The 57671-nt window shown below is 71.9% G+C and carries 38 protein-coding genes; 18 read left to right on the forward strand and 20 right to left on the reverse strand.

The window, feature by feature from the left end; genetic code table 11:
- Positions 1–116: 116 nt before the first annotated feature.
- Entirely contained in the window at positions 117–1349 is a 1233-nt protein-coding gene (locus tag ACWC97_RS30275) for an MFS transporter (RefSeq protein WP_450652749.1), read from the reverse strand.
- Positions 1350–1494: 145 nt separating this feature from the next.
- Here ACWC97_RS30275 and ACWC97_RS30280 point away from each other — a divergent pair, with 145 nt between their 5' ends.
- On the forward strand, positions 1495–2415 hold the full coding sequence (locus tag ACWC97_RS30280) for a LysR family transcriptional regulator (RefSeq protein WP_450652751.1): 921 nt from the start codon (positions 1495–1497) through the stop codon (positions 2413–2415).
- A 43-nt stretch (positions 2416–2458) separates the two neighbouring features.
- Here the strand turns inward: ACWC97_RS30280 and ACWC97_RS30285 are convergent, their stop codons facing one another.
- The 4 genes from ACWC97_RS30285 to ACWC97_RS30300 are packed head-to-tail and all read right to left on the reverse strand — an operon-like array spanning position 2459 to position 7317.
- Positions 2459–3616, reverse strand: coding sequence for an XdhC family protein (locus ACWC97_RS30285; protein WP_450652753.1), 1158 nt, complete (start codon positions 3614–3616; stop codon positions 2459–2461).
- On the reverse strand, positions 3609–5774 hold the full coding sequence (locus tag ACWC97_RS30290) for a xanthine dehydrogenase family protein molybdopterin-binding subunit (protein ID WP_450652755.1): 2166 nt from the start codon (positions 5772–5774) through the stop codon (positions 3609–3611). The genes ACWC97_RS30285 and ACWC97_RS30290 overlap by 8 nt, the downstream gene beginning before the upstream one ends.
- Complete coding sequence (locus tag ACWC97_RS30295) at positions 5771–6763, reverse strand: FAD binding domain-containing protein (RefSeq protein WP_450652757.1); 993 nt, start codon at positions 6761–6763, stop codon at positions 5771–5773. The genes ACWC97_RS30290 and ACWC97_RS30295 overlap by 4 nt, the downstream gene beginning before the upstream one ends.
- Positions 6760–7317, reverse strand: coding sequence for a (2Fe-2S)-binding protein (locus tag ACWC97_RS30300; RefSeq protein ID WP_450652759.1), 558 nt, complete (start codon positions 7315–7317; stop codon positions 6760–6762). Before ACWC97_RS30300 ends, ACWC97_RS30295 begins: the two co-directional genes overlap by 4 nt.
- Before the next feature lie 269 nt (positions 7318–7586).
- Here ACWC97_RS30300 and ACWC97_RS30305 point away from each other — a divergent pair, with 269 nt between their 5' ends.
- Positions 7587–8180, forward strand: coding sequence for a TetR/AcrR family transcriptional regulator (locus tag ACWC97_RS30305; RefSeq protein WP_352279987.1), 594 nt, complete (start codon positions 7587–7589; stop codon positions 8178–8180).
- 19 nt (positions 8181–8199) lie between these two features.
- On the opposite strand, the gene ACWC97_RS30310 is transcribed toward ACWC97_RS30305, so the two are convergent.
- On the reverse strand, positions 8200–8649 hold the full coding sequence (locus ACWC97_RS30310) for an SUKH-4 family immunity protein (RefSeq protein ID WP_450652761.1): 450 nt from the start codon (positions 8647–8649) through the stop codon (positions 8200–8202).
- A gap of 316 nt (positions 8650–8965) precedes the next feature.
- Between ACWC97_RS30310 and ACWC97_RS30315 the strand changes: the two genes are divergently transcribed.
- On the forward strand, positions 8966–9307 hold the full coding sequence (locus tag ACWC97_RS30315; RefSeq protein WP_352279985.1) for a DUF5713 family protein: 342 nt from the start codon (positions 8966–8968) through the stop codon (positions 9305–9307).
- Between the two features lie 33 nt (positions 9308–9340).
- Here ACWC97_RS30315 and ACWC97_RS30320 read toward each other — a convergent pair whose 3' ends face one another.
- On the reverse strand, positions 9341–10159 hold the full coding sequence (locus ACWC97_RS30320; RefSeq protein ID WP_450652763.1) for an alpha/beta fold hydrolase: 819 nt from the start codon (positions 10157–10159) through the stop codon (positions 9341–9343).
- A gap of 225 nt (positions 10160–10384) precedes the next feature.
- Between ACWC97_RS30320 and ACWC97_RS30325 the strand changes: the two genes are divergently transcribed.
- Positions 10385–10597, forward strand: coding sequence for a DUF4287 domain-containing protein (locus ACWC97_RS30325; RefSeq protein ID WP_366297054.1), 213 nt, complete (start codon positions 10385–10387; stop codon positions 10595–10597).
- 17 nt (positions 10598–10614) lie between these two features.
- On the opposite strand, the gene ACWC97_RS30330 is transcribed toward ACWC97_RS30325, so the two are convergent.
- Positions 10615–12927: a hypothetical protein gene (locus tag ACWC97_RS30330; protein ID WP_450652765.1), complete on the reverse strand. Its 2313-nt coding sequence runs from the start codon at positions 12925–12927 to the stop codon at positions 10615–10617.
- A gap of 174 nt (positions 12928–13101) precedes the next feature.
- Positions 13102–14271, reverse strand: a complete 1170-nt coding sequence (locus ACWC97_RS30335; protein WP_450652767.1) for a hypothetical protein — start codon at positions 14269–14271, stop codon at positions 13102–13104.
- 202 nt (positions 14272–14473) lie between these two features.
- On the opposite strand from ACWC97_RS30335, the gene ACWC97_RS30340 reads away from it, so the two are divergent.
- Complete coding sequence (locus tag ACWC97_RS30340; protein ID WP_450652769.1) at positions 14474–15040, forward strand: O-methyltransferase; 567 nt, start codon at positions 14474–14476, stop codon at positions 15038–15040.
- Positions 15041–15052: 12 nt separating this feature from the next.
- Here ACWC97_RS30340 and ACWC97_RS30345 read toward each other — a convergent pair whose 3' ends face one another.
- On the reverse strand, positions 15053–15646 hold the full coding sequence (locus ACWC97_RS30345; protein ID WP_450652771.1) for a CGNR zinc finger domain-containing protein: 594 nt from the start codon (positions 15644–15646) through the stop codon (positions 15053–15055).
- Positions 15647–15684: 38 nt separating this feature from the next.
- Between ACWC97_RS30345 and ACWC97_RS30350 the strand changes: the two genes are divergently transcribed.
- On the forward strand, positions 15685–16920 hold the full coding sequence (locus ACWC97_RS30350) for an MFS transporter (RefSeq protein ID WP_450652773.1): 1236 nt from the start codon (positions 15685–15687) through the stop codon (positions 16918–16920).
- A 32-nt stretch (positions 16921–16952) separates the two neighbouring features.
- On the opposite strand, the gene ACWC97_RS30355 is transcribed toward ACWC97_RS30350, so the two are convergent.
- The 4 genes from ACWC97_RS30355 to eccCa all read right to left on the reverse strand — a co-directional run bounded on the left by ACWC97_RS30355 (position 16953) and on the right by eccCa (position 26889).
- On the reverse strand, positions 16953–17771 hold the full coding sequence (locus ACWC97_RS30355) for a class I SAM-dependent methyltransferase (RefSeq protein WP_450652775.1): 819 nt from the start codon (positions 17769–17771) through the stop codon (positions 16953–16955).
- Between the two features lie 47 nt (positions 17772–17818).
- Positions 17819–19033 (reverse strand): S8 family serine peptidase, encoded by a 1215-nt coding sequence (locus tag ACWC97_RS30360; RefSeq protein WP_450652776.1) that lies wholly within the window; start codon positions 19031–19033, stop codon positions 17819–17821.
- Positions 19034–19559: 526 nt separating this feature from the next.
- A complete protein-coding gene (locus ACWC97_RS30365; RefSeq protein WP_450652778.1) occupies positions 19560–22847 on the reverse strand; it encodes an AAA family ATPase in 3288 nt (1095 codons plus the stop codon).
- A 142-nt stretch (positions 22848–22989) separates the two neighbouring features.
- Positions 22990–26889 (reverse strand): type VII secretion protein EccCa, encoded by a 3900-nt coding sequence (gene eccCa, locus ACWC97_RS30370; protein ID WP_352279974.1) that lies wholly within the window; start codon positions 26887–26889, stop codon positions 22990–22992.
- Positions 26890–27101: 212 nt separating this feature from the next.
- Here eccCa and eccD point away from each other — a divergent pair, with 212 nt between their 5' ends.
- The 10 genes from eccD to ACWC97_RS30420 all read left to right on the forward strand — a co-directional run bounded on the left by eccD (position 27102) and on the right by ACWC97_RS30420 (position 50254).
- Positions 27102–28484 carry a type VII secretion integral membrane protein EccD gene (eccD, locus tag ACWC97_RS30375; RefSeq protein WP_450652781.1) on the forward strand — a complete coding sequence of 461 codons (1383 nt, stop codon included), beginning with the start codon at positions 27102–27104 and terminating at the stop codon, positions 28482–28484.
- Between the two features lie 7 nt (positions 28485–28491).
- Positions 28492–29982, forward strand: coding sequence for a type VII secretion protein EccB (eccB, locus tag ACWC97_RS30380; RefSeq protein ID WP_450652783.1), 1491 nt, complete (start codon positions 28492–28494; stop codon positions 29980–29982).
- A 171-nt stretch (positions 29983–30153) separates the two neighbouring features.
- Positions 30154–30504, forward strand: coding sequence for a hypothetical protein (locus ACWC97_RS30385; protein ID WP_352279971.1), 351 nt, complete (start codon positions 30154–30156; stop codon positions 30502–30504).
- A gap of 37 nt (positions 30505–30541) precedes the next feature.
- Positions 30542–30835, forward strand: coding sequence for a WXG100 family type VII secretion target (locus ACWC97_RS30390; protein WP_352279970.1), 294 nt, complete (start codon positions 30542–30544; stop codon positions 30833–30835).
- Between the two features lie 13 nt (positions 30836–30848).
- A complete protein-coding gene (locus tag ACWC97_RS30395) occupies positions 30849–31283 on the forward strand; it encodes a hypothetical protein (RefSeq protein WP_352279969.1) in 435 nt (144 codons plus the stop codon).
- A gap of 50 nt (positions 31284–31333) precedes the next feature.
- Positions 31334–33319 carry a hypothetical protein gene (locus tag ACWC97_RS30400; RefSeq protein ID WP_352279968.1) on the forward strand — a complete coding sequence of 662 codons (1986 nt, stop codon included), beginning with the start codon at positions 31334–31336 and terminating at the stop codon, positions 33317–33319.
- Positions 33319–33852: a YbaB/EbfC family nucleoid-associated protein gene (locus tag ACWC97_RS30405; RefSeq protein ID WP_352279967.1), complete on the forward strand. Its 534-nt coding sequence runs from the start codon at positions 33319–33321 to the stop codon at positions 33850–33852. Before ACWC97_RS30400 ends, ACWC97_RS30405 begins: the two co-directional genes overlap by 1 nt.
- On the forward strand, positions 33845–34186 hold the full coding sequence (locus ACWC97_RS30410) for a hypothetical protein (protein ID WP_352279966.1): 342 nt from the start codon (positions 33845–33847) through the stop codon (positions 34184–34186). Before ACWC97_RS30405 ends, ACWC97_RS30410 begins: the two co-directional genes overlap by 8 nt.
- A gap of 46 nt (positions 34187–34232) precedes the next feature.
- Positions 34233–48590: a WXG100-like domain-containing protein gene (locus ACWC97_RS30415; protein WP_450652786.1), complete on the forward strand. Its 14358-nt coding sequence runs from the start codon at positions 34233–34235 to the stop codon at positions 48588–48590.
- A 53-nt stretch (positions 48591–48643) separates the two neighbouring features.
- On the forward strand, positions 48644–50254 hold the full coding sequence (locus ACWC97_RS30420; protein WP_450652788.1) for a hypothetical protein: 1611 nt from the start codon (positions 48644–48646) through the stop codon (positions 50252–50254).
- Positions 50255–50335: 81 nt separating this feature from the next.
- On the opposite strand, the gene ACWC97_RS30425 is transcribed toward ACWC97_RS30420, so the two are convergent.
- The 5 genes from ACWC97_RS30425 to ACWC97_RS30445 all read right to left on the reverse strand — a co-directional run bounded on the left by ACWC97_RS30425 (position 50336) and on the right by ACWC97_RS30445 (position 54541).
- Positions 50336–51262, reverse strand: coding sequence for an RNA polymerase sigma-70 factor (locus tag ACWC97_RS30425; protein ID WP_450652790.1), 927 nt, complete (start codon positions 51260–51262; stop codon positions 50336–50338).
- 57 nt (positions 51263–51319) lie between these two features.
- On the reverse strand, positions 51320–52531 hold the full coding sequence (locus tag ACWC97_RS30430; protein ID WP_450652792.1) for an NAD(P)/FAD-dependent oxidoreductase: 1212 nt from the start codon (positions 52529–52531) through the stop codon (positions 51320–51322).
- 96 nt (positions 52532–52627) lie between these two features.
- Positions 52628–52981: a VOC family protein gene (locus ACWC97_RS30435; protein WP_450652847.1), complete on the reverse strand. Its 354-nt coding sequence runs from the start codon at positions 52979–52981 to the stop codon at positions 52628–52630.
- A 208-nt stretch (positions 52982–53189) separates the two neighbouring features.
- On the reverse strand, positions 53190–53723 hold the full coding sequence (gene cpt / locus ACWC97_RS30440; protein ID WP_450652794.1) for a chloramphenicol phosphotransferase CPT: 534 nt from the start codon (positions 53721–53723) through the stop codon (positions 53190–53192).
- A gap of 164 nt (positions 53724–53887) precedes the next feature.
- Positions 53888–54541 (reverse strand): ScbR family autoregulator-binding transcription factor, encoded by a 654-nt coding sequence (locus ACWC97_RS30445; RefSeq protein WP_352279960.1) that lies wholly within the window; start codon positions 54539–54541, stop codon positions 53888–53890.
- A 141-nt stretch (positions 54542–54682) separates the two neighbouring features.
- On the opposite strand from ACWC97_RS30445, the gene ACWC97_RS30450 reads away from it, so the two are divergent.
- Positions 54683–55528 (forward strand): SDR family oxidoreductase, encoded by an 846-nt coding sequence (locus tag ACWC97_RS30450; protein ID WP_450652796.1) that lies wholly within the window; start codon positions 54683–54685, stop codon positions 55526–55528.
- 132 nt (positions 55529–55660) lie between these two features.
- Here ACWC97_RS30450 and ACWC97_RS30455 read toward each other — a convergent pair whose 3' ends face one another.
- Positions 55661–56635: a ScbA/BarX family gamma-butyrolactone biosynthesis protein gene (locus ACWC97_RS30455; RefSeq protein ID WP_450652798.1), complete on the reverse strand. Its 975-nt coding sequence runs from the start codon at positions 56633–56635 to the stop codon at positions 55661–55663.
- A gap of 350 nt (positions 56636–56985) precedes the next feature.
- Here ACWC97_RS30455 and ACWC97_RS30460 point away from each other — a divergent pair, with 350 nt between their 5' ends.
- Complete coding sequence (locus ACWC97_RS30460; RefSeq protein WP_385217909.1) at positions 56986–57633, forward strand: ScbR family autoregulator-binding transcription factor; 648 nt, start codon at positions 56986–56988, stop codon at positions 57631–57633.
- Positions 57634–57671 lie beyond the last annotated feature (38 nt).

Consider the following 57671-nt stretch of genomic DNA (forward strand, 5'->3'; position numbering starts at 1 on the left):
CCTCCCCCCCGCGGGTGGGTTTTTGGTGGGGGGGGGGGGGGGCGGGGGGGGGGGGGGGGGGCCCCCCCCCCCCCCCCCCACCACGGGGTGGGACGAGCGGTGGTCCGCCCCGTAGCTCAGGCGTCCGCGAGGTCCTTCGACGGAGCGTTCGCGCGGCGGGGGAGCAGTACCGGGGTGGCGAGGAGAACGATCCCCGCGACGGCGATCGCCGTCCGGGTGCCGATCACGGAGGCCAGCGCCCCCCACAGGGCGGTCGTCCCGGCGATGGCGAGGCTGCTGCTGACCGACCATGCGGAGAGGGTACGGGCGACCAGGCCGGACTCCGTGTGATCGAGCCGGTACGTGGCCAGCACCGGGTTGAACACCGCGCAACAGGTCACCAGCCCGAGCTGGACGGCCATCACCAGCACCATCCCCGGCACACCGGGCCCGACGAACGCCAGACCGATGGGCCAGCAGGCCCGCAGGACACCGGCCGACATCAGCACCTCGCGCCGGCCGAACCGGGTCACGAGCCGACGCGCGAGGCGGGAGCCGACGAGGCCGCCGACGCACGGCGCCGCGAACATCAGCCCGTACTGCCACGGGGCGAAGCCGAGATCACCCAGCAGCAGCACGGCGAGCAGCGGCTCGGAGGCCATGATCAGGCCGTTGACCACGATCGCGTTGAAGAGCAGCGGGCGCAGCGTGGGGTGGTCGAGGATGTGACGCCACCCGGCGAGCAGGTCACCCGCGCTCAGCCGAGCCGCCCCGGCCCGTTCGGGGCGGGGCTCCGTCCCGCCGATTGCACGGATGCCCAGGGCCGAGAGCAGATAGCTGCAGGCATCGGCGATCACGGTCGTCACGGGCCCGAACGCCGCGATCACGGCCCCGCCGAGCGGCGGCCCGACCATCGTCGCCGACCAGGTCGTCGACTCGAACCGGCCGTTCGCGACCAGCAGGTCATCGGGCGGCAGAAGCCTCTTGAGGTACGCGCCGCAGGCGGAGTTGAAGGCGATGTTGGCCGCGGCGACCACGATCGACACGACCAGGAGCTGGGCGAAGCTCAGCCGGCCGAACCAGTATGCCACCGGGACGCTCAGCAGCGCCGCGAACCGCAGCAGGTCCGTCCCCACCATGACCGGCCGCTTGCGGCGGAACTCCACCCACGGCCCGAGCGGAACCGCCAGCACCGCCCCCACCGCCCGCCCGGCGGCGGCCAGCACCGCCACCTGAGTCGGCCCGGAGTCCAGGACGAGCACGGCGATCATGGCGAACGCGCCGAAGCCGAGCCCCGTCCCGTACGCGCTGACGGCGTACGCCGACCACAACCATCCGAACCGCCGCCCCAGGGACCGCCCGCCCGCCATTCCCCCACACACCTCTCGCGCACTTCTCGCCGACCTGGACAACCACACGCTGATCGACGGAATCAAAGCGAGTGCTGGACGCTCGGGGCAAACAACTGTTCTGTGCGGAATTACAACCGATTGTTGTGCCGGTACGATGCCCGATGTGGATCTCGACGCTGTGCGCACCTTCGTGACCGCCGCCGACGCGGGGCGGTTCCAGGATGCCGCCACGGAATTGTCCGTCACCCAGCAGGCGGTCTCCAAACGCATCGCGACCCTGGAGAAGAACCTCGGTGTGCGGCTGTTCACCCGCACCTCCCGCGGGGCGAGGCTCACCATCGACGGGCAGGCGTTCCTGCCGCACGCCCGCGACCTGCTGCGGACCGGGGAGCGGGCCCTCGCCTCGGTCCGGCCCGGTCGCCGGGCACTGCGCGTCGACGTGATCGGCCGCCGTCTGGCCCCGGCCGACCTGCTGCGCGACTTCCACCGCGCCTGCCCCGAGGTCGCCCTCGACGCCGTGACCCTCTTCGACGCCGAAGCGGCGGTCGACGCCGTCCGGTCCGGCACGATCGACGCGTCCATCCGGGCCGTCACGATGCCCGGCCAGCGCTTTCCCGACGACATCAGGAGCACCCGGGTCCTCGACGAGCCGATCCAACTCCTCACCGGACCGGGCCACGAGTTCGCCGACGCCCGCTCCATCGCCCCCGGCGACCTCGCCGGGCACCGCATCTGGATGCCCGGCATCGTCCCGGGCACCGAGTGGGCCGCGTACTACGACGCCCTGGCCGCCGCCTTCGGGTTCACCATCGAGGTCACCGGCCCCGACTTCGGCGTCGAGCCCCTGCTGGACACCATCGCCGACTCCCGGACCCTGGCCACCCTCGTGGGCGAGCAGACCCGGTTCGCCTGGCCCGCCGACCACGGACTGCGCCGGGTCGTCCTGAGGGACCCCACCCCGGTCTACCCGCACTCACTGGTGTGGCACCACGACAATCCGCACCCGGCGCTCGCCGCGTTCCGGGACCACCTCCGCTCCGGCCGGTTCGGCCACTCCGGCGCCGGGACCTGGACACCCTCCTGACCGGCCGGTCAGCGGGTGACCGGGCCCCGGCCCCGGAGGACGCTCACGCGGCCGACCGGGAGTGGGACCCGCCGTCCCCGCCCCGCTCCGCCCCGTCGACGTCGTGGTGGATGGGCATGCCCGCACCGGTCAGCGGAACCCCCGTGCCGCCGCGCCGCGCCGCGACGATCTCCGCCGCGATCGACAGCGCGGTCTCCTCGGGCGTACGGGCGCCGAGGTCGAGGCCGATCGGGGACCGCAGCCGAGCCAGCTCGTCGTCGGTCAGCCCGGCCTCGCGCAGCCGGCGGTCACGGTCCGCGTGGGTCCGGCGCGACCCCATCGCCCCGACGAACGCGACCGGCAGCCGCAGGGCGGCCTCCAGCAGCGGAACGTCGAACTTGGCGTCGTGGGTGAGCACGCACAGGACGGTCCGCGCGTCGGTGCCGGTGCGCCGCAGATAGCGGTGCGGCCAGTCGACCACCAGCTCGTCCGCCTCGGGGAAGCGGGCCCGGGTGGCGAAGACGGGCCGGGCGTCGCACACGGTCACGTGATAGCCGAGGAACTTTCCCGCCCGTACGAGCGCCGTCGCGAAGTCCACGGCACCGAACACGATCATGCGGGGCGGCGGCATCCTCGACTCCACGAACAGCGTCACCTCGCCCGGGCAGCGCGAACCGCTCTCCGAGACCTCGAAGGTCCCGGTACGCCCGCCGTCCAGCATCGCGCGGGCCTCCGCCACCGCGACCCGGTCCAGCTCCCGGCCACCGCCGAGACCGCCCTCGAACGACCCGTCCGGGCGGACCAGCAACGCCCCGCCGAACAGCTCCGCCGGACCGTCCGCCACCCGGACCAGGGCCGCCGACTCCCCGCGGCACGCCGCCGCCACCCCGGCCCGGACCACCGGTGCGTCCGCACGCACCGGGGTGACCAGCACATCGACGACACCGCCGCAGGTGAGCGCGACGGCGAAGGCGTCCTCGTCGTCGTACCCGAACCGCTCCCGCACCGTGCGCCCGTCCTGGAGGGCCCGTACGCACAGCTCGTACACCGCGCCCTCCACGCAGCCACCGGACACCGATCCGACGGCCGTGCCGTCGTCGGCGACGGCCAGGGCGGCACCGGGACCGCGCGGCGCGCTGCCACTGACCGCCACCACGGTGGCCACGGCGAAGTCCCGGCCCTCCTCGAACCACCGGTTCAGCTGCTCGGCGATGTCAAGCACGCGGCGCGCCTCCTTCCCCCGCCCCGCCCCGGGCCTCCCGCGCCGCGCGCAGGACCCGGTCCGGACGGATCGGCAGTTCCCGGTGGCGGACACCGGTCGCATGCCACACCGCGTTGGCGATGGCGGCCGCCACGCCCACGATGCCGATCTCGCCGATGCCCTTGATCCCGATCGGGTCGCCGGGAATGGGATCGTCCACCCAGTCTGCCTCGATCCGGGGCACATCGGCGTTCGTGGCGTAGTGGTAGCCGGCGAGATCCGCGCCGACGTGGCGGCCGGTGGCCCGGTCCCGGAGCGCCTCTTCGTGCAGGGCCATGGACAGCCCCCAGGTCATGCCGCCCACCAGTTGGTTACGGGCGGTGAGCGGGTTCACGATGGTGCCCGCGGCGAAGATGCCGAGCAGCCTGCGCACCCGTACCTCGCCGGTGTCCGTGTCCACCGCGACCTCGGCGAACTGCGCACCGAAGGAGTGACGTTCCTTCGCCGCGAGGGCCCCGACCGCCTCGGTCGTGTCCGACCGGGTCGTGACGCCCTCCGGCGGAACGCTGCCGCCCAGGGCCAGCCGTTCCCGCAGCTCGTTCGCGGCGACGGCCACGGCCCAGCCCCAGGAGCGCGTCCCCATCGAGCCTCCCGCGATCATGGCCGGCCCCAGGTCGCTGTCCCCGACGCGCACCCGGACCCGGTCCGGCCGCACCTCCAGGGCCTCCGCCGCGACCAGGGCCATCGCCGTCCGCGCCCCGGTCCCGACGTCCGCCGCGTTGATCCGCACGGTGAAGCTGCCGTCCGGCTCCGCGGTGACGGCGGCCGTGGACGGGCCGACCCCGGAGGGGTACGTGGCCGCCGCCGTGCCGGTGCCGATCAGCCGGCGCCCCTCGCGGCGCACCCCGGGGCGGGGGTCCCGGCCGGCCCAGCCGAATCTGCGGGCCCCCTCCTCGAAGCAGGCCGCCAGATTGCGGCTGCTGAACGGCAGTCCGGACACCGGCCCGAGCTCTGGTTCATTGCGCAGGCGCAGCTCGATCGGGTCCAGGCCGGACTTCTCGGCCAGCTCGTCGAGGGCCGACTCCAGGGCGAAGGACCCCGGCGCCTCGCCCGGGGCCCGCATCCATGTCGGCGTCGGCACGTCGAGGCGGACGAGCCGGTGCCCGGTGTGGTGCGCGTCGGCGTCGTACATCACCCGCCCCAGCACGGCACTCGACTCGACGAACTCGTGCACGGTCGACGTGACGCTCCGCGCCTGATGGTCGAAGGCGAGGAACCGCCCGTCGGCATCGGCACCGATCCTGATCCGCTGCGCGGTAGGGCTGCGGTAGCCGACGAGGGAGAACATCTGGCGCCTCGTCAGCACGGTGCGGACCGGACGGCGCAGGACCGTCGTGGCCATCACGGCCGCCACCAGGTGCGGGGCCAGCCCCTTCGAGCCGAAGGCACCGCCGACGTGCTCGGCCCGGATCCGTACCGAGGCCGGGTCCAGGGAGAAGAGCTGCGCCAGCTCGCCCGCCACCCAGGTGCTGCCCTGGTTGGAGTCGATGACGTCGAGCCGGCCGCCCTCCCAGCGGGCCGTCGCCGCGTGCGGCTCCATCGCGTTGTGGTGTTCCTCCGGAGTGGTGTACTCCTCGTCCACGACCACCGCGGAGGCGCCGAGCCGGGCCTCCAGATCGCCCTTCGCCGTCTCGGCCACGACCAGCGGGCTGTCCCGCGGGGTGTAGGCATCGGGATGCCCGGCCCGGAACTCCACGTCGTGCGGTTCGGTCTCGTACCGCACGACCAGGGCCTCCGCGGCCTCTCTGGCCTGCTCGGACGTCTCGGCCACCACCAGGGCCACGGGCCAGCCCGCGAAAGGTACCCGATCGTGCTGGAACAGGCCGATCACCGGATTCGGCCGATCCAGCATGCCGATGTAATCGAGATGGAGACGGGGCGCGTTCCCGTGGTGCAGCACGGTCAGGACGCCGGGCATCTCCAGGACGGGGCCGTCCTCGACGGAACGGATCCGGCCACGGGCCACGGTCGACAGCACCAGCCAGCCATGCGCCAGTTCGGGGAAGGGCACCTCCCCCGAGTAGCGGGCGGCCCCGGTGACCTTGGCGCGGCCTTCCAGCCGGGTATGGGCGGAACCGACGACTCCGGTCGGGTTCGTGGCGCTGGTGGTCGTGGTCATCGGGCGGCCTCCTCGGCGAGTTCCGTGAGTACGGCCACGACGAGGTTCCGTATCAGCGTCACCTTGTAGCCGTTGTCGGCAAGGGGCTCGGCGGCGGCCAGCTCGGCCTCGGCCGCCGCGGTGAACGACGAGGCGTCCGCCGGTCCCCCGATCAGTGCCCGCTCCGCCGCCCGGGCCCGCCACGGCCTCGAAGCGACGGCCCCGAACGCCAGGCGCGCATCGCGTACGGCACCGTCGTGGACGGTGACGGCGGCCGCGACCGAGCCGAGCGCGAAGGCGTAGGAGGCCCGCTCCCGCACCTTCCGGTACCGCGAACGGGCGGCGACCGGGGCGGGCGGCAGCACGACGGAGGTGATCAGCGCACCGGGCGGCAGGACGGTCTCGACGTGCGGGGTGTCGCCCACGGGCCGGTAGAACTCCTCGATCGTGGCCTCGCCCGGCCCGTCGGCCGACTCGTAGGCGACGACCGCGTCGAAGGCCGCGAGCGCGACCGCCATGTCCGAGGGGTGGACCGCCACGCAGTGCGCGGAGGCACCGAGGATCGCGTGGTTGTGGTGCTCGCCCTCGACGGCGGCGCACCCGCTGCCCGGTGAGCGCTTGTTGCACGGACCCGCGAGGTCGGTGAAGTAGCCGCAGCGGGTGCGCTGGAGCAGATTCCCACCGACCGTGGCCATGTTGCGCAGCTGCCCCGACGCTCCGGCCAGAACGGCCTGCGTCAACGCGGGGTAACGGCGTCGGACTTCCGGATGGGCCGCCAGATCGCTGTTGGTGACGGTCGCGCCTATGCGTAATCCGCCGTCCGGCGTGGGCTCGATCCCGTCGAGCGGCAGCCCACGGACGTCGACGAGCAGCGCGGGCCGCTCCACCCCGGCCTTCATGAGGTCGACGAGATTCGTGCCGCCGCCGAGGTAGCGGGCCTCCGGAACGGAGCCCAGCAGATCCACCGCCCCCGCGACGTCGAAGGCCCGCTCGTAGCCGAACTCCCTCACGCCACAACCTCCTTGTCCTGTCCACCCGCAGCCCTGGCAGCCTGTTCCACTGCCTGCACGATCGACACATAGGCGCCGCAGCGGCACAGATTGCCACTCATGCGCTCGCGGATCTCGTCGGAGTCGAGCGCCGGAATCCCTGCCTCCGGTCGTACGTCGTCGGTCGCCGCGCTCGGCCAGCCCGCCGCGTGCTCCTCGATGACCGCGATGGCGGAGCAGATCTGCCCCGGGGTGCAGTAGCCGCACTGGAGTCCGTCGAGGTCGAGGAATGCCTGCTGCACGGGATGGAGCCGCTCACCGTCGGCGACGCCTTCGATCGTGGTGATCGCACGCTCCTCGGCCGCGACCGCGAGCTGGAGGCAGGAGAGTGTGCGACGGCCGTCGACCAGCACCGTGCAGGCACCGCACTGCCCGTGGTCGCAGCCCTTCTTGGAGCCCGTCAGATCGAGCCGCTCGCGCAGTGCGTCGAGCAGGGTGGTGCGATGGTCGACGGGCAGTGTGTACTTCTCTCCATTGATGTTCAGGGTGATGACACTGGACGTCGATGGGGTCATGAATCGGCCTTCTTTCGCATGGGTGATGCGCGTCGAGCGAGACGATCCCGGCCATGGCCCGGTAGGTCCGGGAGGGGCCGGAGGGAGAGGACGACGGAACGACAGGAACGCGATGAACCGCTGGCGGAGGGGTGAAGTCCGGAGGCGCCGACCCGATCTGCCACTATGGTGAATTCAGGCGGACAACTGTCCATTTGTTGTCGAACCTAGCGGACAGCTGTCCGCTCAGCAAGGACGGACTCGGCCGCGGTCCTTGGGGAGGAGGGCGAGTGCGGGACGGGAAGAACGTGCCGCTGCGTCCGGATGCGCGCCGCAACCGCGAGCGCATCCTGGAGGTCGCGCTGGCCGAACTGACGCGGGCGGCGGACGCCCCGCTGAGCGTGATCGCGAAGAAGGCGGGGGTGGGGCAGGGGACGTTCTACCGGAACTTCCCGCACCGCGAGGCCCTGGTGCTGGAGGTCTACCGCTACGAGATGCAGCAGGTGGCCGACGCGGCCGAACAGCTGCTGCGGACCCGCGCGCCCGACCGGGCGCTCCGGGAATGGATGGACCGTCTCGCCCAGTACGCCATGGCCAAGGCGGGCCTGGCCGACGCGCTGCGCACGTCGACGGGCAGGCCCGGCGGCCTGGCCCCCTTGGGGCACGGCCCGGTCACCCGGGCGGTCGAACTGCTGCTGGACGCGAACGAGCGGGCCCGCACCATCCGCCCGGGGCTGACGTCCGAGGACTTCCTCCTGGCCATCGCCGGCCTCTGGCAGCTCGACCCGCACGGCGACTGGCGGCCGCGTGCGGAGCGCCTGCTCGACCTGGTCATGGACGGGCTGCGGGCGGGAGCCCCGGGAGTGGAACGGAATGGACCCTAGGGGGGTGTCAGACACCCCCCTAGGCGTTCATGCCGTATCCCAGCTCCTCCGCGGCGACGCACCAGAAGGAGTTCTCGTCGGTGACCGCCGCCGCGTCGAGCCCTTCGAACCGCGCGACGAGGGCTTCGGTGAGCGCGTCCGCCGCCTCTTCCGCGGCGTCCTCGGATCCCTGGTCCGACCCGGGGTGGGCATCGGCCTCCTCCGCGGCCTCCGTGTACGCGCGGGTGAAGGCCAGGAATGCCGCGATGTCGGAGTTCACCAGATGGGGCGTGCCGTCCTCCGGCAGCTCCCAGAGCGAACCGTCGGCACGGCGCACGCCGAGCGCGCTCAGCCCGGGATCGAGGGCCACCAAGGCGTAGCGCACCCCGTCGACCGTGCGGTCGGTGAAGGGGGCGTCCTGCCAATGGCCGGGGTAAGGGGCGCCGGTGCATTCCGCGAGGAGCGGAGCGAGCGTCATGTCGTCGTCCATGCGGGCAACGTAGCGCTCGGCACTGACAGGGCGACCGGCGGGGAATCGGTGGTCGGCCGGATTGGGGGTGCCCCAATTCGGTAACCATGGTTGCGCGCGATGGTCCGCCACCGGCGCCGACGGGACCCGGGAGGAAGGCGAGGACGTCGCACTTCGGGCGACGAAGGAGGAGGCTGCCGCTCACGCGGGCGCCTTTCTGCGGGCGCACGCCATCGACCGGCCGTAGCGACCGCAGCGCCGCCGACCGCCACGAGGGCACTGTCAGTGGGGTGAGGCAAGATCGGTCCCACGATTCTTCGGGAGAGACGAGGGCCCCATGCCGATCGCCAACCAGAAGGTGGCAGAGCGCCCCTTTCTGCAGTCGCTGTACAGGGACGACTACTACCCGGACCACGTCCTGGACAAGGGCAGGGCGATCCTGCTGGAGCTGTGCGAGCGCATCGAGGCCGAGAGCCCGGCGGATCTGCCGGCCCTGTACGCGCTCACGGAAGCGGCGACCGAGCGGTTCAACCTGCTGGAGGTCGAGTTCGAGGCCGCCGGGAGCGAGATCGAGACCGTGGCCCGGGAGGAGATAGGCGAGGAGTTCTGGTTCGTGGCATCCGCGTACGGCTTCCCGGAGGCGGACGCGGAGGAGCTGATCGCGGCCCGGGAGTGGTGAGAGCGCCCGCTCTGCCGGGCGCGGAGCGGGCGGTCAGTCCTCCGGAGCCCCGGCCGGGAGGGCGTCGAGGAAGTCCGAGAGGAGCCGGTAAAGAACCTCGGGGCGTTCGAGGTGCACGTCGTGCCCCGTTCCGGGGATGCTGACGGCCAGTGTCTCCGGCCGGTCCTTGAGCATCCGGTCGGCGTCCTGCGGAGGGATGAAGCCGGACTGCCCGAGGACGGCCAGGGTGGGGCAGGGGATCTCGGCCCACCGACCCCAGGTGTCGCACCGGGCGTTCTCGGCCAGCGAGTCGACCATCACGTCCCGGTCGAATCGGGGCCACCACCCGTCCGTGCGTTCCTCCAGTCCGGCCGCCCACCCCTCGCCGACCGGGCCGCTGCCGAGGAAGCCGACGGCCTCCTCCCGCGTGGCGAACGGCACCGGCCAGCTGTCGAGCCATCCGTCGATCCGGGCGGGCAGTTCCGGATCGGGGCCGCCGGGGCCGGCCTCGACCAGCACGAGCGCGCGGACGAGCCCGGGGTGCGCCGCCGCGGTGAGCATGGCCGTGTGGCCGCCCAGCGACTGACCGACGAGCACCGGCCGCTGGAGGCCGAGCTGGTCGAGTACGGCGACGACATCGGCGACGTAGGCGGCCCGCGAGACGTCGCCGGGGCGGCGCTCGCTGGCTCCGTGGCCGCGCTGGTCGACGGTGACGACCCGGTGGGCGGGGCTGAGCCGCCGTGCCACGGAGTCCCATTCGCCCGCGTGGCCGGCCAGGCCGTGAAGGAGGACGACGGGCGTCCCTGTTCCTCCGTGGTCACGACAGGAAAGTCGTACACCGTCCCGTACGACGGTGCGTTCGGCCCATGCCATGAGTCGTCCCTCCCGGGTGTCGGCCTGGGGGAGCGTATCCCGGCGGCGCCGCCTGCGAGGCAGGCCGTACTTCGGCCCGCCCGCAAGGATTGAGTACTGGACAGTCCAGTTTTCGTGTGGGTACTGTACCGTCCAGTTCCAGTAGTCGGCCGCTCGTGGCCGGGTATGCACGAGGGAACAGTTCAAGATCGTCAACGGTGGACAGAAGGAAGAGGACAACGCGACATGGCTGAACCGGTCAAGGGCCCTGCCAGCTACTTCCCATCGATCGAGAAGAAGTACGGACGTCCCGTCTCGGAGTGGAAGGACCTGATCCGTTCCTCGCCACTGACCAAGCACATGGAACTCGTCTCCTGGCTCAAGGCCGAGCACGGACTCGGCCACGGCCACGCCAATGCCCTGGTCGCCCACACCCTCGCCGAGGACAGCGGGAAGTGAGCGGTCCGCCGGGCGGCTCAGGCCCGGCCCGGACCCGTCGCCGGATCCGGGCGGAGCCAGTGGCGCTCGGTGGTCCAGCCGAGGAGGCGGCGCCCGCCGCCGCTCTCCGGGGACCGACCGGCCGCCGCCCGGCGCAGGCCGGTCAGCGCCGGAGCCAGCCGCGCCGCGACATGCCACGGGAAGCGGTCCGCCTCGGCGTCCAGCCGGGCGATCGCCCGGGCCTGTCCCGCGGCGTCGCAGAGCGACAGGTGGAACACCATCTGGCGCCACGCGTAGGCCACGTCCTTGATCGTGGACAGGGGCCGCGGGTTGCCGTGCACCCGGGCGGTCAGCGCGCACACGGTGGTGAAGGAGCGCAGGGCCAGATCCTCCCACCCGGGCTCCGGCTCGATCCCGACCCGGCCGACCAGGGTGGCCAGATTGTGCGTGGTCAGGATCTGGGCCTGCTCGATCACCGTGCCGTTGGCCGCCACGGAGAACCGGTCCCCGGCCCCGCCCGCCCGGGCGACGCACAGGGAGGCGAACCCCGGTGAGGTGCGTGCCCGGTGACCGCGGCTCAGCGACGCGCCCGCCTCGACGACCGCCAGATTGCGGACGGCCGCGTAGTCGATCGCGTAGTAGCGCTCGTACAGCGTGCCGCGGAGCAGTTCGGCGGCGATCCGTGCCGACGCCAGGAACTTCGGGGTGAAGGTGCCCATGAAGATGTCCGAGGCCAGCTCCTCGACGAACGGGGCACCCGCCTCCGCCTGCCGCGCCAGCACGCCGAGTTCGCGGACCAACGGGTTGGGCAGGATCGTGCCGGGGAACGCCTGCACGGCCAGTTCGCCGAGCTGACGCAGGGCCGTCCGTGCCGCTTCCTGCCCCTCGTCGCCGGCACGGAACCGGGCCACCGCGGCCACCCAGGGCAGTTCCTCGACCCGCACCTGCCGGGCGAGGTTCAGCAAAAGTAGCGAGCGGCGGTTGCGGAACGCCCGGTAGTTCGCGGCCATGAGCGTACGCAGCGCCGGATCCTGGTACTCCTGGGCGCTGACCGAGGCGACGAGCTGCGGGACCAGCTCGGCCAGGACCTCGGCCGACGGCACCACCCCCCGTTCCACGAGCGTGCCGAGCGGAGCGCTCAGCGCGCCCTCCACGACGCGGCGCACCGCCACCGGCACCACCGCTCCCTCGGGCAGCGACGTCCCCGCGGCCTCGGCGGCCGAGACGTCCGCGACCAGCGGGGCCACATCGGGCGCCCCGGTCTCCCGAGGGAGGCCGGACAACCGGCTCAGCACCAGCCGCGCGAACGCGTGGTGCGAGGGCAGGGCCGCCTGAGCCGCCTGGCGGGCGCGCAACGCGCTGTGCGGCCCGGAGCCCGGACGGCCGCGCCGCCGGACCATGGACTCCACCGCGTGCCGCAACAACCCGAGCCGCCGCGCGGTCAGTGTCCGGCCCGCGACGGTCTCCTCCAGGGCGGTGCGCAGGATGCCCAGGTTCTCCTTCGGGTCGCGGTGCTTGGTGCAACGGGTGTGAGCGGCGGCCAACTGACGGTAGCGCCGCAGAAGTTCGGCACCCCGTTCCCGCCAGGCGTCGTCGGGGGAACGGTCCAGTACCCGGCCGGAGCCCGCGGTCTCCAGCCAGTGCGACAACAGCTCGTCCCCGAAGGGCTGCCAGACGGCCAGGGCCTCGCGCTGCGTCTCCACCGCGGCATTGGGCCGCCGCGCGGACAGGGTGGACGCGGCGTCGCCGACCGTGTTCCGGTGGAGCGCCCGGACATCCGGCGCGGGCAGCTCGGACGGGCGGGGCGTGAAGCGCAGCCGCCCGGCCCACGGCTCCAGCACCTCGACGAGTTCCAGCGCACCGGCCACGTCCCCGGACCGCACCAGCCAGGCCACGGTCAGCAGCGCGGCCTCCTCGGGCACGGCGATCTCGTACCGTCCGCTGTCGAGCAGCGCGTACAGGCGCGCCAGCCCCGGTTCGGTGAGGCAGTACGCGAACAGGGCGCGGCGCTCGGCGGGGATGCCCGCCAGGGCGACGACCTCGTGTTCGTACGGCTGGAGAGGGCCCTCGGCGCTCGCCGCGGAGGTCGCGAAACCTCCCCGTACGACCTCCGGGGTCACCCACGCGGGCAGGTCCGCGACCGGGGTGCGCGAGCCGATGGCCAGGCGGCCGTCGGCCATCCCGTCGAGCACGGCCTGCCAGCGGCCGACCCGGTGCGCGGCGCGCTCCCGGGTCCCGGGCTCGTCGTGCGTCAGCCAGGTCAGGAAGGCCCTGGCCCGCATGGTCCCGGCGTAGCCCGAGGAGAGGTCCGGGGCCGGGGAGGAGTGCTGCTGCTCAGCGTCGTCGTTCATAAGCCGACGTGGCAGGTTCCGCCCCTGCGCCCTCCGGGTCTGAAGCCCGGTGCTCTGCTACTGAGCTACACGCCGATGGGCATGACATTAGAACGCCTTATCGAACGCGGGCAACGAGATTTTTCGGTCGGAGCGATGTGTCCAACCGTCGGGGCCCACGCCCGACGAGGCGTGCTACGCGTCCGTCGCGTGGATGGCGGGCGCGGGGGATCCACCGTCCTGCGGGCGGTCGCGGCGGGCCGCGGTCCGCAGGAGGAGCGCGGCGACGGCTCCCGCCACCACCCCGAAGAGCAGGGCTGCCGGGACGTTGTTGCCCAGATCGGCCGCCCACCGCATCGGCCCCTGCCGGGAGTCCGCCTGGTCCACGGCCATCCGCATGACCTGGCAGACCAGCAGGCCGAAAACCGTCGCGCACACCGCCACCGCCGCCATCGCCGGTACGGTGACCCGGGTGAGCAGCGAGGGAAGCCGCCTCAACGCCCACCACACCACGGCCAGCAGCAGCGCGTCGACGGCCCGGCGCAGCAACCAGTCGCCGACCGGCGTGCCCGCCGGTCCCGACCACGCCCCGAGCAGGAGCCACTGGCGCAGCAGATCACCCGGCTCGGCCAGTACCCCGATGCCCGGGGAGACCTCCTGGATGCGGGCGGTGACCGGCTGGTACGAGAGGACCACCAGCGACACCGCGACCACCAGGGTCCCGGCGGTGGCGGCCATGCGGGCGGAGCGCGCCGGGACCACCGTTCGCGCCGGTGGCTCGGCCTCCCGCGCGGTGATCCGGGCCAGAAGCACGGCCGCGCCCGCCGCGACCAGCGCGGTCACCACGACGATCTGCTGCCCGGAGGACATCGCGCCCGCCCACTGGGGCAGGAACCGGTAACTGCCGTGCCCCTGCGAGGCGATGAGCCAGGGGGCGGACACCGTCACCGCGAGCGTCCCGGCCACCAGACCCCAGGCCCACAGCGCGAGCGCCGTGGCCGGGGCCCGGCCGCTCACCGGCGGCAGCCTGCGGATCAGGAGCAGCGCCCCGGGCACGAAGAACGCGAAGACCGCGGCGAACCGGATCTGCATCGCCGTCGTGTAGAGCGTGAGATAGCGGGAGCCGTCACCCCCGGCCGTCCCGGCGAGCCCGCCGGACGCCTCGGCGCCGAACCGGTACGCGGCCGGTGGGTCGTAGGACCAGGGGGTGAGCCAGTACCCCAGCTCGGCGGTGGTCCGGCCGCCGAGCACTCCCGTGGTCCCCGGCAGTTCAAGAGCCTGCGCACTCGACCCCGCCCACCACAGGAGCGCCGTGAGGAGCAGCCCCGCGACCACCGCTGGTAGCGCCGCCTGCCGATACGTCATCTTCCGCCCCCGTAGCAACCGTTCATCGTGTGCGTCCCCCGGCCATGGAGCGTACGAGCCGCCGGTCACGTACGGATCACAGCCGGACCTCGACTTGCCCGGAGGCGCGCCCGGACGTCCGGTTCCTGTCCGTCGGGGCATCGCGCGATGCGGCGAGCGAGTCGGATAGCGTCGTGCCCGACGAGTACCGAGGGGGTTGCCGATGGCGGAGCGTGTGGTGCCGGAGCGGGTGGTGGCGGCGGAGCGCATCGCCGCGGAGTCGGGGTTCAGGAAGAGCTGCACCCGGGACATGGGCCGGCTGCTCAGCACGGCCGCCGCCGCGAAGCCGCAGGGAGTCGTCGCGGAGAGCGGCACCGGGGCCGGGGTGGGCACCGCCTGGCTGCACAGTGGACTCGGCACCGGCGCGCGCCTGATCACCGTGGAACGCGACGAGGGGCTGGCCCGCCGGGCCGCCGGTCTCTTCGCGGACGACGACAGAGTCCACGTGCTCACCGGGGACTGGCGGCTGCTCGAACGGCACGCCCCCTTCGACGTCTTCTTCTGCGACGGGGGCGGCAAACGGGACGACGGGCAGCGGGTGATCGAACTGCTCGCGCCCGGCGGGCTGCTCGTCATGGACGACTTCACCCCGTCGCCCCACTGGCCGCCCCGCTTCGAGGGCGAGGCGGACGAGCTGCGCCTCTTCTACCTCACGCATCCGGCTCTGGAGGCCACCGAGGTGCTCACCACGCCGACGAGTTCGGCCGTCCTCGCGTCACGGCGCCCGTAGGGCCGGGCGGCGTCAGCTCCCGTCGGGCCGCCGTTCCGCGCGGGAGCGGCGGTGGGCCGCCACGCGTTCGCGGGTGGCGCACCGGCGGGAGCAGTAGCGGCGCTCGGGCCCGCTGCCCTGCCTGAGCAGGACGTTCCGGCAGGAGGTCGAGGCGCAGACCCTGCCGGGCGGCTGCTGCCGGTCCCAGACGAGGACCGCCAGGGCCACGCAGGACGAGGCGAGGAACCACTCCTCCCAGGGCGCGTCGTCGTCCCGGTCGAGATGGGGGTGCCAGGGTGTGGTGCTTCCGTGCGAGGTCAGCCGGAGCGGAACGGTGTGTTCCCGCAGGAGGCGGTTGAGGGTGGTGGCGGCCTCGTCGGTGCTCCCGGCGGCGAAGACCTCCCGCAACAGGGCGGCGGCCGTCCGCATCCCGTCGACATCGTCAGCGGTGAGGCCGAGGGGGTCCGCTTCGCCGTGGGCGCGGAGCACTTCGGCGACGGCGGCCGGGTCCGGGGAGTCGCCGTCGAGCACGTTGACCAGCGCGGCCGTCCGCCGCGCCATGGCCAGCACGGAGTGCCGGGTGGACCAGTCGTCAGTAGGAGGGGACACCTCGGCAATGTAACGCATCTTGCTGAGTTTTGAGTTACCTGAGTAACGTTCCGGCCATGCTGAAGCGTTACCCCCTCCGGCTGTACCTCGCCGGAGCGCTGGCGGCCCGCGCCGGTGACGAGATGTCGGGACCGGCCCTGCTGCTGGTGGGTTTCACGGCGGCCGGATCGCCCGGTGACGCCTCGGCACTGCTCGCGGGCATCACGATCGCCGCCGCGGTGGGCGGGCCGGTGCTGGGGGTGTTTCTCGACCGGGCGGAGCGGCCGGGGCGCATGCTGGCCGTGGCCCTGGTGCTGTACGGGGCCGGTCTGGGGGCGGTGCTCGTGGCGCTGGGCCGGCTCCCGTTCGGTGTCGCGGTCCTGATCGCGGCCTGCGCGGGACTGCTGGGGCCGGCCCTCTCGGGCGGGTGGACCGCCCAGCTGCCCCGGGTGGCGACGGGCGACCGCCTGCCCCGGGCGAACGCGCTGGACGCCATGACCTACGGCGCGGCGAGCCTGGTCGGCCGCGCGCTCGCGGGCGGCGCGGCGGAACTGGTGGGCGCGCCGATGGCCGTGGTGCTCGCCGCCGGGCTCATCGGGGCGGCGCTGCCGGCCGCGTGGCTGCTGCCCGGCGTCCCCGCCGGCGACGACCGGCCCCGGCCGACGGCCCGCTCCGGCCGGAAGCTCCGGATCCGGTCGATCGGCACCGAGACGGTCGCCGGGGTACGGGCCATCGCCGGGCGGCCGCAACTGGCCCGGGCCACCCTCGGCTCGGTCGTCTGCTGTGCGGCGCAGGGCATGCTGGCGGTGTGCACCGCCCCGCTGGGCGAGCAGGTCCTCGGCGGTGCGGGACGCGGGGCGCTGCTGCTCGCCCTCGCGGCCGTCTCCGGGCTGGGTGCCAACGCCGTACTCGCACGGTTCCCGCACCGGGCCGGGCCCGCCACGGTGCTGGCGGCCGGTGCCCTGGCCCAGGCCGTGGCCCTGGCACTGGCGGCGTCGCTCCAGCCGGCCCCGCTGATCGTGGCGGCGCTCGTACTCGGTGCGGGCGAAGGCCCCCAGTTGACGGCTCTGTTCGCGGTCCGTCACCGCGAGGCCCCGGAACGGCTGCGCGGCCAGATCTTCACCACCGGCGCCAGTCTGAAGATCACCGGATTCGCCCTGGGGGCAGCGGCCGCCGGGCCGCTCGCACACGGATCGCTCCCCGGCACGCTGCTGCTCGCCGCGAGTGCGTCGGTCCTCGGAGGCGCCCTGCCGATCGTGGGCGTACCGGGCGGGTCACTTTCCAGGAGGGCGCGTGCCCGGGGCCGTCCCTGACAGGCTTTCACGTGCGGGTCGGGGGCCGGCGGTCAGGGGCGGCGCCCCCAGGCGGAGACCAGGGGCGCGGTGGCGAGGTCCAGGTCGCCCGAGGCCACGTTCGCCAGGTGACGTTCGATCTCCGCGTCGGTGGCGAGCCCTTCCGACACCAGCAGACCGCGGATCTGCCGTACGGTCGCGGCCTCCAGAACCGCGCAGGCGGGCGAGGTGATCGGAAAGTACGCATCGGCCTCGACGCCGGCCAGCCCCGCCTCGCGCAGCAGCCGGGGCAGCGTCCTCCCGTACGCGAGATCCGCGCCGCGCGCCGCCATCAGGGAACGGAAACCGGCCCGCAGCCGGTTCGCCAGCCGCTGCTCGGGACCGCACTCGTCCGGGCACAGCAGCGGCTGCAGCCCGGGGTCGGCGTCCTCCAGAAGCAGCCGGCCACCGGGCCGCAGCGCCTGGATCATCCGGCGCAGCGCCTCGGCGCGGTCGGTGACGTGGACCAGGACCAGCCGGGCGTGGACGAGGTCGAAGCCGCCCGGCGGGGGAGGGTCGGCCGCCACGTCGTGCCGCACCACCTCGACCACACCGCCGAGGTCCCCGGTCCACGACACGTCGATGTCGGTGGCGACCACCGCGCCCGTCGGACCGACCCGCTCGGCCAGCCCGAGCGGCACGGAGGGGCAACCGGCGCCTACCTCCCAGCACCGCATGCCGGTGGTGATGCCGAGCCGGTCGACATGCCGGAACGTCACCGGGTCGAACAGCTCGCTGAGGGCACCGAAGCGGATCCCGGCCTCCGACTGCCGGTTGTCCAGCAGACAACCCTGGCCGGAGGGGGCGGGCGCGGCGGCATCGTGGTCGACCATGGAGCGATTCTGGCAGAGGGCCGGGGCCCGCACCGGGCGGGCGGCCGTCAGCCGGACTCCGGGGTTCCGGGGCGCCATCCCCGGCGGCGGCCCCGGGGCAGGGTGAACGCGACGAAACCCGTGACGAGGACGGCCACCCCGGCGGCGGAAGCGACGGCGATCGCCGCGGTCCGGCCGCCGTGCTCCTCGGGCGGCGGCATGCGCAGCGCGGCCGGGCCGGGCGGATCCGGTACGGCCCCGGCGGTGGCGAGAGGCGCCGTGACGGCCGCGACGGGGTCCACCGTGCCCGCGCCGACCAGCGCCTTTCCGGCCGGGATGTGGTAGGCCGTCGCGGTGAGCCGGTCGGTCAGCTGCGCGGGTGTCAGCTGTGGGTGTGCGGCGAGGGCGAGCGCGGCGGCCCCCGCGACGAAGGCGGTGGCCAGCTCGGCGCCGTCCCCCGTGAAACTGCCCGTGCCACCGGGGCCGATGCTCATCACGGCGGTGCCGGGCGCCGCCAGGTCGGGCGCGGTGCGGGGGGCGAGCCGCTGGTCGGGAACGCCCCCCGGCCCCAGCCCGGCGACGGCCAGGACGTCCGGCAGCGCCGCCGGGTAGGCGGCCGGTGCGGGGGTGTCCCCGGATCCGGTGAGCGATCTGTTCGAGGCGTACGCCGGAGCGATCACCAGCGCGCCGCTCCGCACCGCGCCGCGTACGGCCGCAGTGAGCGCCGGACTGCCCTTGGCCAGCGCGATCGGTACGTCGATGACACGCGCGCGGCGGGCGACGGCCGCGTCGATCCCGGCGGCGACGCTGTTCGCGGTGGCGGTGCCGTCCGCCGCCGTGGCCCGGACCGCGACGATCCGGGCCTCCGGGGCGACCCCGGCGAAGCCCGTACCGGAGCGCGGCGCGGCGGCGATCAGCCCGGCCACGAACGTACCGTGACCGATGCAGTCGGTTCCGGCCGCGTCCGACGCGGGCGTGACCCGGCCCACCAGAGCCGGGCTGTTCCGGGCGTCCACGCCGGTGTCGACGACGGCGACGACGGCGCCCGCGCCACGGGTGGTCTCCCAGGCTCGGGACGGCGCGATGTACTGCTGCGGCCACGGGACATCGGCCGGACGCTTCTTCGACGGCTTGACGCAGCCGCCGTCCCGCGGCGGGGCCGAGGAGATCCGGGGCAGCGCCGTGTCGGCGGAGGCCGGGGCGGAGGACACCGCGACGAGCGGCACCGCCACGGCCAGGGCGGCGGACAGCAGCACGGGCACGGTTCGGGGCGGCCGGTTCATCGGGACGTACCCCCCTCCGTCGCCGGGGCCTCGGCCCTGCCGGGCGCCGCGGCCCCGGGGCGCGGGGCACGCCCCGGCGACGCACCGGGCGTCGTGGTGCTCCGCCGGGCCGACGCACCCGGGGCGGGGGCCGCCGCGCCCGGGGCCGGCCGGGGCGCGGCGCGCTCCTGCCACGGGGACGGGGCACCGGACGCACCCGCCCTCGGACGGCGCGGGTCGCGTACCGGGGCGGAACCGGACGGGGTCTCGGCAGAACCCGCCGGGGCGGCGGTACCCCGGGAACGGGGGGCGACCGGGGGCTGCGCGCCGACCCTCGGGGCGACCACGGCTCCTGGCACACCGCCCACCTCGGACCCGGCGGTGGCACGGGGCCGGGGCGCCGGCCGGACCGGCTCGGCCGCCTCCCGGGGCACCTCGACCGTCCCCTCGTCGAGCACCGCCCGGGGACAGGCGGGGTTGAACGCCTCGAAGCAGGTGGCACACCGGCCGGTGTCCCGGAGCCTCGCCGTCAGTTTGCGCTCGTCCGTCATGCCGTCACATCCTCGGGAAGCAGCAGCCGCAGCTGGTCCGTGTCCGCGTCCGGGAGGGACGCGAGCCGTCCGGCCTGGCGGGTCATCATCTGTTCGAGCACGGTGCGGGCGTAGCGCCCGTTGCCGAAGCTCGGGCCCCGGTCGACACCGGCGAAGTGGCGGCGCAGCGCCTCCAGCGTGTCGGGCGCGCACACGTAGCCGTCCCGGGTGCTCTGCCGGTGCACGATCTCGACCAGCTCGTCCGCATCGTAGGAATCGAAGGTGACGGTGCGTCCGAACCGGGAGGCCAGACCGGGGTTGGAGCCGAGGAAGCGGGCCATCTCGCCCTCGTAGCCCGCGGCGACCACGACCGTGTCGTCCCGGTGGTCCTCCATCAGCTTGAGCAGGGTGTCGACCGCCTCGCGCCCGAAGTCGGAGCCCGAACCGCCCTCGGGGGTGAGGGTGTACGCCTCGTCGATGAACAGCACCCCGCCCCGGGCCCGCGCGAACGTCTCCTTGGTGAGCTGCGCGGTGTGGCCCACGTAGCGGCCGACGAGATCGGCGCGGGAGACCTCCACCAGCTGGCCGCGCGGCAGCACCGACATCGCGCCCAGGAGCTCACCGTACAGCCGCGCCACCGATGTCTTGCCGGTGCCGGGCGGGCCGGTGAAGACCAGGTGGTGGGCGACGGCCGGGGCGGGCAGCCCGGCGGCCTTGCGGCGGCGCGCCGCCGACACCAGGTTGACGACGTCGCGGACCTGCGCCTTGACCCCGTCCAGGCCGATCAGGCCGTCGAGTTCGGCGAGCAGCCCGGTGAGCCGGTCGGACCGGCCGTCCGCACCGCCCTCGCCCGAGACGGCGGCCGCGGCCTCCTCGCCGACATCGGTCGGGAGCAGGACGGTCAGGTCCTCCTCCGTGATGTCCGGGGACTCGGCGAGGCGGAACGCCTGGCGGTCCACCATCTCCTCGAACACCTTGCGGGCGGCGCGGGCGTTGCCGAACGACTCGTCCCGGTGCATCTGCTCGAAGTGGTGGGCCAACGCCCGCTCGGTGTCCTCACGGAACGTGAATCGATTCTGCTCGCCCTGGCGCTTCACGATGGTGAGCAGCTCGTCCACCGAGTAGTTCTCGAACTCCAGCGTGCGGCTGAACCGGGAGCCCAGACCGGGGTTGGACTCCAGGAAGCTCCGCATCTGCCGCGAGTAGCCGGCGGCGATGACGACGACGTCCTCGCGGTGGTCCTCCATCAGCTTGACCAGGGTGTCGACGGCCTCCCGGCCGAAGTCGGGGCCGCTGCCGCCGTCCGCGGTGAGGGTGTACGCCTCGTCGATGAACAGCACTCCGCCGAGGGCCTGTTCGAAGACCTCGGTGGTCTTGATGGCGGTGCCGCCGATGATCTTCGCGACGAGGTCGGCGCGGGCCACCTCCACCAGATGTCCGGAGCGCAGGACGCCGAGGGAGGCGAGGACCGAGCCGTAGAGCCGGGCGACCGTGGTCTTGCCGGTGCCGGGCGGACCGGCGAAGACGAGGTGGCGGGCGGTGGCCGGGACGGGCAGCCCCATCTCGCGGCGCCGCCGGGCCAGCTTGTTGAGGTTGACGAGCGTGGCGACCTGCTCCTTGACGGCCCGCAGCCCCACGAGCTCGTCGAGCCGGGCGAGCGGACCGGCCGGCCCCCCGCCGTCCGCGCCCCGGGCCTCCGGCTCGGCGGCGCCGTCGCCACGCCCGCCCAGGGCGTCGGGCTCGCCGTTGTCCTCGCTGGTCAGATCGTCCGCGGCGAGGCTGCCGCCCGGCGCGGTGTGGCGGACGCCGGCCCCGGTGTTGCCGGTGACGGTGCAGCCCGCGGCGCGTACGGGACGTTCGGTGGCGACCCGGATGCCGTCGGCCCTGCCGTCGGTGAACTCGCACCCGGTCAGCTCGGCGGTGGCGCCCGCGCCGATGAGCGCGCCATGGCTCCGGCTGCGCAGCACCCGGGCGCGGACGGCGGTCAGCCCGGCCCCGTCGTCGGTGACCGTGATGCCCTCGGCGCCGGAGTCCTCCACGAGGGTGTCGACGAGTTCGGGGGCGCACTTCCCGGCGGCCGCGAACCCGGCGGCCCCGCTGCCCCGGACGGCGACGTCCTGGAAGGCGGGGCTCGCCCCGTCGATCCGGATGCCGCACTGCGCGGCGTCCAGGACCGTGGTCATCTCGATACGGCCGCGCGCCTCGTCGCGGGCGTGCAGCCCGTGGCCGACGGCCTCGACGATCTCGACGTCCCGCAGCCGGGCCCGGTTGCCGCCGGCGAGGACGATGCCGTGGCCGCCCGCCCGGTGCACGGTCACCCGGTCGATGCGGGGCGCGCTGTCGGCGTCGAGGAGGATGCCCTCGGCCTTGCCGCCGGTGACGAGCGTGCGCTGGACGGTGGGCGCGGCGCTGCCGCGTACCAGGATCCCGGCGGCGAGCGAGTTCTCCACCAGGCAGTCGGAGAGGGTGCCGCGGGCCTGCTCGATCGCGACGATGCCGTTGCCGCCCGAGCCCCGGGCCTCCACGTTGTTGAGGGCGGGCGCGGTGGTGGCGGAGAGCAGCACTCCGTGGGTGGTGCTGTCGACGGCGGTGCAGCCGGTGAGGACGGGCAGCGCGGTGGAGGAGATGTGGAAGCCGATGGTGCAGCCGACGGCGTGCACGTCGGTGAGCCGGGTGGTGGCCTGCTCCTCCAGGGCGACCCCCGGTTTGGGGGTGCCCTCGACCGTGAGGCGTTCGACGGTGCCGCCCGCGCGCCCGTTCGCGAGGAGGCCGTTGCCCCGGGCACCCCGGACCGAGCAGTCGCGGATCGAGGGCGCGGAGTCGTCACCGAGCACCAGCCCGGAGCTGCCGAGGTCCTCGAAGACGCAGTCCTCGACGACACTGGATTCGGGGGAGAGGTCGACGAACCCGGCCCCCGACGGGTTGGTGACGACGCAGTCGCGCATGGCGAGGGAGCCGCGCTCGCGGGAGAGCAGCGCGGTCCACGAGTGGGCGTGCACCCGGCAGTTCTCCAGGGCCGCCTGGCCGCGCGGTACGTCGACGACGGGGGCGTCCTCGTCGCCGCCGCGCAGGATCAGCCCGGAGAGCTTGACGGCCTCGGCGACGACCTGCACGGCGCTGCCCGCGCGCGGGGATATCTCGGGCGGGTCGTCGGGGTCGTCGGCGACGATCGTGACCATCTTGGTGATGACCAGGCATTCGTCGTAGTGGCCGGGGCGGAGTCGGACCACTCCTCCCGGGCGGGCGGCGGCGAGAGCCGACGCGATGCCCTGGTACGGGTCCGCGACGATGGTCTGGCGGGCCATGGCGTTCCTTTCTGCGTCGTCGTGGTCGGGCCCTTCGCCGGTGCCCCGGTGACCGGCCCCGCGACGGCCGCCCGCACCGTGGCGACGGTACGGGCGGCTCGGGTGCGCGGGGCCGAGTGGGCGGCGGGAGGGCGCCGGGCCGTCAGGACCGGTGTGCCGTCTGGATCTGCACGGTACGGCGGCGGGTGATGTACAGGCCTCGTCCCGCAGGCAGGATACGTGGCTTCGTACCGGCCACCACCTGCCCTTCCGCGGGCGGGCAGCTCATCATCAGCACCGGGGTGTTGGCCTCGACCATGCGCCGCAGCAGCTGGTCGGACATCATTGCCCGGCCGGAGCCGTTCGCGCTGCGGGCCACGACGATGTGCAGACCGATCTCGTCCGCCTGGGCCAGGAACTCGTGGAGCGGCCCGAAGGGGTCGCCGCCGCTCATCCCGCCCGTGGAGACCAGTTCGTGGTCGTCGACGAGGAGGAAGAGCCGGGGCCCGCTCCACCAGTCGCGCAGCCGCAGCCGGGCCGGGGCGATCTCCGGACCGGGCACCCGGTCCTTCATCGCCCGCGCCACCCCGTCGACCATCTGCGCCAACAGGTTGGCGCCGGTGGCGTAGCCCAGGCGGTGCGACTCGGGCACAGCCTCGGAGAGGCCGCGCCGGTAGTCGACGAGCACGACCCGGGCCTCGGCGGGGGAGTAGCGGGTGCAGATCGCGTCGGCGACATGGGCGAGCAGGTTCGACTTGCCGGACTCCACGTCACCGACGACCACCAGGTGCGGGTGCTCCTCGAAGTCGTGGTGGAACACGTCGAGCCGCTGGTCCTCCAGACCGAGCGGGACACGCAGGTCGCCGTCGGGTGCCGGGAGTTCGGCGGCGGGGAGGCTCATCGGCAGCATCCGGACCTTCGGGGCGACCGGCCCGTCCCATCCGGCCGCGACCTCCCGTACGAGCGCGGCGACCCCGTCCGCGATGTTCTCCGTGTCCGGATCGCCGTCGTTGCGGGGGAGCGCGGTGAGGAAGTGCATCCGTTCGGCGGTCAGACCGCGGCCCGGGATCGCCGGAACGGTCCCCGCCGCACGCATGTTGACCATCGAGTCCACCGGGTCGCCGAGCCGCAGCTCGAAGCGGGTGCCCAACTGGTCGCGCAGCGCGGCCGAGATCTCCATCCAGCGGCCGGAGGCCACGATCAGGTGCACCCCGAAGTTGAGGCCCCGGGAGGCGATCAGGTTGAAGGTGGGGGCGAGGTCCATGAAGTCCTGGCGGATGGTGTTCCATCCGTCCACGACGAGGAAGACGTCGCCGTGCGCCTCGTCCGGGAACTCGCCGGCCGCCCGGCGGCGCCGGAAGTCGGCCATGGACTCCACGCCCCGCTCCGCGAAGAGGAGTTCGCGACGGGTGATGACCCCACTGACCTCGGCGATGGTACGGGCCATCCGCTCGGGGTCCAGACGCCCGGTGACACCGCCGACATGCGGCAGCCCGGTGAGCGAGGTGAGCGTGCCGCCGCCGAAGTCCAGGCAGTAGAACTGCACTTCGCGCGGGGTGTGGGTGAGCGCCAGCGCCGTGATCAGCGTACGGACCAGGGTGGACTTGCCGGACTGCGGACCGCCCGCGATCCCGACATGGCCGCCCGCTCCGGACAGGTCGGCCACCAGCTCGTCGCGGCGCTGGTCGAAGGGGCGGTCGATGACGCCGACCGGCACGGAGAGGAACTTGCCCCGGGGCATGCCGGGCGGCGGCAGCAGGAGATCGAGCGTCGGGGGCTCGTCCAGTGGGGCCAGCCACACCTGGTGGGCGGGGGGTCCGGAGTGCTCCAGCTTGTCGACGGCGACGGTGAGCAGGCTCGGCCCGGAGGTGTTCTCCTCCTCCGGCTCGGTCTCCGGCTCCGTGTCCGGGGCGGCGGGCAGGTCGCGGGGCGGGACCCAGCCCGCCTCGAACGGCACCACCTGCCCGGCGACCACCGCACGGCGCATCGCGGGGCGGGAGGCCCGGTAGCGGCCCGACACGTAGGCGGCCTTGAAGCGGGTGAGCGAACCGACGTCGTTCTTCAGCAGGCCGCTGCCGGGCTGCGGCGGCAGCTCGTAGGCGTCCGGCACACCGAGCACCCCTCGGCTCTCCATCGCGGAGAACGTGCGCAGCGCGATGCGGTAGGAGAGGTGGCCCTCCAGCTGGTTGATCCGGCCCTCGTCCAGCCGCTGCGAGGCGAGCAGCAGGTGGACGGAGAGCGAACGGCCGAGCCGGCCGATCATCACGAAGAGGTCGAGGAAGTCGCGGTGTGCGGCCAGCAGCTCGCTGAACTCGTCGACCACCACGAACAGGGTGGGCAGCGGGGCGAGGTCGGCGCCGCCCGCCCGGGCCTCCTCGTACTCGCGGACGGACGAGTAGTTGCCGGCCTTGCGTAGCAGCTCCTGGCGGCGGACGAGTTCGCCGTGCAGGGCGTCCTTCATCCGCTCCACCAGCGCCGCCTCGTCCGCCAGGTTGGTGATGACGGCCGAGGTGTGCGGCAGCCGGTCCAGCCCCAGGAAGGTCGCGCCGCCCTTGAAGTCGGTGAGGACGAAGTTGAGCGTCTCGGAGGAGTGGGTGAGCGCCAGCGCGAGCACCAGGGTGCGCAGCAGCTCCGACTTGCCGGACCCGGTGGCACCGATCAGCATGCCGTGCGGGCCCATGCCGCCCTGCGCGGACTCCTTGAGGTCGAGATCGACGTGCGCGCCGTCCGAGCCGATGCCGATCGGCACCCGCATCCGCTCCGACGCGGCGCGGGGGCGGTGCAGCTCGGCCGCCTCGGTGGCGTGCAGATCGCGGATGCCGAGCAGGTCGGTGAGCTCCATGTCCTCCTGCAACGGGCGTTCGGCCCGCGCCGCGGCACCCAGCCGGAAAGGCGCGAGGACGGTGGCGAGGGCACGGGAGGCGTGCGGACCGAGCGCGTCCGGCCGGCCCAGCGCGGTCTCGGCCGGCTTGCCGTCCGGTGCGGTGGACAGCAGGGTCAGGGCGTCGGGCGCGACCCGCAGCCGCAGCGTGCCGCGCGTCTGGCAGGCGCCCTCCAGGGTCCCGCGGACGTCGACGACGACCGTGTTGCGGTAGCCGGTCTCGGCCAGCCGGGCCCCGGGAGGCACGGACGCGGTGTCCAGGACGACGACGGTGAACGGCTCGTCGCGGCTCGGCTCCGCGCCGGGCTCGAACGCCGGCCGCCCGGCGAACTCCTCACCGAGCAGCGGCTCCAGCTCCGAGACCGTCTCGGCCACCAGACGGGCCGGACCCGCTCCGTCGACATCGGCCTGGTGCTGGACGTGCGGCAGCCACTTCGCCCAGGACCAGGACGGCAGCGCGTCGCCGTCCGCGACCACGGCGATCGACAGGTCCTCCGGGGCGTGGGCCACCGCGAGCTGGGCGACCAGCGCCCGGGCGGCGGCCCGGGAGACCGCGCGGTGCTCGTCGGCGGAGACGAGCAGCACCCGGGCGAACGAGCGCAGCCGTACGGCCACCGGCTGGTCGCCGACCGTCGAGTAGGCGTGGATGAACCGGCGCAGGGCGTGCGCGGAGAGCGGCTCCAGGTCCTCGACCGGCTTGGTGGACAGCGGCAGGAGGGTGAGGGCGAGCTGCTGCTCACCGGTCCCGATCCGCGCCTCGCCGAAGTCGTCGTGGGTGGCGCGCCGTTCCCACAGGCGTCCGGTGCGGGCGACCGACCACAGGGCCTGGGGCAGCGGGTGGCGCCACTCCTGGGCCTGCCGCTGCTGCTCGACGACCTTGCGGATGCGGCGTCGGCTCGTCGTCAGGTACCGCAGGTAGTCCCGGCGTTCGGCGCGCAGCTTGCGCTTGCGGTCCCCGGCGGCCCGGAGGAACTGGGCGACCAGCATGCCGATGGCCGAGGCGCCCATCATGCCGACCGACACCCACATCAGCACCCCGTTGCCCTGGCCGGGCCGGATGAAGATGAGCACCATGCCGAGCGAGCTCAGCGCCATCGGCAGGTAGGTGATGATCCCGCCCATGGCGCCCTGCGGCTCCGGCAGGGACGGCGGCTCCTGAAGCGTCAGTTCGCCCTCGGGCATGCGGGGGCCGACCCGACGCGGGGGCCGCCGAAAAATGACCGTGCTCAAACCGGCTCCCGACTCGAAGTGTCGACGACTCGAAAACCGCGGCCCACACCGCCGATTTTCGGTTGGTCGCACGAACGTACAGTCATAACGAACTTCACGATAATGTGCACACGTTCTCGGGTCGAATCCCGAACGGAAATACAGGCGGGAGTGAATCGCGCACCGTGGGCGACAAGACCGCCGGACTCTGCCGGATAACCGTCAGAAGTCCGGAGAAAACCTTCGAACTAGGCATACCCGTCGATGTTCCTCTCGCCGATCTGCTGCCGGTACTGGTCGAGTACGCCGGCGGGGACCTCGACGAACAGGGCCTGGAGCACGGCGGCTGGACGCTCCAACGGCTCGGTGCCGCGCCCCTCGACGAGGAGCGCACCCCGGCCGAGGCGGAACTGCGCGACGGCGAGACCCTGTATCTGAGGGCCCGTCATGAGGCTTTGCCGGAAGCCGACTTCGACGATCTGGTCGACGGCATCGGGGAGACCCTGCGGGCCCGGCCCGACACCTGGCGGCCCGAGCTGACCCGCCGGCTGCTCATCGGATTCACCGTGACGGCGCTGGCCGCCGGGCTGATCACCGTGCTGCTGCCGGGCGCCGCGATGTGGCGGGCCGGAGCGGCCGGTGCCGTCGCCCTGCTGCTGGTGGCCGGCGGGCTGGCCGCCTCCCGGGCGGTCGGCGACGCCGGGGCCGGCGCGGCGCTCGGCGTACTGGCCGTTCCCTACCTGGCCGTCGCGGGCGCGCTGATCCCGGCCGCCGGGCACGGCGAGAGCCTGCTGGGCCCGAGGCTGCTGGCCGGAGGCGCGGCCGGGGCCGGTGCCGCGATCCTCGCGCTGGCCGCCGTCGGGGCGTTCGCCCCCCTCTTCCTCGGGGCGTTCGTGGTGGCCCTGTTCACCTCGATGGCCGGTGCGGTCGCACTGTCCGGGATGCCGATCGCCCAGGTGGCCGGGTGGCTGGCGGTCGTGGTCGTCCTCGCGGGCGGCTTCGTGCCCAGCCTGGCCTTCCGGTTCGCCGGGATGCGGATGCCGCCGCTCCCCTCCAACGCGGGCGAGCTCCAGGAGGGCATCGACCCGTTCCCCGCCGCCCAGGTCCGCGAGCGCGCCGAACTGGCCGACCGCTACCTGACCGGCATGTACGTGGCGCTCGGACTGCTGGCCGCGGCCTGCGAGACCGCGCTGCTCGCCACCGGCGGCGGCTGGACGGCCGAGCTGCTCGCCGTGGTGCTGAGCACGCTGCTGCTCCTGCACGTGCGCGTGGTCGGCGCCGTCCCGCACCGGCTCGCGATGGCGGTGCCGGGGGCGTACGGGCTCGCCCTCGCGGGGGTGCTCCGCGCCATCGACCTGGGCCTTCCCGGGCGCCTGGAGATCACCGCGGCCTTCGCCGCGCTGGCGGCGGTCACCGCGATCGCCGCCTGGACCGTGCCGGGACGACGGCTCGTCCCCTACTGGGGCCGGATCGCCGATCTCCTGCAAACGCTCTGCGCGCTGGCGCTGCTGCCGCTCGCGGTGCTGCTCGCCGGGGTGTTCGGGGCGCTGCGCGGGATCAGGGGGTGAGGGGCTGATGGCGGTGCAGTCGCGCAAGGACCAGGTGCAGGCGCATCTGTACGTGATGGGCCGGCTCTCCAGCGGACTGCTGCGGGACGACCCCGACTCGCCCGACACCCCGACCGCGCGGACCTGGCGGGGCGTCCGCTGGGGGGCGCTGATCGTGGCGCTGGCCTGCGTGGTCACCGTGCTCTTCGGGCTGATCAAGCCGGGTGGGGGGACCTCCTGGCAGACGCCGGGCGCACTGGTCGTGGTGAAGGAGACCGGTGCCCGTTACCTGAACGTCGGCGGGGTGCTGCACCCGGTGCTCAACCAGGCTTCCGCGCGGCTGGTCGCGGGCGGCCGGATGGCGGTGGAGGAGGTCGCGGAGGGGTCCATCGAGGACGCGCCGCGCGGCACCCCCATCGGGATCGTGGGCGCTCCGGACGGGCTGCCGCAGACGCCCGGCGCCGGGGCCTGGGCGGTCTGCGCCGGTGTGCAGCCGTCCGGGCCGACGAGGACGAAGCCGCTGACCAGCGTGGTCGTGTCCGGTCCCGCGGACGCGGAGGACGGGCTCGGCTCCGACCGGGGCGTGCTGGTGACGGCCCCGGGGGAGGGGCGGCAACTGGTCTGGAACGGCCGCCGGTTCCGGATCGACACCGAGCACGGTACGGAGGCGGCGCTGGGCTGGGCGGGCGTCACGCCCGTACTGGTCGACGCGTCGTTCCTGACAGCGCTGGACGCGGGGCCGGGGATCGCCCCGCCGGAGATCCCCGGGCGGGGGCGCCCGGGACCGCGCCTGGCGGGTGAGGGCACCCGCGTCGGCCAGCTCTTCTCGGCCGGTGGACAGCACTATGTGCTGCGTACGGACGGGCTGGCCCCACTGACCGGCCCGGCCCGCCGGCTGCTGCGCGGCGACCCGCGCACCCAGAAGCAGGCGTACGACGGGAAGGCCGTGACCGAGCGTCCGGTGGGCCCGGCCGACCTGGCGGCCCACCAGGCGCCGGCGGCCGCGGCGCAGCAGATGGCGGCGGGGCTGCCGGCCTCGGTGCCCCGGGTGTCGACGGTGGACCCGGCCCAGGAGCAGGTCTGCGTCCGGGTGAAACCGTCCTCCGGCGGCCACACGACGACGGTGTCCCTCCTGCCGGCGGACGGGGTCCCCGGCTCGCCGCCCGACCGGCAGCCGGGGGTGAGGGCGGCGTGCGTGGCGGTGGACCGGATCTGGGTGCGCCCGGGAGCGGGGTCGCTGGTGCGGGCCCGGTCCTCGGCGGGTACCGGCAACTCCCTTTATTTGGTGACGGATTCGGGCGTTTCCTATCCGGTGACGGAGGCGGGACTGAAACAGATCGGGTATTCCGCGGGCGCCGCCGTGGATGTTCCGGGGCGATTGCTGAGCCTCCTGCCGAGTGGTCCGGTACTGGATCCTTCGGGGGTTTCGAGGAACGGAGTGGTGGACGCGGATGCCCAGGAGGAAGGGAAGGTTCCGCAGAAGAGAACACAACTCCGTGAACAATGCGGCGCGGGTTAGTGGGAGATGCTCAAGAAAACCTCAAATAGCGGTGAACTACCCACCTCCACTGCTGACATCAATCTCATTGATCGGATAATCTCCCCGAGGTAGATGGGGTTGGGGAGGACCCTGCGACGGATGGGTCGCGCCTTCCCGTAACCGATCAGGTTCCGACTGGAGGGACACAACGTGTCAGAGCTCGTCAAGGATGCTGCGGCGGCACGGAAGGCCATCGTCGCGCTCGACACCCACTTCGGCTTCATGAAGCAGGCCGGTGGCGCCGCCGAGAGCATCAGGAGCAACGTCGCGACGCACTACAGCACCTCGGACGGGTCGGCCGCGACCTTCCAGGACAAGTTCGCGACGTGGCAGCAGGGCTACACCAAGGCGATGGCGGCCGTCGACGACGTCTGGAACAAGCTGAACGAGCAGCAGAACGTCCTCGACGCCGGTGAGCAGGCCGCTCTCCAGCACGCCAAGACCGGCTTCGAGGGCTCCGCCGTCTCCGACGGCATCACGAACGTCCTCAACAACAACTGATCCGTCCTCATCCGTCGCAGGAAGAAAGGGGCACATCGTGTCCGGCGACATCCAGATCAACTGGGGCGGTCTCGGCGACGCCACCAACGACATGCAGCAGCTCACGGCGAACATGCGCAACGCGCTGGAGGAGCTGGTCGCGGGCGTCCAGGAACTCGCCAACACCGCCCAGGGCCAGAGCGCCAACCAGTGGCGCGAGGTGCAGACGAGGCTGAACACCGCGATCAACGAGATGGACAGCGCGTTCAACCAGGGGCACCAGACCCTGAACAACATGGGCAACACCCACCACGAGCATGACGGCCTCGGCGCCAAGCTCATGGCCGGCTGACGGAGGCTGACCCATGGCTGAGGACGGCGGTACCTACAAGATCTCGTCGGACTTCCTGCAGGGCTTCGCGCGGGACAGGATCAACGCCCAGTTCGTCGAGCAGTTCGACAAGCACCCGGACATCGTGCGGCTGCGGCTCTACGCCGCCGACGACTCCCTGCTCGCGGGCAACCCGAAGGCGAACATCCAGCAGACGGCGATGCTGCGGAAGAAGTTCAACTCCTTCGCCGTGGGCATGGTGAAGCTCCTGGACGAGATGAAGGAAGGGATGCTGAAGCTCTCCGACAACCTGGTCGGCGTCGATCACATCACCCAGCAGGGCGAGCAGGACGCCAAGGACATCGCACTGCAGACGATGATGGACGACCTCAAGGTTCCGCTGAGCATCTTCGGTGGCAGTGGGGCCACTCAGTCGACCACGGAGAAGACGCCGACCACCGGCGTCTGATCCGTCGGGCGACACCGCGGTGGGGCAGGGCCGAGAGAAGGATTGACAGCATGGCGGTCACGAAGTGGGAAGAGGCTCTCGGCCTCGTCTCCGACCAGGAGGGCGGCCCGGTCGACCGGGCGGAGGTCACCAAGCTGAAGTGGCTCGGTGACACCTTCGTCGCTCCCCACCACCTGGAGGGGGTCGCGGGGACCGGTGGCGCGCCCGGTGGCTACGACCTGGGCTGGAACAAGCGCTGGTACAACGGCGCCTTCTACAACTACCAGGTCGGATTCAACGTCAGCGCCGACCTGAAGGACCCGCTGCCCCAGGACCAGGCGATCTACAAGTGGCACTTCGGCGCCAGGGAACTCCTCGCCACCGCCCTCGGCGAGGTCGGCAACACCGTCTTCTCCCTGCACAGCTTCGACGACGCCAGCTGGACGGTCAAAGGCGTCCAGCGGTTCCTGGACGAGTGGTTCCACACCGTCAAGGGCTGGTCCGAGGAGATCGACGTACCCGACTCCGAGATGCAGGGCACCGCCGCGGGACAGTTCCGCAGCATGCTCATCGGGGTGGCGAACCAGTTCGGCAATCTGCACACCCAGATGACCAACCCGCGGGACTTCTCCAAGGAGATCGACGACGCCCGCCAGGAAGCGACCAGGCAGCTCCAGAGCCTGTACCAGGTGATCTTCGCCTACGGAACGGAGAACAACGCCTGGCCCGCCCAGATCCTGAGCGACCTCTTCCACGAGGAGTTCGCCGAGGGCGCCTACACGTTCGACAACGGCTGGCTGAAGACGTCGCTCGGCGACCCGCACGGGTCGGGATTCTGGGAAGCGTTCGAGGCCAAGGCCAAGCAGCGCTGGCTCGACCAGGTCGGAGCCAGCCTCGACGGCCCCGCCAGGGACGCGGGGAAGGCCATCGGCTTGGCCTACGGCCTGACCGAAGGGGCCATCCGTGTCCCGACCAAGCCGCCCTGGGACGCCCCGGCCGGCACCGACAAGGGCGGACTGAACCCGGACGGATCCACCACGTCCGACACCATCGCCGATCTGCTCAAGGGGCTGACGAACCCCACGGGCGACGACAAGAACCTGCCCGGCGGGGACAACACCGAGCTCCAGAAAGAGGATTCGCCCGGAGCGTTCAGCGACGGCGACTCCTCCGGACAGAGCGGCCTGGACAAGGACGGCCCCGGCTCGACGCTCCAGGACCAGCTCAAGAACCTGAACGCCTCGGGCCCGGGGAGCTTCGGCACCGACAACGTCACGGGCAACGGCGGCTCCGGACTCGACAACACCGGCCTGGGCAACACCGGCCTGGGCAACACCGGAACCGACACCGACCAGAACACCAGCGGCCCGGGGTCGTTCGGCCCCGGCGGCCTGATGAACATCCCGCCCGGCTCCACCCTCAACAAGAACGGCACCGTCACCGGCCCGGACGGAAAGCCCCTCAGGAACTCCGACGGCTCCCTCTACAAGACGACCCCCGGAGCGTTCCAGCAACAGCAGAAGCAGCAGAGCCAGCAGGAGACGCTGCGCCGCCAGGCCGAGGCGGAGCAGAAGGCGTACCAGCAGCAGGCCAAGGAACAGCAGGAGGCGCAGCGGCGGGCCGAGCAGCAGCGGAGGGAGAACGAGAAGGCGTTGTCCCGCCTCCGTGAGACCTCCCGGCTCTCCAGCGACCACTCCGGGCTCCGTACCGGCGGCGAGGGCGGATCGCAGCAGAGCAAGGGCGTGTTCAAGGTCCGCAACCCCGACGGCACGTTCTCCGAGTACACGAGCGGCAAGGGCGGCAGGACCAGCATCGGTGTCGAGCCGACCGGCAAGGTCCGGACCACCTCCGTCGACCCCAGCGCCAAGGTGGTCGAGGAGGCGGCCGCGAACCGGCGCACCTCCTCCCAGTCGCCGATGATGCCGCCGCCCGGCGCGGGTGCGGGAGCCGGTGCGGGCGCGGGGCAGGACCAGCACCGGGAGCGGAAGAGCTATCTGGACGAGGACGAGGAGACGTGGGGCACCCAGGAGTGCACCACCACGGGAGTGATCGGCTGATGGGGTACCAGAGCGGCGGGACGGCCCGCGACGGCGGCGGCACACGCGACGGGGGTGACAACCGGCCCTCGATGTCCGCGCGCGAGCAGTTCGAGTCGATCCTCGGCTCGACGCTCCAGGAACAGTTCGGCGAGATGCAGCAGCAGGTCCGCGAGCACGCCGAGCGGCTCGCCGCCGTCCAGCGCGAGCTGGCCGCCCGTACCTCCACCGTGCGCTCCAAGGACCGCTCCGTCAGCGTCACGGTGGGTGCCCGGGGCGACGTCCGCGAAATCAAGTTCCACACCGAGGACTACCGGCAGATGGACCCGGTCCGTCTCGGGAAGACGCTGGTGGATCTCATCGGCAAGGCGCAGACCGAAAGCGGCGATGCCGCACGCGAGGCGTTCGAGCCCCTGCGCGGCAAGGGTGACGAGATGCGCCGTTCGATGCTGGCCGGCACCCCCGTCGAGGAGTTCCTGGCGCCCCTCCGCGAGATGGCGAAGGGCGCCGCGGAGGCGTCCGGGGCCCGGAGAGGGAAGAAGCACGATGCCTGAGGGGAACGAGCTGAAGGCCGGCGCCGCGACCTGGAAGGGCATCGACGAGTACGGGAAACTCGGCAAGACCCTCGCGGACACGCACGCCCACCTCGAATCCATCAACGGCCTCAACACGCGGGGCGGCGGCGACGGCCAGGACGACTCCTCGAAGCAGTACCTCGATGTGATCGGGACGGGCATGCCGCCGCTCACCGACACCCTGAAGATGCTCGACTTCCTGATCACCCGGCTGGGTGAGGACGGCCAGGACGTGAAGAAGCTCTTCGCCGGCGCCGAGGACCTGGCCACCCAGATCGCCAAGGACTGGAAGGCGGCTGGAGGGGACCAGTGACGCGCACCACCACCGGCCCGGCTCCGGCGGAACGGGCGGGACGCCCGTGCTGACCCCGTCGCCCGAGGCGCAGACGCTGCTCATGGTCTTCTCGGGCGAGAAATGGCCCTCCATCAACGAGGACCTGCTGCGCGAGGCCGCCGGCTACTACGACAAGCTGATCGACGACTTCAAGGACCTGCAGACGTATCTCGTCGCTGTCCAGAACTACGTCGGTGAGAGCTTCTCCGGGCAGAGCGCGGAGGAGTTCCAGAAGTATGCCCAGTACCTGTCGGGCGGGGGCGACGCCTCGATCCTGATGGCCTGCGCCGATCAGGCCAAGAACCTCGCCAAGATCGCCCGGGACACCGCCAACCAGGCGGAGTACTCGAAGTGGATGATCCTGGGCCAGGTCATCCAGCTGATGGCCGAGATGGCGTTCGAGGCGGCGGTGAGCTGGATTCCCGGCCTGAACGCGGTGGCGCACGCCAACACCGTCGCCGCGGAGATCACCCTCCGGATCGTGGCCCAGCAGATCATCAAGGCCCTGATCAAGAGCATCATGATCCACACCGCCATGAGTGTGGTGATCGGCGAGGCGATGGACGTCGCCATCCAGCTGATCCAGAAGGGCATGGGCAACCGCACCGAATGGGACCTGGACGCGACGAAGAGCGCGCTCGGGTTCGGCGCGTTGCAGGGCTTGTTCGGCGGCGTCTTCAGCCCGATCGGCGGCGCGCTCGGCAAGAAGATCGCCAATGTGGTCGGCAGCGACGCCGCCAAGTGGCTCGGGTCGCAGATCGGTAAACACCTCGACGACCTGGGCACCAAGGCGGGGGCGAAGGCGGGCGCGGGCAAGGGGCTGGCGAACTCGCTGGGCAGCATCCTCGGCGGGACCGAGAGCGAGTTGGTCAAGAGCCTGAACAAGAGCGCCGGGAAGGCGGTCACGGAGAGCTTCGTCGACAAGGTGGGCAACGCCTTCGCGAAGTACGGCTTCCACAACCTCCAGGGCGACGCGGCACGCAGCCTGGGTAAGGCATGGGCGAGCTCGCTCAACAAGCACTGGGGGGCCGGCGCCGCCTCCGACGTGGTGTCCGGCAACATCGCCAAGGACCTGGCGGCAGCCGCCAAGGCCCTGGCCAAGAACGGCAGCACCCAGGTCGACGACGCCGCACTGAACGTGCTGTCGCACACCATCACCAAGGATCTGTCCACCTCCCTCAGCGCGAAGGGGATGTCCGAGGCGCTGACGAGGACGCAGAAGTTCGGCTACGCGGCGGGCGTGTACGGAACGTCGACGCTCATCGACGCGGGCGCGCAGAACCTCGCCGAGGGCACGTACAACTCGATGACGCAGGGCGAGTTCACCACGAGCTGGCAGACGTTCGTCTCCGGCGTCGCGCCGACCATGTTCAGCCATGTGATGCGGCACACCGTCGTGCACCCGCTCATCGCCCAGTCCGACTCCGGCATCGCCAACCTGATCAAGGGCCTCCACACGAAGCTCGACACCCTGGACAGCCCGAAGGGAGAGTTCGGGCTGAACGACGCGGCCAAGAACTCCGTGCCCGGGGGCGGGGTGAGCGACACCGGGGTGCCGCCCGCGCCGAACGCGGGAGACCTCGTTACGTCCACGTCGGAGAACGGCCCCACACCGAAGGCCGACCCGGAGATCGAGGCGGCGGAGGGCCAGCAGCAGAACGAGCAGCAGTCGACCGTGCCGCCCGTCACACAGTCCGCCGCACCGGTCGTGACGCAGACACCGGCCGAGACTCCGACGGCGAAGGCGACCGGAACGCCCTCCACGACGACTGCGACCACGCCGCCGAACCCGACGAACCAGCCGGGGACGTCCCGGACGGTCACGCAGACGCAGACGCAGACGTCCGTCTCCAACACGACGGCGAGCAAAGCGGGTCCGACTCCATCGATCCAGAACGTCCAGCGCCGCACCGTATCGACTCCGCCCGGCCCGGGAACCAGCGAACTGCACTACGGCGCGGTGCACTCCCGCCCGACGCAGTCGGACGGGACGCCGTTCGCCGACCGGAACGCCACCGTGACCGATTCCCTGATGATCTCGGCGGAGCCGGTGACGGCGACGGCCGACAACAACACCCAGGACACCGTTCAGGCCGTCGTCGACGAGGGCATCGACAACGCCCGGTCCAACACCGACGACGACCAGACCCGGGCCGTCATCAGCGACCACAACGAAACGTCCGAGATCGTTCAGCCCGGCAACAGCAACAGCAACGACAACAACGACAACAGCGTCCAGGACCAGGGGAACACCCAGCACATCCCCGGACCGAACGACAGCACCACCGCGCCCCCGACCATCGAGGTGACCGATTCCGAGGGCAAGAAGAAGACCCTGAACATCCCGGGCTTCCTCCACGACGTATCCACCTACGAGAAGGACGAGCCGATCCCCTTCAAGGGTGCGGTCGGCGGGCATCACGCCGTCCAGCTGACCCACGAGAAGGACTCCCAGCACCTCGCGAACGAACTGGCCGAGAAGGCCGAGGTCACCCTGGACGACCCGGCGGAGCTCTCCTTCGCCCTGGCGAACCAGGCGAACACCTTCCTCGGTGACGGCCGCCGCTTCGTTGTCATCGACGGCGGGCGGAAGCGGGAACTGCGGGTCAAGGCGGTTCCCGACGCGAAGAGCTGGGAGGGAACCCCCGGGGACGCAGGGAAGCTGGACAGCGTCGCGCGCAACCAGCAGACCGAGGGCTACTCCGTCTCCGACTCCAGCACGGTCCAGGCGGCAGTCACCGCGGCGATCACCGGTGGGGGAGCGGCGGCGAAGCTGACCGTCGCGCCCGCGATGGGTACCAGCCGGGACTCCAACCTCAACACCCAGCAGCTCTCACAGCACGAGACCCGCAGCCACGGTCCCTCCGTCAAACTGACCACCGACGTCGTCTACGAACTCTCCCTCCACGACCTCCCCGCGACCGGCACCGGGAGCGCTTCCCAGGCGCACGTCACACCGGAGCCCGTCAGGCACACGGTCTCGAAGGGCCTGGTCGTCCAGATCCCCGAGTCGCACACCACCAGCAGCCGTCCCGATCCGCGAAAGGACCGGGTTCCGCTGAAGTTCGAGACCGAGTCCGGCGAGCGGGCGGACATCGAGCACACCGAGTCGTACTTCAACATCGACCCGATGACCGACTGGGTGCTCCAGCACACCGACTCCCCGATCGGCAGCGCCAACTACAAGGCTGTCGTCAACCACTTCTCGGCCGAGCACTTCACCCGGATCGACGGCCGGGATCCCGTGCCGCCGCTGCGTCTGCACAACAAGGACGGATCGACGGCCGGAACCGTCACCATCGGAACGCCGGTGCCCAAACGCCATTGGGTCATCGACTCCGCGACCGACTTCGAACTGCGCGACACCAACCAGTTCAGCGAGAAGAACGAAAGCAGCACCACCAGGACCCACACGCTCGACATCTCCGTGTTCGCGGGTGCGACGACCGACATCACCGGATACTCCGAGGCGTTCGCCACCCCCCGCGCCCAGGCGGGTGGCACGATGGGCTACAACCATTCCTCCACCAACACGTCCAACCTCGGTGGCACCGCCGGAGCCAAGAACGCCGTGCGTTCCCCGAAGGACGTCCGTACCGTGCTCGTGATGCGCGAGTCCGAGGTGACGGTGGAGACGCCGGACGGCGGGAGCAAGACCTTCACCGTCGGCAGCCTGGTGCGGATGCCGGTCGGCGAGGCCCAGCGGCTGGCGGGCTGGGACAACCAGGAGCAGCTGAGGGTCGGCACGAACGAGCCGAACAAACCCGCCTACTGGAACACCGGGAACGACGGCGGCGGCAAGGTGACCATGCTCGGTCCCGGGCGGCCCGGCGGGATCAGGCTCGGCGAGGAGACGTCAGGCCAGGCGCCCCTGAACGAGACCGACGTGAACCGGAACGCGCGGGACGACGACGCGCAGAACGAGGTCCCGCCGAGCGCCGACGCCGAGAACCGGCCCTCCGCCACCGAGGACGCGGCGAAGGGGAACTCCCACGAGGCCGAGGAGAAGCTGGTCGACTCCCTCCTTGAGGACCTGAGGAAGAAGGACCCCACCCTTCCCCTCGCCACCCGGGAACAGGTGAAGGAGGCCGATCGGCACCGCAGCTGGTTCAACCGTATCCTCCGCCGCGACAGGGCCTCCGTCCTGGCGGTGGCGAACACCCGGTCCCTGATGGCCGCGGTCGCCAAGGAGGGGTTGGAACAGCGCATGCACCAGGCGGCCTCCAAGGAGGGAATCCGGGTGCAGCTGCGCGGTTCGTCGTTCACCCGGGAGCGTGGCTACACCCTGACGATCCGGGCCGACCTCGATCCGCCCACGTACCTCGGCAGCGCCCGCCGCACCACGACCCAGGCGTTCAGCGGAGGGGAACGCTTCGACACCGCGCAGCAGGTCACGCACACCGGCAGTGGTGGCGTGGAGGCGACGTTCTCGGCCCTGCGGAACGAGAAGGACTCGCTCGGCGCACCCGTCGCCACCGGCTCCGGCGGCGTCAACGCCCGTGGGACGTACCGGACGTCGCGGCAGACCAAGTCCGGTGGCACCGCCACCCGTGAGGATCTGTTCGCGCCCGGTCCGGGCACCGACTATTACGACTTCGTCGGCAACCTGAACTTCGAGCTGCAACGCTCGTCCTTCCCGCAGCCGCTGATCCAGGCGCTCACACTGGGCGGCTGGCGGGCGCTGGCACGGTACGGCGACGCGTCGAAGTTCCCGGCAGTGAAATGGCTCCACGAGAAGAGCGGGCTGGGCGGCATCGGCGAGATGCGGGAGGACGGAAGCAGGTCCGTCTTCCTCACTCCGCACCCGATCAGGTTCACCTTCGGCGTACCGGACGGCCTCTCGAAGACCGCCGAGATGCCGGAGGCCGACCAGGACGTGATCGCTGGAAGAGCCGAGTCCGAGGTGCTGGCGGCGGACGTCGTCCGGATCGCGGACGAGATCTCCGCCCAGGGGTTCACCACCGTCACCCTCGCGGCCCGTTCCGACCAGACGCTGTTCGGCTCGGTACGCGATCTCATCAAGAAGACCTCCGGGAACGCCTGGCGGCTGACGGACGCGGGCGCGTTCATGTCGGAACGGGTCCGCCGGATCTTCGGGCAGCATTCCTTCACCTCCCTCTCCGACCAGGTGTTCTCGCCGGGCGGCCACACCGTCGGGAACCTGCACGACAAGGGGACGCTCTTCGCGGGGGAGGAGTCGCTCTCGATCATCGGGACCCGGCACAACCTGAAAGTGGTGGGCGAGTCGTTCACCGCGTCGCCCGAGACCAACACCGCTCTGGAGCAGGCGTTCGGCTTCAACAAGGGCTCGGCCGCCGGCTTCAGTGTCGGGACCAGCGGGGCGGGCGGCGGCCTGCAGGGAACCGGCGACGTGAACTTCAGCGGCCAGGGCGGTGTGTCCCACAACTGGCTGCAGAAGATGTGGAGCTGGGGCGACACCTCGTCCGCCACCTCCATGCGCGACCTCAACCAGGTCCTCGGCAGCGACCGCTGGGTCATGGTCGTCGCCGACACCGACTACCAGGTCGCGGCCCACCACAAGCCCCTGGGCCTCTTCGGTCGCCCCTTCGGAAGCTCCAGCGACGCCCGGACGCACGTGATCCGCAAGCCGGGCGGCTGGGTCGGGCTGATGCGGGAGAGCGACGCAGTGAAGGCGGGGCTCATCCGGGACGGCCTGGGCAGGGCGCCCGAGGACGCCCTCAAGAACGTGGAGTGGCGGGACCGCGAGGGCCTCGACAAGGCGAGACGAGGCGACTTCGCGCACACCGCCCCCCAGGACGCCGCCCAGATCAAGAAGCTCAACGAGGAACTGCGGAAGGCGGGGGTGGCGGAACAGACCCTGCACACCGTCAACGGCATGGTGTCCGCCCGCTCCGGCCGGTCGGCCATCCAGAGCGGTTCCGCGCTGACCTCCCGCGGCCGCACTTCGGCGCTGACCCACGTCAAGAAGCTGAACATTCTGGGCAAGGACGTGACGATCAACGTCGAGCACCGGCGCCGCTCCTCCAAGGTCGTCGACACCCTGTTCGCCGACCACGAGTTCGGGGCGGGGCGCAACACCGCCGACGACCACGTGCAGTCGACGACGGCCTCTCACACGCACTCCGTCAACGACGGCGAGACCGTGCGGGGACCGGGCGGCGCGGGCGGGATCAACGGAACCGGCGGGGGCGGGCTCGGCGACGCCTACTCCGCGACGGACTCCGCCAGCGGTGTGGTCACCCAGGTCACCACCATCCCCGGGCCCAAGGCGGTGAAGAAGACCGAGTGGGAGACCGTCGTGTCCGTCACCTACGCCGACGGCACCGACGTCATCGAACCGGTGAAGTGGACCGCGACCGTCACCACGACGGAGTCGTACCTCTTCATGGAACCGAAGGCCGAGAGCGACACGTCGCGGAACACGCCCGCGAACCCGCCGTCGAAGCCCGCCATGAAGATCGAAGAGCTGACGGCGGACAAGGACTTCACCGAACTCCTGAAGAAGACCGTGGAGAAGAACGAACCGGCCGCCCGCAAGGGCGACGGAGGGTTCCACATCCACGAGGTCATCGGCGCCGACCAGGTACAGAAGCTCGGCAAGCTGCTCGTCGCCAAGTCCCGCAAGAACGATCAGGAGGTCAAGGAGTACACGGACCAGGAGATCGCCGAGATCATCGGTGCCAGTGACACGGTGAGGCCCGGTAAGCTCGGGGCCGACGCGCTCGACACCGCGCTGAACGACATCTCGCTCACCGGCGCGCTCTCCTCGGGGCACGCCCAGGCCGGCCTGCACACCGTCACCGTCACCAACAACAGCGTCATCGGCGGCGTCGACACGACCCTCGCGGTCGCCACACACCTCGACTTCAAATCCCCCAAGGTGCGCCGACTCGCCGTCACCAGCCAGATCCGGTTCGACGATCTGACCGGCTCCGGCACCGGCAGCGAACTCTCCAACACCACCAGCACGAACTCCGGGGGCGGCCCCGGAACCGCCGAATCCGTGGCCAAGAACGGTGTGACCATCGCGCCGGGCATCCCGGTCGCCGGAGTCAACAACACCAGCGGCGAGACCCACAAGATCGCCCAGGCCGAGCAGTCCCGGCTCAACCTCAAACCCCCCGCCGGGCACGGACACCTCTACGAGGTCCCCGCCACCTTCCACCTGGCCGCGGGCTCACAGCACCACGTCAAGAACAACACCCTGGGCCTCCCGCAGAGCCCACTGCAGTCCGGGACGACGGAGGCGACCGTACTCGTCTGGCTCAGCGACGAGCGCGTCAAGGAACTGGGGCTCCACGAGCTGACCACGGAGGAGAAGGACGCGGCCAAGGCCGTGAAACAGGCGGAGGAGGCGTGGGAGGCCAACTACAAGGAGTACTGGGAGCAACGCCGCAGGACGAGGGGGCTGGCGCAGGGGACCCCCGAGTACCAGGAGGCCAAGGACCGGCTGGATCGCCTGGGAGAGAAGATCACCGAGGCCGGGGAGGAGTACCTGAGGCTCCGCAAGCTCACCGACCCGATGTTCCGCACCCCCGGGGCGACGGCCACGACCCCCGTCACGTTCAAGGAAGAGGTCCGTCACGACCACGGCAAGCCGAAGGTCGAGGACGACGTCGAGGAGGTCGCGGGCGCGGACGGAGATCCGATCGCCGTCACGATCGACGGCACGACCCATCCGCTGACGGCCATCGAGAACGACGGCAACGGCTTCTTCAACGCGCTGGCCGAAGGGTTCAAGGAGATCGGTGACCCGGACCTCCCGCAGCGCGACGGGCCGGAACTCCGCCGCGATCTGGCCGGCGAACTGCGCGCCCAGACGGACGAGGGGGGCGGGAGCGGGGGGACGCCCACGAGTGAGCACTTCTCGGAACTGGCGAAGTGGCTACTGCCCGACCTCACGGACGGGTTCGGCCGGGACGACGTCCGCAAGGCCGGACTGGACCAGCTCATCGACGATCCCACGAGCAAGGCCGCGAAGGAGTTCGACGACCGCGGAGCCGTGCCACCGATGAAGGACGCGCTGACGGAGAAGCAGCGCCGCGAACTCACCACCCTGTCGGCCGAACGGGAAGGCGACGGCGAGAACCGGGAGAGGGACCGCGAGAAGCTGACCGACCACGGAACGGCGGACTACTACCCGGCGCTGGCGGCCGCCCTGTGGAAGGTGCCGGTGACGGTGGCGAGCGGCAAGAGGCTGTTCACCTTCATGCCGGACGGCAGCGAGGCGAAGCCCGAGGACGTGCAGAAGGGCGTCCTCCTCCACCTCAAGGACGGGACCTACCGGCACGTCGACCGGAGCAGGACCCTCCAGACGCGGACGACGGGCGACGACGGGGCGACACGGACGAACACCGGGGCCACGGAACCGGAAATCCAGCAGGAGACCCAGCACCCGAAGTCCCCGCACCAGCCGGAGACACCCGCCGCGGGTTCCCAGGTCACCGAAGACGAGGAGCTGAACGACCCGCTCGGCGCCAGCAACCTCTCTCAGAGCATCTTCGAGACGCTCAGGCCGTCCGCGACCCCCGAGGTGGACGTCGAACTGACCGATCTGGCCGCACATCTGGGGATCGCCCAGGAGAAGACGGCCGACCTGGAGCGCAACCTGAAGAGCCTGGGCATCACCCGCGCGGACTGGTACGCCCTCGACGGCCATCTGGCCCGCAACGGCTCCTCGCTGTCCGCGCTCGCCGCGTCCGCCGACGCGGCGAGCGTCCGCGAGGCGGTCGTGGACTGGCTCGGCGAGCCCGTCCACATACCTTCGGACTCGCTCGTCGGCGTGGCGCAGGAGTTCGAAGGACTGTCCCCGCATCACCTGGAACGGCTGCTGCGCGCACACCACCTCCACGATGTCGACGGCCTCGTGGAAGCGATCCGGAACAGTACCCCGCAGAGCTCCGTCACCGAGGCCGCCCACGTCGTCCAGTGGTTCGCCACCCACCCCGACGACATCGCGCGGCTCCGGGACCAGCAGGACGCCGAACGGCTCGCGGCCATGCTGGACGACCTCTCCCTCACCGCACCGGACACCGGAGCGCCCCACGCCACGGCGGACGACGCGGCGCGGCTCGCCGCGTTCCGCCACTGGTCCAAGGAGAACGGGGGCGGCGAACACCTTGCCCTCACCACCGATGCGCGACTGCGGGACGCGGTCGCGCGCTGGAACCTCGAAACGCGGCACGGGCTGCGGGACCTCCCCGCCGACGTCGACGTACACGCGCTGCTCCGGCTCGGCCGGGCCGCCGAGGCCGCGGGCGCGACCACGCGGTTCCAGGAGAACGTCGCCCACCACGTCGGCGACGGTGACCTCGCCGATGCGGTCGAGCTGGCTGACACGATCGGCCACGGCGCGGGACTCCACGAGGCCGACGCGCTCGCCGACGCGCTGGGTACGAACGTCTCCGCGCTGAGGCCGTTCGGGAAGATGCTCGGCCATCGGTTCGCCCAGCACGCCGGGGTGCCCGGGGCCATCCGGGCGACCGCCGACTCCTTCCGGGTCGATCTCGCACACCACGGCTTCGGCACCGTCGACCTCGCCACCTTCACCATGGAGGTGGCCGGACACACGAAGGTCGGCCCCATCGGGCCCGAGGAACTGGACTCCTTCGCCCGCTACCTCGCCCACCAGCGGATTCTCGGCACCACACCGCACGCGGCGATCCGGGGATGGCGTGAGCTGACCACCGAGGAGGCGGCAGCCTACGTCGAGACCTGGCGCGGGAACGACACCGCGGCCGGCAAGGTCCTCGGCACCATCGACGTCGTGCCCCCGAGCTTCCAGGAGTACCAGGCCCTTGAGAAGCTCGGTCCCAACAACCTCCGCGCCTTCCGGGTGCAGCGCGTGGAACTCCCCAACGGCGACATCCGCTCCGACGTCGTCATCCCCATCAAGCTGGTCCACGAGCCCGGCCAGGAGCACTTCGCCGACGCCGCCCGGAAGGTGGCCCGGACCTCTCTCGACCAGTACCTCAACGCCCCCGGCTACCGGCTCTCCAACGGCGACCTGCTCCATGTCTCGGTGGCATTCGTCGACGACGCTCCCGTGGAGCGCTGGCCGAACGGTGTGCTGAAGAGCCCCCGCGACGGTGTCCACCTCGTCGACCTCTCCTACGGGCCCGGCAGCCGCATGGAGGCACGGAGCTGGAAGCTGCCCAGTGACCACCTCTCCGTGTTCGCCCATGAGATGACCCATCTGCTCGGCCCGTGGGACTACTACCGTGAACACGCGAACACACTGCGCCCCGTCTACACCGACCGGGCCCTCATGGGCGGCCCGGTGTACGGGGACCACTTCGGGAACGTCGCCGTGGGCTCTCTCCATCCGCGTGGCGACAGGCTCCACAACCAGCGGATGATGCCCCGTGACCTGCGGCTGCTCGGTTCGGCGATCGAGAGGACGTGGAGGAGCGCCGGGCACCCGCCCGCTCCGCACGACGGGCTGAAGTCCAAGGTCCCGTTGAACGTCGCCGAACGGGTCGTGCGCGGCGATCCGTCCACCGGCAAGGCCGGGCACCTGGCGCCCGTCGGCACCGCCGGACGCGTCCGCCCGGTGCCGCTCGGAGACATCAACCCCAACGGCACCTACCGCGCGGCCGGCGGCGGCCACGACGACGCGCCGATCATGATGTTCCCCGACCACTGGTCGCTGGAGGAGGTCACCGAAGCGGCCGTCCACGTCCACCGCGACCAGTTGCGTTACGGGAACATCGGCCCGGACGGTGCGTTCGAGGGCGTCCATCACGGGGTACGGATCCGCGGCCACGCGCGGCCCGACGGCACGATCACCGACTTCGAGCCCTCGGACCGGCAGGACGACCTCGCCCCCCGCCCGCTCGCCGACCCCGCCTTCGAGCCGAAGGCGCGGCCCTTCACCGAGACCGGGAACCCCACCTCCACCCACCGGCTGTGGGACTTCCTGGAGATCGGCGACCGCTCCAACAGCGCCGGCGGGCACGTGCTTTCCCCGGCATGGGCCGAGCAGGACGACAACACAGCGCCGTCCAGGAAGGCCGTCATCCACGACCTGTTCACCGACGAGACGTCCCGGGGCGGAGCCCGCCGCGGGGCCGCGTACTCCCTCGAACTCACCCAGGACGGGGGGTACCAGGACATCCGATCCCTCCTGACCTCCCCGGGGCCGGTCGTCGCCTTCTCTGACGGGGTGAGCGGCCTCAACACCCTCTTCCCGGAGGAATGGGACGCTTTCACCCTGGAAGACGTCATCGAGGGAGCCCACCGCGGCGCCCTGGAATCCGGCAACTTCACCGTGCTGCCGTCCGGTGGATACATCTGGCACGGCCTCGTCATGGGCGTACTGATGCACGGGCAGGTCCTCGACGGCGAGCACCAGTGGATACGCCCCTCCACGTACCAGCTGAAGCAGGCGGCGCCGGGAAGCCACCGGCAGCTGGCCGTCGCGGACGGCATCGAGTTCCACACCGCCGACGGCGCCCACTACCGCATGCGTCGCATTCTGTACGGGAACGGCGAACAGGAGACCACGCTCTTCCGCATCCTGCATCTGTCACCCGAGGACAGCGCGAGCACGACGGCCGAGTCACTGCGGGGCACCCAGATGATGCTCGGCCCGGTCCCCGGTCTCGGCCTGGCCCGCGTCGTCATCGAGGTCGGGGAGAACGCCACGGGGCACGGCAACGACACCGATCTGCTCGACAGGGCGCGGAACGGGGCGCAGGACGCCCGGTCCCTGCTCGGCTCAGGGTTCGACATGATGACCCTGTCCGCGCCGCGCGGCCTCACCGCGGACCAGTGGTCCGCGCCCGCCGGAACCACCGACGAGGTGGCTTGGCGCGCCCACGTCACCGCGGTGCTCGACCGCTACGGACCGAACGCGCTGGCCCACGAGCCCGGTGTCGACGCGCTCGTCCGACTGCACACCGCCGAGGGACTCGCACCTCACGCCGACCGCGTCCACAGCGAACGGCAACTGGTCGCCGCCACCGACCGCCTGTTCCGCACGGGCGCCGGGAACGACCTGGACATTCCCGAGGCCCTGCGGGGCGACTGGACGGCTGACCGGGTGCGTCTGGCCGCGCTCCAGTACTCCTCGCACGGCCACCCCGTGGCGGAGCGGTCGGGCCCCGGCACGCTGGTGACCGAGGCGTTCCCGGAGCCGGGCGTCCTCCTGGAGATCCGTCACGAGCTCGGCGAGGACGGACAGTGGAAGATCGCCGACTACACGATCCGGACCCACGACGGCACCGGGGCGGAGCCGCTGTGGCAGCCCGACGAGGGCGTGGCGCAGGCGGCGGCCGACATGGGCGTCCACCCCGGGCACCTTGCCGTACTCAGCGGGGAGTTGCGGCTGCCCCCCCAGGAGCTGTCGAGCGCGGCGGCGCTCCTGCGCGGACTCGGGGACCCGCAAGCCGTCGTCCGGGAACTGCGTCTGATGGCCGACAGGCTGGGCATCGGCGACGCGCGGACCCTGACGATGCACATGAGCGCGCTCGCAATCGGCGCCGAGCACTGGTGGGACCTCGCCGCGCACCTGCAGAACAGCGGACACACCCTGCCCGAGCTGATCAACACCGGGCCCGGCGGCGACCTCCACACCGCGTGGCAGGAGCGCAAGCAGCTGCCGGTTCCTCCGGACATGGTGACGAAGGCGCTCGCACTGGGTGTTCATCCGCGTCGGCTGGAGATGGTGATGAACGCCGCGCTGATCAGCGACCTCGACCTGCTCACCCACAACGTCCCGTGGGCGTGGGAAGGGGGACTCACCCCGCACCAGACCGCCGAGCAGCTCTTCGGGCAGGCGTGGGTCCGCGACTTCGACACCATGGCGGCCGGGCTCGGCATCTCTTCGGACAGGGAGAGCCTGAGGAACATCTTCACCCGGTGGCTCACCGAATCCCAAGCCCCCGAGCTCCGTGGTTTCGAGGACCTGACACGTGCCCTGGCGCTGTGGCGGATCGGGCGGCAGGGCCCGGCCGACGGGCTCCCCGACGGCTCGGACCCCCGCCCGCTCGCCCTCGTGGTCTCGGCGCTCGGGATGTCCGCCCAGCACGCCAACGTCTTCATCGAGGGACCGGGCCGGGAGTCCGGCCCCCTCCCGATGGCCACGCACCTGGAACAGCGTTACCTGGCCGCCGAACAGGCCGGCGGCCAGCTGCTGCACCCGGTGGAGAGGGTGCCGATGCACGGGATGCCGGTGCTCCAGGTGGCCGACGCCCTCAGCATCGACCCCCACCTCGTGCCGAGCCTCTCGGAGCTCGTCCTGACCGACCGGGAGACCTTCCGGGACTTGCTCTGGGACGGGGCCGATCCGTTCGCCGTGGCCGGACTGGTGATCGGCCGCCTCGACGGGCTCGGACTCGATCCCGATGAACTGGCCTGGTTCCAGGGCCTCTCCGTGACACAGGAGAGCGTCACAGGGTTCTGGGAGTACGTCGCGGAGCACCGGGACACGGACCCCGACCTGGCAGCCCTGTTGACCGGCGACCGGCAGAAGGGGCCGGAGGCGGTCCGCAAGTGGGTCGCGCACCATGGGATGGAGCCGCCCGCGACCACGACGGCCCCTGCGACGCCGCAGGAACCACAGGGGCAGAACGCCATGGCCCACCACGCCTCCGCGCCGAACGGCCCGCCCGTGACCGGTCCGCACACCGGCCAGGGCGACCCACTGCCCGACACCCTGTTGGCCCTGGCCAAACAACTGAGCAGCGCTGGTGCGGGCGACCGGACCGGCCTGGCCGACGCGGAACTGTTCCAGGGGTCCACGCCCGTGGCCCGGGAGGCGAAGCTCTCCACCTTCCGCGGCATGGTCGACCAGGCCGGGACCGTCACCGACCTCGACGAACGGGCCGCCCGCATCGCCTCGGACATCAAGTCGAGCCAGTACTTCACCGACGGCAACACCAGAACGGCGACCACCGCCGTCTTCCTCACCTACGCGGCGGCGGGCGCGGGCCTCGGGGCGACGCCCCTGGAGGTCTTCGCGGCGATCGGCGAGGCCGAGGTGAACCCGCGCTTCGACCTGACCGAGTGGCTCCGTGAGCACCGTACGGACGACGGTCCCGCGACGGTCCCGTCCCTGGCGGAGCTGGAGAGGATCAGCGTCGTCGCGGGGCAACTGGCGGTCATGGAGAGGGAGCTCCAGCGCATCGGCGGATACTGGCGCGAGTACCTGAGCAAACACCAGGACGAATCGGCGGAGACGGCCGAGGCGGACTTCCTGGGGGACCTGCTCGCCGAATCCGAGCCCGACTACGACCTGTGGACGGAGCGGGCCGAGTTCGCGCGGGCGATCGACCTCATCCGCCCCGGCGGCAAGTCGGAATTCCTGGGCACGGTGTCCGGCCAGCGGGCTCCGGAGGAGGGCGAGACCTTCATCGAGGAGATCGAGCGCCTCATGGAGGAGCTCGGATTCGACGACTGACCGGCACACCCCATATCAGTACGCAGCGACAAGAGCAACGAGGAGAGGCAGCAGTGGCAGTCACCCAGACGCAGGGCGGTACCCCGGACGGGCCCGGACCGGAGGAGACCGGCGCCCCGGCGGCGGCACGTGCCCGCGCCACGGCGTCCGTCAACGGCGGCGTGATCGGCGCGGATCCGGAGGAACCGCAGGCCGCCCCGGAGAAGACCTCCGAAGCCGAATCCGAGGCCGGAGCCGAGGGGGAGACGGCGGTCGCGGTGACGGAGGAGGCCGGCACCGGAGCCGGGTCCGCGACGGAGGGGGAGACGGCCGAGGGCGTCGCCTCCGCGCTGCGCGGCAGCGATACGGCCGAAGCACCGAAGGCGAAGGCGAAGGCGGAGGCCGAAGCCGCGGCGACGGGGACGGGGCCCGCCACCGAGCCCCGCACCGGGTCGGCCGCCGGTGCCACGGAGCCCGCCGGGGCGGCTGCGGCCACCGAGGAGTCCGCCGAGCCCGCGACCACGGTCACCGCGACCGCGACCGCGACCGCGACCGCCACCGCGACCACGGCCGCCGCTCCGGCCGCGACGTCCAACGGGCGCTTCTCCTGGCTGCGCGCCGGACGTACCGCCACGGCCGCCGCGGCCGGCGGCTCGGGCGACGGCGGTGCGGACGCGGAGGGCGCGGGAGCGCCGGGCAACCCGAACCGGATATCCCGCCCCATGGTCGCGGCCGCCGCGATCGGCGGCGTGGTCCTGCTCGCCGCCCCGTTCATCATCAGCGCCACGTCGGGCGACGACCCGAAGGACGGCAAGGAGCGGGCCGCGGCCGCCGGATACGACGGCCCGAGCACCTCGCCGGACGGCTACGTGCCCAGTGCCGAGCAGGACGGCGGAAAAGCCCCCGGCGGCAAGACCTCCGGGAACACCGCACCGGCCGGCGAGAAGGACGCCTCCGGGAAGATGCCGGACGGCCCGGTGAACGACTCCGTCGCCGACGCCGGTGGAAAGGTCCGGGCCGACGACGAGCCGCCCTCCGACGAGAAGGGCAAGGCCCCCACCAAGACGAAGTCCGGCGGTTCGTCCTCCTCGTCCTCCTCGTCCTCCTCCTCGTCCTCCAGCACCGGAGGGAAGGCGACGGACACCACCGCCAAGTCCGCCACCACCCAGAAGTTCTCCGGTTACGCGGGACCGCACTGCGCGGGCTCCGGTGGCTTCTACACCGAGTACGGCTCGTCGAAGGTCGCCAACGACGACGACCTGTGGACGACGGCCGTCGGCGGGTACGCGTCCAACGGCTGCACCGGCCGGTACCGCTCCATCCCGATGTCCGGGGACAACAGCGACGCGGGCAACTACGCCACTTGGTGGTTCAACACCGGTGCCGTCACCTCGGGTACCTGCCGCATCAGTGTGCACGTCCCGGGATCCGGTGACATCAGGCATGTCGGCGGAGCCCCGTCCTACTACACCATCCATGCCGGAAGCAGCGCCTCCGGAGCACAGCTGACGAGCTTCACCGTCAACCAGGTCGGCAGCCGGGGCCAGTGGGTCGCGGCCCCGAGCGTGAAGATCAACGGCGGGCGGGTGTCGGTGGTGCTGCACGACCGGGGCAAGGACTGGAACTCCAAGGGACCGACGGACGCGCACCACGCCGCAGACGCGATCTACGCGAGCTGCAGCTGACATCCGGGCACACGCGCCGGGACCCGGGCCGGACCCGGGCCCCGGCGCGTGTCCCCCGTACCGCGGTCCGCCACCTACGGCCTACCGAAGGGTGAGCGGCGTCTCGGACTCCACACGGTTCAGTTTCTCGGGATTGCGGACGTAGTAGAGACCGGTGATGCGACCGTTCGACACATGGGCCGCGAGCACGCCGTCGATCTCGCCGCCCCGCCGGACGAGCAGCGCCGGACTGCCGTTGACCGAGGTGGGGGCGAAACTCGGCGGAACGTCGTTCTTGCCGAGCGCCCCGATCATGAATCGGGCCACCTTGTCGGCCCCGACGGTGGGCCGCCGCGCGGCCCGCCTGATTCCCCCGCCATCACCCACCAGCACGACCTCCGGGGCGAGCACGTCGAGCAGACCCTGGAGATCCCCGGTCTCCAGCACCCGCTGGAACGACTCAAGGGCCGCCCGGGTCTCCGTGGCGGAGACCGCTTTGCGGGGGCGGCGCGCGTCGACGTGCTTACGGGCCCGGTGCGCGATCTGCCGTACGGACGCGGCGTTCTTGCCGACGGCGGCCGCGATGTCCTCGTACCCGACGTCGAAGACCTCACGCAGCACGAAGACGGCACGCTCGGTCGGCGACAGCGTCTCGAGGACGAGCATCATCGCCATCGACACGCTCTCGGCCAGCTCGACCGCCTGGGCCACGTCCGGCGTTGTGGCCAACGGCTCCGGCAGCCAGGGGCCCACGTACGTCTCCCTCCGGCGCTTCATGGCACGCAGCCGGTTCAGGGCCTGCCGGGTCGTGATCCGCACGAGGAAGGCACGGTGGTCGAGCACCCGGGACAGATCGACCTCGACCCATCGCAGCCAGGTCTCCTGGAGCACGTCCTCCGCGTCGGCGGCCGAGCCGAGCATCTCGTACGCGACGGTGAAGAGCAGAGGCCGATGGGCGACGAACGTATCGGTGGCCGGGTCGGCGATCCGCTCGCCGTCCACCTCTGTGCCCTCCGCGCGCGAATCCACGTCGACTCCCTTTCGTTCTAGTGCTGTTGCGTAAACGGATGAGCGCGAGCAAACCGCTCAGGAGGCCCGCTCCGCCGTGCGCCGCGACGGTACCCCGCTGCTCCCGGCGCGGAGCAGCTGACGATGCCTGGCGTTGCCCGGCAGGCGGTGCAGCCGGTACGAACCCGGCTTGTCCGCCTCCCCGGCCAGATGCTTGATGATGCCCTCGCACACGATCTCCTTGACCTTCGCCCCGGAGCGGCCCGCCAGGTGCAGCCACAACGCGACATCGTCCCGGCGCGCGAACTGGAAGATGCCGTCGTCGCGTCCCAGGCTGACGCACTGGGCGGCGAACGCCTGGACGAGCGGCGAGGGCCGCTCACCCGCGATCCGGCTCAGCACCGTGTCGGCGGCCCGCGCACCCATGGGGATCGCCGCCTGGCAGCTCATGCGCAACGCCACGTCCGACGGTGCCGCCGAGTCGCCCGCCCCGACGATGCGCGGGTCGTCCAGGCTCGTCAACGTCTCGTCCGTCAGCAGCCGGCCCTCGGCGTCGGTGCTCAGGCCGCTGCGTACGGCCAGGTCGGGCACGCCGAATCCGGCGGTCCAGACGGTCACCGCGCCCGCGACCCGTCGGTCGTCGGCGAGCCGGACTCCGTCCCGGAACACCTCCGTCACCCGACTGGCCGGGCCGTCGAGCACGGTCACCCCGAGCCGGGCCAGCCGCCCGGCGACCGAACGGCGGCCCCGCGGATGGAGATACGGGCCGAGCGGGCCGCCGCAGAGCAGGGTCACGTCCCGCCCCGTACCCGCCAGTTCGGCGGCGATCTCGATGCCGGTCGGGCCGGCCCCGACCACCGTCACCCCGGCCGTCGCGGGCGCGGCGCCGAGGGCGGCCCGCAGCCGGTCGGCCTCCTCCATGGTGGCGAGCGGGTGGCCGAACTCGGCGGCGCCGGGCACCTGCGGCGCGGCGCTCCCGCTGCCCACCGCGTAGACCAGATAGTCGTAGCCGACCGTGCCCCCGCCCGCCAGCACCACGCCGCGCCCGGCCGCGTCGATCCGGGACACGGTGTCGGTCACGATGCGGACCCGTTCGCCGAGGACCTCGCCGTAGTCGACGACCGCGTTCCCGGTGCCGCCCACCCACTGGTGCAGACGGACCCGATGGACGAACCGGGCGCGGGGGTTGATCAGCGTCACGGCCACGCCGTCGTGCTTCGTCAGTCGATTGGCCGCCATGACACCGGCGTATCCGCCGCCGATCACGACCACCTCGATGTGCTGAGCCATGGTGTCTCCTCCGGATCCTCAAGGTCTCGGCCTCAAGACACCGGCTGCCCGGTGACTGTGACACCCTGTGACGCGGATCACGAAGGGGGGCGGTCCTCAGCGCGGCTGTGTCGCGATCTGGATCAGGTTCCCGCAGGTGTCGTCGAGGACGGCGGCGGTGACGGGCCCCATCTCGGTCGGCTCCTGAACGAAGCGGACACCGAGGGCGCTCAGCCGTTCGTGCTCCGCGCGTACGTCGTCGACGGCGAACTGGGCGAGCGGGATGCCGTCCGCCACGAGCGCGTCACGGTACGTCCTGGCGGCCGGGTGCCCCGCGGGTTCCAGGAGGAGCTCGGTGCCGTCGGGGTCCTCGGGTGAGACCACGGTGAGCCACCGGTCCGTCCCGCCCACGGGGACGTCGTGCTTCTTCGTGAAGCCGAGGATCTCGGTGTAGAAGCGCAGGCGAAATATTGAGGGCGGTCGCCCATTTTACTTCGGCCGATCAGATATGAGGATTCATCCGTGGGTCCATCGACGGAACGTGGTGATCGGGCTGGACGAGTCTTGGCTGCGACGGTTCGAGAAACGGTGAGAGGCTGGCGGTATTCCAGTGAAATGCGCCCGGATATTCGCGGACGGGCAGGCAGGCGGGCGGGCGGCCGCTCGGAGAGTCGGTCGGTCAGCCGACGCGCGCGGCGATGGCCCGTGCGCACTCCATCGACTCGGTGTGCGTGGTGTCCACCTCCAGGTCGTAGGCCATGCCCCGGTGGACCACGTCCGCCTGGGACGCCGCCATTCCGCCGATCCGGTCACCCCGGGCGACCTCGCGGCCCGCGGCGACCGCACTGTCGCACCGGACTCCGACCCACAGCACGTCCAGTCCGTCCAGGGCCTTCTGCCACCGCTTCTGTGAGTCCACTCCACCGAGGAAGACCTCGTCGACGACGATCCTGGCACCCGCGCGCGCCATCGCGGCGACACCCTCGATCCACGCCGCCTCCAGCGCCCGGAACTCCGACCCGACGGTCACCTGCCCGTCCGGGGCGATATCGATCCCGGCATCCGATTCCTGCATGGACGCGGGCATCGCCTCGATCAGTGTGTCCGTCCCCAGCGTCAGCCACGGATCCGGCAGACACGCTTGCAGACAGCGGGCAATGCCGGACTTCCCCGAGCTGGAACCACCATTGAGAACGATCACGTCGACTGTCATCGCGCCACAGTAACGGCACCACGCCGGTGCCGCGACCACATACCGGCGGAGCCTCGCGGACCGTCGTACTCCGTCGAGCCCTCCCCGCTACGCGTTCAACGTCCGCTGCCCGATGTGCTGTTGCCTCATGGGGCCGGGCGTCGAAGCGGGGGCGGGGCCATGCGTCACCGCACGGGCTGTGGTGTTGCCATGGTCTCGGCCTGCACGGCCGCCCCGCGGCCCTCGGTGAGGTCGAGCGTGGTGAGAATGGCGGGGGTGACGGTACTGGGGAGGATGTGGCGCATGAGGGCGGAAACCCGTGTGGTGAGGTCGCGGTATTCGCAGAGGGCCTGGGACATGGATTGGATACCGGCGAAGGAACCTACGATGATGTCGGCTGTTTCGGCGGGGTCGATATGAGGGAGAAGTTCGCCCTGGCTCTTTGCCTGCTGGAGAAGGGTGATGCCGACATTGCTCCAGCGGAGAAAGGGGCCGCTGCGGTCGAGGTTGCGCGCTGACTGGTCCATGGAAAGTCGTACACCGGCGCGGACCATGGGGTCGGTCTGAAGCCGGTGGGCGTGGAGCATGACGGCGTCGACGACTTCTTGGACCTTGGAGGTGCGGCTGGGGGTGGTGACATGTTGGTCTTGTTCGGAGAGAACGCCCTGCGCGAGGTCTTCCTTCGACTGGAAGTGGAAATACAGGGCGCCTTTGGTGACTCCGGCCTCGGCGAGGATCTGGGAGATGGTGGCTGCCTGGTAACCGCGCTCTTCGAAGATTTTGGCTGCTGCGGTGAGAATGGTCTGGCGAGTCCGGATGGCGCGTTGCTGTTCAGCCACTTTGTCTCCTTCCTCCTCGGGGCGATGGGGTGTCGGGAGGGCGATGAAGAAACCGTCCGGTTCGTATCTTACAGGTTGCGTTCAGGGGCGTTCCGTTCGTCTTTGTGCGTACGGGAGTTGCAGGCAAGGGGTGAGGGGTTCGTGATTCTGGTGACCGGCGCGACGGGGACGGTGGGGAGCGAGGTGGTGCGAAGTCTCCCGGCGGGGGCGGAGGTTCGCGTGATGGCGAGGAATCCGGGACGGGTCGCGGGGGCGCCCGAGGGGGCCGAGGTGGTGTGGGGGGACTTCGGCGTGGAGGGTTCACTGGTGCGTGCTCTGCGCGGGGTGCGTGCGGTGTTCTTGCTGACGGTTCCCGGCGGGGGTGACGACGGTGCGTTCCTGAGGGTGGCGCGGGAGGCGGGGGTGCGGCACGTGGTGAAGCTGTCGGCGGCCGCGGTGGGGGACAGCGGGGCGGTGGATCTGATCACCCGGTGGCAGCGACGCAATGAGGAGTTGCTGCGGGAGTCGGGCATGGAATGGACGCTGCTACGGCCGCGCGCGTTCATGTCAAACACGCTTTCGTGGGCGGAGTCGGTGCGTGCGGAGGGCGTGGTGCGGGCGCTGTACGGGGAGTCGGCGAACGCGTGCGTCGACCCGCGCGATGTCGCGGAGGTGGCGGTGCGCGCTCTGACGGAGGACGGTCACGGGGGCCGGATCCACACGCTGACGGGACCGGAGCCGCTGAGCGCGGTAAGGCAGACGGCCCTGCTCGGTGAGGTGCTGGGGCGGCGGCTGCAGTTCGAGGAACTGGAGCCGGAGCAGGTGCGTGCCGCGTGGGGTGCGCGCTACCCGGCGAAGTTCGTCGAGGCGCTGTTGGAGAGCGCGGAGCGCGGCCGGGCGGGTTCGAAGGTGGAGGTCCACGGTACGGTGCCCGCGCTGCTGGGCCGGCCCGCTAGGGCGTTCCGGCAGTGGGCCGAGAGTCATCTGGAGGCGTTCGGCGCCGCGTGAGCGAGGTGCGGTGGGCGCCCGCCGGCCGTGCGGCCGGGCGAGGGCACGTGGACCGTCGGCCCCCTCGGACCTCCGCCCGTCGTCGCTCTGCCAGGGACGTCCCGGGCCGCGGGCAATACACCTGACGATGCGTCAGAGGTGATGCGTTCCGGCGCTGATGGTGGAGCGGAAGACGGGTTCCCCGCTCTGGTGGGCGGTGACCAGGACGGACTGTGCGTCGGGCAGCGGGGTGGCCTGGACGGTGCAGGGGGTGTCGAGTTCGACGTAGCGGGCGAAGGTGTTGGTGATGCGGAGGGGGAGGTAGGAAGCGCGGCCGAGGGAGGCTGCGGTGGCCTGGCGCGCGGCTTCGATCAGCAGCATGCCGGGAACGTGGTCGCCGGGATGCTCGAAGAGTACCGGGTGGCGGGTGTCTGCCCGGAGCAGCCAGTGATCCGTTCTGTCGGTGGGTGAGAGGACGACGTCGTGGGGCGAGACGCGTCCCACGGCCCGGGGGTCGGCGGGGCGGGGCGGGAGGGCGTGGTCCCGGCTGGGCAGACGTCCCTGGCGTACCCGGTGGTAGGCCGCGGGGGAGATGCAGGAGAGGCTGCCGCCGCCGGTCGCGACGGTTTCGCCGTCGCGACGGATGTCCATGGACAGGCGCAGTCCGGCCAGGTTTCTGCCGCGCCAGTGGATCTGTGTGCAGTGGGCGTCGGCGGTGAGGACGGTGGGGCCGGGGCCGCGTCCCGTCGCCATCTTTTCGGGGTGCACGGTGATGTCGAGGTCCCAGACGACGAACTGGTGGCCGAGCGGGACTCCGTACGCCGCGTGCCCCAGGAGTATGCCGGTCTGGCGGATCGTTTCGCAGCCGAGGAGCGGGTCGTGGTATCCGCCGGCGACCGGGGTGAAGAAGGGGTGGTCGTGCGGCCACCGGGCGGTCACGGTGAAGCGGTCGTCACCGGTCCGGGCCCAGTCCATGATCATGACCTCGGCCGCGGAGGACCGGTGCACGAACTGCCGGGGGACCCTGGCGGGTTCTCCGGATGCGCTGGAGCGGGGAGCCGACGGTTCGGCGTCCCGTCCGTCCCTGCCGGGCAGGGGGAGTCCGGTTCGGAAGGCGCTCGTGGACATTGCTCCCCCTGGGTACTGGTGCGGGACATGCGTGGTCAAGGGTTGACTCTGGCCCGAAAGTACATACCAACCGGTTTAATTTCTAGTGCCTCCGGGGCCCCTTTTGTCTCATGGCCCAGAAGGGGACAGTGTGGCGGGGGGTGCTTTCCGGGGATGCGGGTGCTGGCGTTCCCGGGTGCGTCCCGCCCTCCGCGCAGGTGCGTGCGAGGCGTACGGCGCCGGGGCGCGGATCGTGCGGGTGCGGGCAGGAGGCGGTAAGAAACCGCACGGGCGGTTGGTTTATAGTCATTGCCTGTTCTCCGGCAGGCACAGCGGTTCCCGGTAATCCCCCGGCAGTATCGGAGCAGTTGATGGTCAAGCAGGAACGTGCGGCACGCACGCGGGACTCCCTGATCCAGTCCGCGGCCGAGGTCTTCGACCAGGGCGGTTCGTCTGCGCCGTCGCTCACCCTGATCAGTTCACGGGCCGGGGTGAGCAACGGCGCGCTGCATTTCCATTTCGCGAGCAAGGCCGCTCTGGTGGACGCGGTCGGCGAATCGGCGCTGGTCCGGCTGCTGGCCGTGACCAACGGCGCGCGACGGCCGGGCCAGGGCCAGGTGCAGCTTCTCGTCGACGCGACCCACGCACTGGCCGGCGCACTCCGCGCCGATGTGGTGCTGCGGGTGGGATTCGCGCTGAGCGGGGATGCGTCGCGCTCGGCGGGGACGGATCTGCGGCAGCACTGGAGGAGCTGGGTCGAGCGGACGGTGCGGCAGGCCGAGGCCAGGGGCGAACTGCGCCGCGGGGCCGGGGTCCGCGAGACGGTGATGGCCGTGGTGGCGGTGACGATGGGGTTCGAGGTGCTCGGAACCCGGGACGCCGCGTGGCTCTCGTCGTCGACGGTCGCGGGGTTCTGGCAACTGCTGCTCCCGACGCTCGTGTCCGCGGACGTTCTCGCCGCGACCGACGCCGACGGAAGCCATGGCGTCCGGGCCCTGTACGGGTTCGGCGAGCGGTGAGCGGCAGGGGCCGCTGAGAAGGGCGCGAGGTTCTCCGC

It is taken from the genome of Streptomyces sp. NPDC001108 (genome assembly GCF_053598535.1).

Coding starts and splice junctions, on each gene's coding strand:
- ACWC97_RS30275 (WP_450652749.1), bottom strand. CDS start 1,349: ATGGCGGGCGGGCGGTCCCTGGGGCGGCGGTTCGGATGGTTGTGGTCG.
- ACWC97_RS30290 (WP_450652755.1), bottom strand. CDS start 5,774: ATGACCACGACCACCAGCGCCACGAACCCGACCGGAGTCGTCGGTTCC.
- ACWC97_RS30300 (WP_450652759.1), bottom strand. CDS start 7,317: ATGACCCCATCGACGTCCAGTGTCATCACCCTGAACATCAATGGAGAG.
- ACWC97_RS30310 (WP_450652761.1), bottom strand. CDS start 8,649: ATGGACGACGACATGACGCTCGCTCCGCTCCTCGCGGAATGCACCGGC.
- ACWC97_RS30315 (WP_352279985.1), top strand. CDS start 8,966: ATGCCGATCGCCAACCAGAAGGTGGCAGAGCGCCCCTTTCTGCAGTCG.
- ACWC97_RS30320 (WP_450652763.1), bottom strand. CDS start 10,159: ATGGCATGGGCCGAACGCACCGTCGTACGGGACGGTGTACGACTTTCC.
- ACWC97_RS30325 (WP_366297054.1), top strand. CDS start 10,385: ATGGCTGAACCGGTCAAGGGCCCTGCCAGCTACTTCCCATCGATCGAG.
- ACWC97_RS30330 (WP_450652765.1), bottom strand. CDS start 12,927: ATGAACGACGACGCTGAGCAGCAGCACTCCTCCCCGGCCCCGGACCTC.
- ACWC97_RS30335 (WP_450652767.1), bottom strand. CDS start 14,271: ATGACGTATCGGCAGGCGGCGCTACCAGCGGTGGTCGCGGGGCTGCTC.
- ACWC97_RS30340 (WP_450652769.1), top strand. CDS start 14,474: ATGGCGGAGCGTGTGGTGCCGGAGCGGGTGGTGGCGGCGGAGCGCATC.
- ACWC97_RS30345 (WP_450652771.1), bottom strand. CDS start 15,646: ATGCGTTACATTGCCGAGGTGTCCCCTCCTACTGACGACTGGTCCACC.
- ACWC97_RS30350 (WP_450652773.1), top strand. CDS start 15,685: ATGCTGAAGCGTTACCCCCTCCGGCTGTACCTCGCCGGAGCGCTGGCG.
- ACWC97_RS30355 (WP_450652775.1), bottom strand. CDS start 17,771: ATGGTCGACCACGATGCCGCCGCGCCCGCCCCCTCCGGCCAGGGTTGT.
- ACWC97_RS30360 (WP_450652776.1), bottom strand. CDS start 19,033: ATGAACCGGCCGCCCCGAACCGTGCCCGTGCTGCTGTCCGCCGCCCTG.
- ACWC97_RS30365 (WP_450652778.1), bottom strand. CDS start 22,847: ATGGCCCGCCAGACCATCGTCGCGGACCCGTACCAGGGCATCGCGTCG.
- eccCa (WP_352279974.1), bottom strand. CDS start 26,889: ATGCCCGAGGGCGAACTGACGCTTCAGGAGCCGCCGTCCCTGCCGGAG.
- eccB (WP_450652783.1), top strand. CDS start 28,492: ATGGCGGTGCAGTCGCGCAAGGACCAGGTGCAGGCGCATCTGTACGTG.
- ACWC97_RS30395 (WP_352279969.1), top strand. CDS start 30,849: ATGGCTGAGGACGGCGGTACCTACAAGATCTCGTCGGACTTCCTGCAG.
- ACWC97_RS30400 (WP_352279968.1), top strand. CDS start 31,334: ATGGCGGTCACGAAGTGGGAAGAGGCTCTCGGCCTCGTCTCCGACCAG.
- ACWC97_RS30405 (WP_352279967.1), top strand. CDS start 33,319: ATGGGGTACCAGAGCGGCGGGACGGCCCGCGACGGCGGCGGCACACGC.
- ACWC97_RS30410 (WP_352279966.1), top strand. CDS start 33,845: ATGCCTGAGGGGAACGAGCTGAAGGCCGGCGCCGCGACCTGGAAGGGC.
- ACWC97_RS30430 (WP_450652792.1), bottom strand. CDS start 52,531: ATGGCTCAGCACATCGAGGTGGTCGTGATCGGCGGCGGATACGCCGGT.
- cpt (WP_450652794.1), bottom strand. CDS start 53,723: ATGACAGTCGACGTGATCGTTCTCAATGGTGGTTCCAGCTCGGGGAAG.
- ACWC97_RS30455 (WP_450652798.1), bottom strand. CDS start 56,635: ATGTCCACGAGCGCCTTCCGAACCGGACTCCCCCTGCCCGGCAGGGAC.
- ACWC97_RS30460 (WP_385217909.1), top strand. CDS start 56,986: ATGGTCAAGCAGGAACGTGCGGCACGCACGCGGGACTCCCTGATCCAG.